This is a genomic window from Methanosarcina sp. 1.H.T.1A.1 (genome assembly GCF_000979295.1).
In the GTDB taxonomy this organism is placed as follows: domain Archaea; phylum Halobacteriota; class Methanosarcinia; order Methanosarcinales; family Methanosarcinaceae; genus Methanosarcina.
Genome location: NZ_JJQY01000064.1, coordinates 1 through 55,730, shown reverse-complemented (window position 1 = coordinate 55,730; position 55,730 = coordinate 1). Strand labels below are relative to the sequence as shown.

The following is a 55,730-nucleotide window of genomic DNA, read 5'->3' as shown; positions in this document are numbered from 1 at the left end:
ACGGCATACGAGATAGGAGTCCGTCTCGTGGGCTCGGAGATGTGTATAAGAGACAGGGGATGAACAGTCCCGAAGATGCCAGGCGCGTGATGCAGGCAGGGGCGGACGCTGTGCTTATAGGGTCTTCACTTATGGAAAGTGACTCCGTTTTTGAGAAAACTAAAGAATTTGTCCAGAGCTTTTGCTGGCGTTAACAACTGCTTTTCCTTGACTTTCAGGAACTTTCGGCCTGTGGAAATAAGGTCGAAAAATCCGCTTTCATTTCAAAACTAAGGTCATAATTCTGTTTCATAAAATCAGGAATCACGAGATCAGGAATCACAACTCAGAAATCACAACTCAGGAATCACAACTCAGGAATCACAACTCAGGAATCAAGAATTCAGGAATTAAAAATTCAGGAATCACAAAATCAGAAATCAAGATACAAGGGAGTAATCAAATTGACAGGAACTGAAGTTTCAGAATCTCAGGTAAAAGGAAAGTACGGGAAATTCGGAGGGCAGTACGTACCCGAAGTCCTCATGCCGGCCCTGGAAGAGCTGGAAGCGGGGTATGAGAAGTACAAAAACGACCCTGAATTCCTTGCAGAACTTGAACATTACCTCAGGGATTTTGGGGGCAGGGAAACTCCTCTTTACTTTGCCCGGAACCTGAGCAAGAAATACGGGACAAAGGTCTATCTCAAGCGGGAAGACCTGGTGCATGGGGGTGCCCACAAGCTCAACAATGCTCTCGGACAGGCCCTGCTTGCAAAGTTCATGGGAAAGACCAGGCTGATCGCCGAAACAGGTGCCGGGCAACATGGGACTGCAACTGCCATGGTGGGAGCGACTCTCGGGTTTGAGACTATCGTCTACATGGGGGCAAAAGACGTCAAACGCCAGCAGATGAACGCATACAGGATGGAACTCATGGGGACCGAGGTAAAAGCCGTAGAGACAGGCTCAAAAACCCTCAAAGATGCAATCAACGAGGCGATGCGGGACTGGGTCACCAACATAGGAAACACCCACTACCTGATCGGTTCAGTGGTCGGCCCCCATCCCTACCCGATGATCGTAAGGGATTTCCAGAGCGTGATCGGGCGTGAAATAAAGGAGCAGGCAATGGAAAAAGAAGGCAGGCTGCCTGACTCTATCATCGCCTGTGCAGGCGGCGGGAGCAATGCCATGGGAAGTTTCCATCCCTTTGTCGAAGACAGAGAGGTCAAACTGATTGCCGTAGAAGCCGGGGGAAAAGCCCTGAAGTGTACGGAAAAAGCAGCTCTCCACTCAGCTTCTCTCTGTGCCGGGGAAGAAGGGATCCTGCACGGGGCCCGGACAAAGGTGCTGCAGGACAAAAACGGGCAGATCCTTGAGTCCGAATCCATATCAGCAGGACTTGACTACTCAGGAGTAGGCCCGGAACTGGCTTACCTTTCGGAGAGCGGCAGGGTTACAGCCCGCTATGTCACAGATGATGAAGCGCTTGAAGCTTTCCACGAACTGAGCCGGCTTGAAGGAATCATTCCTGCCCTTGAATCCTCACATGCCCTTGCCTACCTTAAAAAAGCTGCCGAATCCGGGGAACTTGGAGAGTTTGTGGTTGTAAACCTTTCTGGAAGAGGGGACAAGGACCTGGAAACCGTCCTGAGCCTGAAGAGAGGGATCTAAAATGGAAAGGCAAATGGAAACTGAACTTAGAAGGCAAAGTAGAAGGCAAAAAATTTCAGAAAAATTCGGTGAACTCAGGGAGAAAAAAGAAGGAGCCCTTATCGGCTATGTGATGGCAGGAGACCCCTCCGCAGAAGCAACCGCCGGGGTTGTAAAAGCCCTGGCAAACGGGGGCGCGGATATTATCGAACTCGGTTTCCCGTTTTCAGACCCCGTGGCTGACGGGCCAACCATCCAGGCAGCAGGACAGAGGGCACTTGCAGCCGGCATGGATATTGAAGGTTACTTCGAACTTGTCAGAGCCCTTGAGGTTGAAGTTCCTCTTGTGTGCATGACCTATTACAATCCGGTGTTCAGGTACGGAGTGGAAAAATTCGTAGCCCATGCCGCAGAAGCAGGAATAAGCGGACTGATCATCCCCGACATCCCGGTAGAAGAAGCAGCTGATCTGAAGAATAGCTGTGAGAAACACGGGCTTGACCTGATCTTTCTGGTTGCACCTACAACGACCGATGCAAGAATCCTGAAGATACTGCAGAGAGGCTCGGGCTTCATCTACCTGGTTTCAAGGCTTGGGGTTACGGGAACCAGGGCGGACGTTTCAGGTTCCACAAAAGAACTGCTTTCCAGGGTAAAAACCGATATTCCGAAAGCTGTGGGTTTTGGGATCTCAACCGGAAAGCAGGCTGCAGAAGTCAGAAAAGCTGGAGCAGACGCTGTAATTGTCGGCTCGGCTTTTGTCAGGATCATCGAAGAAGGGAAAGATGTAAACGAAAAGCTGGAAGCCCTCGTGAGGGAACTCAAATCCGGCATACTTGAAGCAAATTGAAACAGGAATTTCAGAGGGGGCAGAAGAATGCAGGGAATGAAAGTATATATTAAAAAATTGGAAGAAGGCTGCGACCTGAGTTCAGAAGAAGCCGAAGCCGCACTGGGCGAGATTCTGAGCACAGCAGGGGATGAGGAGATAGGGAAATTTCTGCTCGCCCTCAAGACAAAAGGGGAAAAACCCGAAGAAATCACAGGCTTTGTAAAGGGAATGAAGAAAGTCGCCAATATGATCCGGCCGGACGTTCCTTTCAGGCTTGTGGACGTCGTCGGGACAGGAGGAGACGGGCTTAACACCATCAATGTCTCAACAGCAGCTGCAATTGTGACTGCAGCAGTCGGAGTCCCTGTAGCCAAACACGGAAACAGGGCTGCCACCTCAATGTCCGGAAGTTCGGATGTGCTTGAAGCCCTCGGGATCAAAGTGGAGCTTGCCCCGGAACTTGTCAGGAAGACTATAGAAGAGATAGGCATAGGGTTCATGTTTGCCCCGGTTTTCCACCCTGCCATGAAGCGGGTTGCAGGGGTCAGGAAAAAGCTTGGAGTAAGGACGGTTTTCAATATCCTTGGACCCCTGACCAATCCGGCAGGAGCGAAAGGGCAGGTCGTAGGAGTTTTTGATAAAAGCCTCTGTGAGCCGATAGCTTATGCTCTTGCTGAGCTCGGGACCGAACACGCTCTTGTGGTGAACGGAGACGGGATGGATGAGATCTCAAACGTGAGCGAGACCTACGTTGCCGAATTAAAGGACGGAAAAGTTTCCACATACACTCTGACTCCGGAAGCTCTCGGCATGCTGCGGGCAAAGCCCGATGAAATCAAAGGCGGCTCCCCGAAAGAAAATGCCCGTGACCTCCTCTGCATCTTTAAGGGACAGAAAGGGCCCAAGAGGGATCTTGTAATCCTGAACGCAGCCGCAGCCCTGTATGTGAGCGGGATAGTGGGCTCAATCCGGCAGGCAATCCCCATTGCCGAAGATGCGATTGACAGCGGGAAAGTAATGGTCAAGTTCAACCAGTTCCGGAATTTCACTGCCGAAATTTCCAGGCAGGGCAAAAAAGAGGGCTCTAGCTCGGGAAAAGCGCTTCTTGCCTCTTCTGACACGTCTGTGTTAAGCCCGGCTTCCGGGGAAAGGGCATGAAAACAAGTCCGAAAACCCGGGTAAAAATCTGCGGGATCCGCAGTCCTGAAGATATAAAACTTGCAGCCTTCTACGGAGCCGATGCTGTGGGTTTTATCACGGAAGTCCCTGTGGAAAGCCCGAGGAAACTCGATTCGGACACCGCTGCTGCCCTTATATCAAAAGTCCCGAAATTCCTTGATTCGGTAATGGTCATAATGCCTGAAAATTCCACCTGCGCCCTGGAACTTATCGATAAAGTAAGGCCGGACATAGTGCAGATCCACTCCAGTCTGCCCCTTCTCGAACTTGAAGTCATAAGGGAAAAAGCAGACATCCCCATCATAAAAACCCTTTCTGTGCCTGCCGGTCGGGGAGCTTCTAAACTCCAGGTCCTTGTAAAGCGACTTCTTGAAGAGGTCCGCGAGCTGGAAGAAAGCGGAGCTGTTGACAGCGTGCTTCTGGACTCAGGGGTTGCCGGAAAAGCTGGCGGTACAGGCTTTGTTCATGACTGGGACCTGAGCCGGAGAATTGCAGAAGAAACAGAACTTCCCCTGATCCTTGCCGGCGGGCTCAAACCCGAAAACGTGCAGGAAGCTATCAGGGCAGTTTCCCCCTATGCTGTGGACACAGCTTCAGGGGTAGAGACCTGCGGAAAAAAAGATGCTGTGAAAATCAGGAAGTTTATTGAAGAAGTGAGGTGTACCGATGCTTTCCTTTGACCTTGGAAAAGATGAATTTCTGGAACTTGTCTCCGGGCTCGAAAGGCCGGGCCTGGTCCAGCTCTTTGCAAAAGTTGAGGCTGGATGTTCCCCTGCCTGCTCTCCCCTCGAACTTTACGGAGCCCTGCGGGTTTCAGGGACAACAGGCTACTCCTACCTGCTGGAGTCCGTTGAAAAACAGGAAAGCAGGGCAAGATTCTCCTTTGTTGGAAACGACCCCGATGCCGTGCTGAAAATAAGTGACCGAAAAATTTCCCTTGAGCTCCTTAACCCAAAAGCTTCTCCTCTCTTTGAAGCGATCTGCGCAAAGATGGAGGAAGTCTGCGGACCGGAAACCGCAGAGAATAAAGAAGCGAAGAAAAAAGAAGCAGAGAATAAAGAAGCGAAGAAAAATGAAGGTCCGGAAAAGTTTACAGCTGCAATTCCAGAGGGAAAAGATGTTTTCGATGCCCTTCGCCTTGCTTTTCCTCCGGCAAACGGGATAGAACTTTTTAATTCCAGACGTTTTGAGAGGCAGACCTTCCTGGGAGGGGCTATCGGCTATACAGCGTACGATGCAATCTATGACAGCTGGCTTGGGGTCGAGAAAGGCTTTGAGTCCGACATCCCCGAACTTCAGTACCTGCTCGTTTCAAAAAGTTTTGTCTTCGACCACCTGACTGAAGAGGTCTACATAGTTGTCACCCCCTTCGTAAGCCCGGGGTCGGATGCAGGAAAAGTGTACGAAGAAGCGCTTTCAGAGGCAGAAAGGCTCTGCTCCAGAATTAAGGGAGCTCACCTGCCGGAAGATATAGCAAAAGCATCAACCGAAAAAGCAATTGTTTCAGGAGCAAAAGTTTCGAGCCCATCGACGGCATCAGGTCCACGCGTACAGGTCTGCAGCGTTGACCAGGCGGGATTTGAGGAGTCCGTACTCCAGGCGAAAGAACATATTTTTGCAGGGGATATTTTCCAGGTAGTCCTTTCCAGGGAATGCGAGTTCGAACTGGAGCAGTCTTCGTTTGAGCTTTACATGCAGCTCCGGGCAATCAACCCCAGCCCTTACATGTATATCTTTGAGTTTGGAGACCTTGCAATTGTAGGGGCAAGCCCTGAGACCCTGCTGACCGTACACAAAAGCACTGTTATAATAAACCCCATTGCAGGCACCTGCCCGAGGGGAAAGTCCGAAGCTGAAGATGAAGCCCTGGCTTCACACATGCTCAACGACGAGAAGGAAAGAGCAGAACATGTAATGCTTGTTGACCTCGGACGAAACGATGTCCGGATGGTTTCGGAAAGCGGCTCGGTAAAGGTTTCCGACTTCATGAAAGTCCTGAAGTATTCCCATGTCCAGCACATAGAAAGTACGGTTTCGGGAACCCTGAGGCCCGAATGCGATCAGTTTGATGCTTTCAGGGCAGTATTTCCGGCAGGGACGCTTTCAGGGGCTCCGAAAATCCGCGCAATGGAGATTATTTCCGAACTTGAAACAACTCCAAGAGGAATCTACGGTGGTGGGGTTGGGTACTATAGCTGGAACGGGGATGCTGATTTTGCAATTGTTATCCGGACCGTGCTTGTACAGGGCAAAAAGGCTTCAGTGCAGGCAGGAGCAGGCATTGTTGCCGATTCCGATCCCGCATATGAGTTCAGGGAGACTGAGCGAAAGATGGCAGCAATGCTTGCGGCTATCGGCGGAGAACTCTGAGATGAAATATATGAAAGTTTGAGACATATGAAAGTTTGAGATATATGAAAATTTGAGATATATGAAAATTTGAGATATATGAAAATTTGAGATGAGATATATGGAAATACATTTAATGAGGGAGATTTCAGGGCAGGGAAATTCAGGGAAAAGAACTCCGGGAAGTAAAAATCCGGGAGAAAAAGCTTCAGGAGGTGTTTTCAGGTGAAGATTGTTTTCATTAACAACAAGGACTCCTTTGTGTGGAACCTGGTAGACTACATTTCGTATTTTGAAAAAGATACCCTGGTCCTTCCCAACACAGTAACCTTAGAAGAACTTCGAGAAATAAAGCCTGATGCGCTGGTAATTTCTCCCGGACCCGGAAACCCTTCGGACCCGAAGGATATAGGAAACTGCCTGGAGATCATCAGGGAAATGGGCAGGGAAATCCCTCTTCTGGGAGTTTGTCTGGGGCACCAGGCAATCAATGTAGCCTTTGGGGGACCTGTCAGGAGAAGTAAAGTGGGGCCGGTACACGGAAAAAGTTCAAGGGTCCTGCATACGGAATCGGCGCTCTTTACACCACTTAAAGAGCAATTTGAAGCAGGCCGCTACCATTCACTTGAGATAGAGAAACCGGCTCCCGGAATAAAGGTTACTGCACGAGCAGAAGACGGGACCATCATGGCAGTCGAACACGCAGAATATCCTATCTACGGCCTGCAATTCCACCCTGAGTCCGTGCTTACTCCCGAAGGGTTGAAAATAATCGAAAGATTTCTGGAAATTTCGAGGAACTTTAAAAAAAGACAGCAGGCTGTTTAAAACAGCCCTAAATTTTTCTGTCGGACTTGTATTTATTTAGCTGATAATTCTGTTAGCTGATAATTCTGTTAGCTGATAATTCTGTTAGCTAATAATTCTGTTAGCTGATAACTTTGCTAACCCACTGGTAGTCTAACCCACGTAGTTATTATTTTTCCTTTTCAGAAGCTCCGGCTTCAGGTTCTTCTGCCTCGCCTTCACTTTCTTCTTCCTCAGCTTCTTCTTCGAAAAATTCATCTTCTGTGAATTCCTCATTGGGCCTGCCTTCGTAACCTGCGGGCTGAAGGTTCTGAAGTTCTGCGAATTCACCTACTGTCTGGGCGATAAGCTGAGGATACTTTTCGATCTGTTCCCTTGTAACGAACTTCCCTTCCTCCGAGGCCTTTATAATTCCTTCTCTTGCAGTTTTTGCCATGTTGCTGAGGTCTTCGAGCTGCTGCCTGTCTGCCAGGTAACTCATCTCCTCAAGTACCAGGGTAGTCCAGAGGGTTACAACTTCCATTCTCTTTGCAACGGCTCCTGATCCTATAGCCTCGAGTGCCTCCACTGCATTTTTTGCAGGTTCAAGCATCTGAAACTGCACTGCCCCTTTCCCTATCTCCTGCACAGCTTTTGAAAAAGACCACATGGCATTTGAAAGGTTTTTCTCAAGCGCAGGTTCTGCAAGGCTTTTAAGGACCTGTATCGTATTAGCTGCAACGGTATCAAGCTTCTTCTGGACGGCTTTATTACCTATATTCCGAAGTGAGATTATAGCCCTTTTTAAATCTGCCTCCAGGTTTGCCATTATCAGCTCTTCGCTGAATTCCCGAAGGTACTCAATATACTGGAGCGCGTCATATTCGTTTTGTTCCCTTACAGCTTTTTCTCCAGATTCTCCAAGTTCAATAGCTTTTTGTTCGTTCAGTGAGAACATGTTTAAACCCCTTTCCAGTCAAATCCTGTTATAAATGCCGGTTTTAATAATTAAATTATTTATATCGGTATACTCTGATATTAGTCTTCCTATATTTTTGGAAATTTATAGAGAGTTTTCAGGCATTTATGATAAAAAGAGATGTATGTAACCCTGAAAATCAAGTAAATAACTTTTTGAAGCCTCAATAAAACATAATCCAAAGCTTAGGTTGTTCCCTCGTCAAGTGGAAGGCCGGCTTCAGCTCTGCAAAGCGCAGGACAAAAGACATGAGATGCCTTTACGGATATTCCGAATTAGATTGGCCGACTAATAAAAGACCGAATATTTATTTAAAAGTGAGGTAATAACTTTATTTTGTATATAAATGATTTTATAGGGTCATGGGTTTTTATATATGGTTTATCTATTCGGTTCTCTAAAAAGGTATCGGACTAATTAATCCAAACAGTCTAACATTATTATTAAAGGAAAAGAGTTAAATACATTTCTTGCATAATATATATCATACGAATAAAAAACTCATCCGGGGTTCTGAAATATTTCCCCGTGTGAGTAAAAACAACACAACCTCCATGGCAGGGGAAAGGGTTCAACTCCTTACCTTTCCCCTCTCAGACTAAATTATTTTTGTATGGGGATCTGAAGAATAATATTGGATTGGCATTAAAAACGGAAGGAGTATCCTCTGGATTTAGTCCGGGTTTAAAAACGAATAAAGAGTTGCTTTTACAGCATCTAGACAAGATCTTTTAGAGTAAATTAAAAATCTTCCATCAGGGCTGCGGCATTTATTGCAGCTTTTTCAAGACCCGCATCTGCAGCGCATCTTCCAATATCCCTGATTAAAGAAAAAAAATCTTCATTGAAGGTTTCAAATTCATTTTCCGAGCCTATGCAAGAATTATGGAGTTCCTTTAAACAAAACTGGCTTTTTATAGCTTCCTTTTCCATTCCCTGCCTGACCGCCTCTTTTCCGACTTCTTTAAGGGAGATAGCTATCAGCCGAAGAGAAAAAATCGTTTCCATGTCAGCTGTTTTTTCCCCCAGAGCTTTAAGAGCAAGAGCAGTCTCCAGCACTGCTTCATTAGCCCCGTTTCTTGCTGCTTCCTGCCCGATCAGCCCGAGGGAAGCTGCCGCGTTAAGAACGCCATCTGTCATATTTTCCTCAGCCGCAGCCATCCCCAGGGATTTTATGCACGCGATTGTCTCGCCTGTTACCCCCTGCGAGAGCCGACCTGAAAAAAATCTCATCCCAAGCTCACCCAGTTCATCTATTACCCTGAAAAGCCGAGCCTCTTCTCGAGCCCTAACCGCCTCAAGCCCAGGCTCAAGCAGAAGGATTTCTTCTGTTAAAAGCAAATTTAGCCTCCAGTTTCAAGCCGTTATTATAATTTATGAACCCACAGGTTATTACTGTTTCGTATTTTACTGGTACATATTAATTAAATTAAAAGCCGGACTGCAAAAACAGGAATTGGAATAAAAATCTTGTTTAATAATATTTGATTTGAAATGATATGAACTCATAAAGGGAATACAAAATAAGTTAAAAAAGAAATGAAAAGAAATGAAAAGAAATGAAAAGAAAAGAAATGAAAAGAAATGAAAAGAAAAGAAATGAAAAGAAAAGAAAAGAAATGAAAAGAATATAAAAGAAAATAAAAGAAAAAAAATATAATAAGTGGTATTTAAGGGGCTCTTCCTAATTATAGGTTTGAATAAACCTTTTTCTGCAGCTCCTTTATCTCCTGGAGTTTCCCGGTGTTTTCATCAGTTTCCGTGACTCCTGGGAATTTAAAGCTGTCAAGAGCCATTTCCGTAACAATAGGAGAATTGGTCAGGAAGTTTTCTTCAGCCTGCACTTTTAAGGTCTCAAGCGCCCACTGGCTCTGGAGTGCAGCCTCACGAAGCTTGTTCTTTAAAGAAAGCTTTCCTGTATCTTCAATCGAAAGGGCTACTGAGCTCAGCGCCTCGTCAAAGTATTTTTCTGCAGCAAGCTTACCTATTTCCTCAAGCAGCAGAAGGGCGCTGATAGTTTCGTCCTCACGGCTTTCTGAGGCTACCTTTTTTCCGACCTCTCCAAGGCAGGTTATTGCGTTAAGCAAAGTGTCTTCCATACCCTGCACTGCAGCAGCAGACCCGATATCTCTTAAGAGCAGGGAAAAGGCAACAATTTCTTCCTGATCTTTCTTCTCAGGAGAGGAAAGGTTCCAGATTTCCATCATGGTAGTAGCAGCTACCTTTGAACCTGCTTCAAGCGAATTTGAAGCTGCCGTTCTCCCCAGCTTTCCTGTTGCTACCATTGTCCTGTTCAGAACGGTTCCGTATCCTTTTTTTGCTGCTATTTTTGCCAGTTTCCCGAGGGCAAGGACTGAGTTGATCGTAACAAGTTCCATTCCTTCCTGTACAGCTGACTGTGCGATATCCGAAATTGAGAGGATAACCCTCCAGGCATCTGCCTCTTCATTTTCAGAGAGGAAATCTTCTGCAATCCCTGTAAGAGAATCCAGGGCCTGGAAAACTTTGCTCTCATTTTTTTCCTCAACTGATGAGAAACCTATGTCGACTGCCTCTGCCTCGTTTAATGTTATCATTATTTTTGCCCCTCTTTATAAGTCTATATTATTACAAGCTTCAAGCGTATTCAAGCTTCAAGCCCGTTTTCCTGCATATTCATATAGTCATTGTTATACATTTTATGCCAGAATGTTAGTTTAAGATCATTACACAGCATAAAATAATTCATTTTGTAAACTTAATATACAGGATGATATTGCCTGGCTTACTCTATGAAATTAGGAGATTATTAGTGTTGCTATTTTGTAACGGAGATACTTCTTTATTAGACTCCCGAGGTTTGAGGCTGTCGGTGACCTGAGCAGCAGCTTTTCATAGAGAATTAATAAAAAACCGCCTTTAAAGTTTCAGGAAAACCGGTATGTCGCGTAAAAAAGTGAAAAAATTTAAGTTAAGGGTTGGAAACCCGGCCTGCTCAGTCAAACTCACTCATTCAAAGGATTCGGCTTCGTGTAGGTACTCAGAACCATTAAAAGTTTCAATAGAAAGTTTTGCTACAAGCATATAACTTACCAGAAACTTTTCTTTTGGCTCAAGCATTATCGTTCCAAGTGCATCAGCAGCCTTTATAATAATATTTTCGAAATTTCTGAAATCGGTATTAATAAACTGGGGTTCAGAAGAAACAGGCATATGCTGGAGAGAATAGATATCTCCCCTGTGTTCCATAAGGAAGCCCAGAGTACCCTGAAGTTCATCAGAGAAGAATGGCTCATCCCTGGCCAGAGGGAGAGACTGAAGTATGCTTGATGCAGGAGAAAGAAGGCCTCCGTTCTCCGGAACCCTGGAGATCTTTTGCCTGGATGTTTCTTTTCCGATAGCCCCTATCGCAAGAGAAGATACGAGAGATTCTCTTTTCATCTGGTGAAGGGACGCGGAGCTTGCAATCTCTCCTAGATAAGCAACTGCGATCCTGACTGCCGCTTCCATTTCCTGTCCAACTGCGGACTTTCCTACTGCATAGAGAGAGTAAATTATACTGAAACCCGTATCGGACATTTTCTGTTCTCTTGCGGCCTCAGCCATCCTTCCCAGGGAAATGAGGGAAATTAAAACCCCAAGTTCCATTTTTTGAAGGGCAGCTGCATTTCCAATGTCTCTTATGCTGATTATAGCCCTTTTCGCATCGGGCTCAAGCCCTTTATTTATGTATTTCGTTCCCTGCTCTGTTAAAAAATCTATGGATCTCAGTACACCCAGTTCATCATTATCCTTAACCGAGCTTAAGCCAAGGTCTATTGCTCTGGCTTCGTTTAAAATAGACATTTGGATTACCCCAATTTTCTTACATCCGGAAAAACATCTCAATATCAGACAGTCTTGCCGGCATTCAGGCCTCTTCTATATAGAAGCAGATGATGCGTAGTTCAAGATGATACTTAGTTCAGGTACTCATTGAGTTTTTGCCCGGACTGTTCCTTTAAAGGATTCGAAAAAAATTCCTCAATCAATATCAGGAAACTTTCTCTTTCTTCTCAAATTTTTGTTCAGTTTTTCTTCCAGCTTTTCGAGACCTAAATCATCAAAATGCATGAGAGCTACTTCGGCTATAATAGATGCACTCACAAGATAGCGATCCTGGGCATCAAACTTGATGGTTTCAAGAGAATAAGCTGCCTGAAGTAGTACCCTTTCAAGTCCCTGCCTGTCGGCAGTCCTCCCAATATCCCCTAGTAAACGCACACTGGTGTCAGCAGTTTCTTTAAGGTTCTTTTCAATTGCCCCGGTCCCTATTTCCTGCAACAGAAGTTCGGCGTTTAATGCTGCATCTTCGAAGTTCTGGCTTGCCGCAATTTTCCCCGTTTCCCCAAGTAAAGCCACTGTGCAATTTGCGGCATCCCCCAGGCTTTGATTTGTTACACTTTTTCCAATTTCCCCTAGAGCGAAAATGACTGCTATTGTTTCTTTTCGGGTTCTTGTGAAGGCTGCAGTATTTCCCATTTCTCCAAGGCAGGAAGCTGCAATCTTTGCGGGAACCTCCATTTTCTGTCCCCCTGCCGTCTTTCCGATTTCACCAATAGCAAGAGCTATATTGACAACGGCATTTTCCATCCCTTGCCTGCAAGCCTCTTTTGCAACAGGGGAATAAAGAAGAAGGGCATTTGTAACAACCATTTCTAATCCAGCGAGAGCTGACGCTATTCCGATCTCTTTTATACGTTTGATTAATCTTTTAGTATCACTTTCCAGTCCTTCTTTTGCATATTTTACTGCAAGTTCTGACAGGTAGTAAAGGACCTCAACTATACTGGCTTCGTTTTTTTCATCTACCGAAGTCATCCCTATCTCTAACGCCTCGTCTTCATCAAGCGGTAGAATCCTTCATACCCCCAGATTAGCTCTTAATTAAGTATGGATACGTGAGGATATTAGCTTTGTTATGAAAGAGAGAAGAAAAGTAATCTGAAGAATTCTACCTCTTTTTCTTAAATGGAAAGAAGAAAATTGTTTGATCCTGTCTGGTATCCCTGAGACATATATCAAAAAGGGCAAATCCGCCTTATAAAAAACTTATATATAGTATTATACGGTAATAATATTCCGGTTGCTCGCGAGTAAATAAAAACCACATTTCACACACACGAGAATCGAAACGATTACTTTAGAAGGATAGGTTTAATCCCTTCTTCCTGTCCGTTCCTAACGTTGGCTCGTGAGCAATTACCCTTTCCATCTTTTCTTTTAAAGCTTGACGATTTAAACTGCGTTTATTTTTGATCCTGTTATTTTCTTTCTCTCCATTCATCTATACTGAATTTCACGGTACTCAGGATAGGTATTTTAAAAATAGAAGACAATATTACAACAGGGTAAGAAGACGCTTTTGGAACAGAGGGGGAACTATATGGAGGAAGCAACGCATATTCCATCAATTGCAGAGCAGGAACAAATGGTCACATTAATGTGTATCTGCCCTGATTGTCCTTCGTGGATTGAATGTGGGGAAAAAGGCGGATTTTGCTTTGAGACAATAGAGAAAAGCAGATGTATAAACGAAGAAAAGGGATGTATATGCCCAAGCTGTCCTGTAGCAAACAGTATGGGGTTAGAATACATGTATTACTGTACCAGGGGTTCTGAAAAAGAACATAATAAAAACTTCCGCTCTGGAACTTGAGACCGTTAATCCGCAAAAGAAATAGTAGATTGGTTTGGAACGGTTGATTCTGTAGAAAAGATTGGTTTGGAACGGTTGATTCTGTAGAAAAGATTGGTTTGGGATAAATGACTGGTCCTTTAAAAAAATCGATCCGGGAATAGAGCTCCCGGGCCTGAATTTCCTGGTGATCAAGTACTTAAACTTTCGGCTTAGAATACAAGCCCGAGGTCTTCAAGCTGCTTTCTTGCAGAGTTGTATACCTGGACGTATTCTTCTGTTGGAGTAATGGTCTTTACGTCGTAGCATTCCTGGAAGGTCTTTCCTGCCGGGGCGCTTGCGTAGTTCTTCTCGTAGAGGGGCACGAGTTTGCTGATGATCTTGTTGACCTCGGAGATTTCCATTCCCGCGGTTGCCCTTGCTACTTCTCCCATCATCCTGGCTTCCATACCTGTGGTCTTGTCGGTTACGACACCTTTTGCGGCTGCGACACCCGAGAGAATTTCGCGGCCAGATGCGGTGTCAGTCATGGACTGAGCAGAGGCTTCGAGGAGGCACATCTCGGTACATGGTCCTGCGCAGGGGTAGTACTGGTTCCCGGAGAGGATGTCTGTGAACTCGGAGATTGTTGCGCATGCCCAACCTGCGATTGTGAGGGTTTCCCTTGTGTTGGTGGATCCCCAGCGGATGTGGACAGGACCGTCAAGGTGCCAGCTTGCGCTGCTCATGACGATAGCGTTGAGATGAGTTGCAATGTCCACGATGGTGGTCTCTTCGATGCCGCCTGCGTATCCTCCGAAGATTGGCATCTGTTCGTCCATGATGATATCGCTGTTGCCTTTGTAGTGGGCGATAACTGCGATTGCATCGAGGTCGATCTTGAGTTCGTTGAGCTGGGAGACTTCGTGGCTGTCTGAGGCAATCTGGCCGCCATAGCAGTCAGATGCAATGTTTCCCTGAGCGGACAGGGAAGTCTCTGGGCCCTATATGCCCATGCCGGGCCTGCCGGCCATTGCTGCTGCCTGTTTGATGAGCCTGGTTTCGGTCTTTGCTGCCAGGACTTCATAGGGGCTGCCAGGTATAGGGGACTTTCCGCGGACCGAGGTCATAACACCGTCTACAATGGTGTCTACTTCCTTTTCCAGGGCGTAGCTCATGTGGACAGGCATGAAGACTTCTTCGGAGATCGGGGACCCGGTAGGACCACCCTGGATGATCGGCTTCTTCTTGTCACCGACACTTCTCTTGGAGACACGGACTGCGTCCCTGCCGGTTCCGAGGGTGAATTCCTTCTGGACGTTGTTGATTGCGTCCCAGATTTCGTCTTCAGTGTACTTTACGATCCTGTGGGTGTCTGTACAGTAAATACCACACTCAAGCAGCATCTCAAATCCTGCCTGGAAGAGTTTTCCCATCATGTCCTTGTCTGTTGGGACAAACTCTCCTTTGAAGTCAAGCCCGTACTTCTGCTTGAGCTCCATTGTCTTCATGGGGATCTTCATAAGGTCCCAGTCGTCCTGGGTGCACTTTTCCCCTACTTTTGCCCTGTCGTAAAATTCGTAGCAATCAAATGATTTTCTGAATGTCATGTTCTTCGGCCTCCTCAGGATTATTTCATTACATCAAGTGCAACTTTTGCAGCTTCTGCAGCGTTTTCTGCGGTTGCATCCGCACCGATTTCCTCGATCCATTTCATGGATACCGGGGCTCCTCCGAACATGCACTTTACGCTGTCCCTGAGGTTTTCTTCCTTGAGCCTGTCCATGAGGTCTTTCTGGCCGAGCATGGAAGTCGTCATAAGGGCTGAGCCTACAAGGAGTACCTTTTGCCCTTTGTGTTTTGCAGCTTTTTCCACAACGGTTTCATTAAGGACATCGGTTCCGAGGTCAAGGATCTCAAACCCGTTTGCTCCGAGCATGGTGGTGACAAGGCGGTGTCCGATGTCGTGAATGTCTCCTTCCGCAACGAAGGTGATTGCAAGCCCGGTTTCCTCTCCTTCCACTTTGGTTTTCTCAAGTTCGGGATTAAGGATTTCCATTGCATTGCTCATGGCTTTTCCGGACATCATGATCTGGGGCAGAAAGATCTCTGCTGCTTCAAACTTATCCCCAACGATTTTCATCCCTGGAGAAAGGCCCTTTGTGATAATGTCAATAGGCGGAATTCCTGCGTTCAGGGCTTCCTGGGTTAATTGTGCACAGCCTGCGATGTTTTGAGTTACTATCGCGTTGGTTAGCTTGTCAAAAATCTCGGTATTTGTCATCCCATCATCACTTCTTTCTGTTTCATTGTTTTTCGTCCGGTAAAGAGGTCTTTTCTTATTTCCCGGTCAACGGAATCTTTTTACCTATTTGCGATATATATAATTTTCCCTAAAAGTACGTGGGATTTCAGGAAAAAATATATCAAATGTTTGGTTGAGGACTCTTTAGAACCTGGGCAAAAAATCCGTAAAATAAAATATAGAGATATTTTGCAAAAAAAGGACAAAATTTGAATTTGATTACCTTTGCCTCAGCTGAATAAGAAAATAAACATAATGAATGCTGCAATGTTTAGCAAAAAACCAAACACGCTTACTATAAGTCCTGCCTTTGCGGTTGTGTCCTGAACCTGTTTCAGACGTGATCTGGCGAGGATGATGCCTGCAAGGGCAAAGGGTATTGCAAAGGATGTAAGGAATAGGCTCCCTATCCCAAGCCAGAATGAAAGAGAAAATATTACACTGATCAGCCCGCATGCAAGGCTCAAAGCCCCCTTATTCCCTGAAATGCTACTAATTTTGCTCCCTCCTGCCTGAAAATCATACACTATTCATTTAGTAAATCCTGAATTAATAGGAGAAAAGATCAGGTTTACGGTTTATTCTTCGATTTTCACTCCAATCCTGCCGCCCTCAAGTTTCCATTCATATCGCTTCAGTTCCAGTGAATCGTTCAGGCATTTCCCTGTTCTTACGTCAAATCTTCTGCCGTGACAGAGACATGTGAGGGTGAATTCCTCCAGCCTGCCCCTATCCATAGGGCATCGGGCGTGAGGGCAGAGGTTTGAGAACGCATGGATCTGCCCTTCTGCCTTAAGGAGAAGCACATTTCTTCCTCCTGGTTCAACGTGAAGAAGCTTTCCTTCTTTCAGGCTGCTTTCTTCAGCTGCATAAAACCAGGGGGGCTCAAAACCAGAAATCGAGCCCTTTTCAGGCACTTTTTCAGAAGGCATATTACCAATCACCAGAGACCGGAATTATGAGATTCAATTTATTCTTGATGCATTACTGCTCCGGAAGTTCTTTCCAATTCTTTTTCACATCATTAGGCTGGCTGCCCGTATAAGTTTTGCTGAAATCAGAAAAGATGAATAAAGGAAACAGAGAGGATAAAAGAGAAAGTAAAAAAGAGAATAAAAAAGAGAATAAAAAAGAGAATAAAAAAGAGAATAAAAAAGAGAATAAAAAAGAGAATAAAATAGAGAATAAAATAGAGAATAAAATAGAGAATAAAATAGAGAATAAAATAGAGAATAAAATAGAGAATAAAATAGAGATTAAAAAACAAACAGAGAATTTCCGTTTTTAATTTAACTCCGGGAGCGCGGAGGCACAGCGTGAAGTCCCCTTCCTCGCCTTCATCAGAAGGCAGGCGGGGGTAGTTCACATTTAATGTTTAATGGAGATTTCCATCCTCATTGAGGATTTTTAAAAGCTCGATTATCGAGTACGATGCCCTGGTAATTCCCATGCTGCGTTTGTCCGTATCCGTGCCTGCGATGTAGAGATTTTTGACAGGAGTCCGGATCTCCGCAAATTTTCCGTCAATTGTGACTGCGGCTTTTTCGGGGATCATAATCTGTTCGTGCTGCATATCGATGTATTTTTCGATATTCGGAAGGGCACGGAAAATAGTGTCATAGGCTTTTTTGAGCTCATGCTCTTCAGTCTGCTCCTTGTCTATTACGAAGGAAAAACCTACCAGTTGCCTGTCTTTTGGGGCAAGTGAAGGGTCATAGTTGCTGATGGGCATTGCCCAATAGGCAAAGTCTTTAAACCAGATCTCAGAACCTGTATAGTTGAACTCAGGAAGCTCTTCCTTCAAGCCAAGCCAGACAGTCAAGCTTTTAGTGTGCACGATTCCTTTAAGTTCTTCGTTATAAGCCGGTGGCAGGTCCTTTACAAGCCCTGGGAGCTCGGTTGCAAAGCCTGTATAGATAACAAGATCGGCTGAATAGATTTCATCAGCCTCCACGCCCGAGATCTTTCCATTCTGCACCAGGATGCTTTTTACTTCACACTCCTTTTTTATGTCGACTGTTTCCGGAAGAGAGTACAGGATGGCATTCAGCAGGGCTTTCAAACCTTTTCTCGGATATCCCTGGGAATAATTTACCTTGTTTGTAGCAAGTCTTTCAAGGGATGTGAAGGGGCGGGCAACTCTGTCCATGCGGGCTTGCAGGGAAGCATGGAGATGGTATGGAAGGATCGAAGAGAGAATAGACTCCGTGGACTGGCGTTTTTTCGGCTCGATCTTTCCGACCATGGCATCAAACTGCTCCTGTGTAATGCTGTCCCGGACAAAACTGCTGCCGGAAAGAATCCGCTGGGCAGAGGTCTCTTTCATTGACTTGCCAGAAAGAAAACCTGAGATCGTATCCACAAAGTCGTAGGTGTCTTTGCAAAGATTTTTTGGAAGGAACTCATAAACTGACTGGTCCGAGAGGTCCACTCCGAAAGATGAAAGGGTAAGGGCTTTCGTAAGGGCCTGTGAAAGGACAAGCCTGTCCTTTCTCGGAAGCACATCAAAAGTAACGAAGTCCTTCAGATTCGAAGGTACTTTGGTAAAAGAATTTTCAGTCCTGACGTAGTAGTGCCCGTAGTCCTCAAATACAGGCAGGAAATCAAAATAATTATCAATCAGCCTCGGAAGGGGGCCTTCAATCAGATGGGTTATTGCATGTGCTCCTGTATCCACCTGATACCCGTCTACCATGTAGCTGTTACAGTTTCCCCCAAGATACCGTTCTTTCTCAAGAACAAGGACCTTCTTTCCATGCTTGGAAAGCGTCAGCGCAGCCAGAAGCCCGCTTACGCCAGCCCCGACAACAATTACATCATATTTTGTCATTCCCTAAACTACCTCTATTTTTTCCAGCGAATCAAGTTTTCAGTTAAGCGCTTCACGCATCTTATAATCTTAAACTCACAACAGGACATCATATGTGTTGAACATATCTTAACAAAAGTTATTTTCTGAAACTTAATGAAGTACTTTAAACATGAAATACATTTGGAATTACTTTATATGTAATTTATGATCTAACAAAGTTATCTTTAATTTCCTCTTTCTATCTGTAGAGTAGTATAGAGAAAAAAATAGTATTTATAATTAATAGTCCGCACGAGAGCGATTATTAATAAACGTTCTTGTTTTTTGGTAGTCCATCATTACGTGGTTGATGTTTTCATAATTAAGTTTTCAGTGTAACGAATGCTTACGTTTTCATGCACCGCATGCTAACGTTTTCAGTGTAAAGACTGCTTACGTATTCATGTACCGAATCCGTGCTCTAGCCTCACTGAAGTGCGGAACAAAAGTCTGAGAAATGGCATTAAGAGTATTTTGGGAATAACATCAACCAAATACTAGAGAACTACCAAGAGCTTCAAGATGTAATTAATTCCTGAGAAAAAAATAATTTTGCATAGGGGATATCGGGGGAATATCAGTATATAATATATGAGGCAGATTTCCGAAAAATAAGGTGTGTAAAAGATCTCGGGAAAACAAAAATATCCTAAAATCCTTTTGAAAAATACATTGAATCGACCCTAAAAACTCCTTCTTTTCGACCACTTCTTCAGCAGAAGCTTTCCAGGAACTCGATCCTCAGGGATAATTATACAGGAAAATCAAATACGTACTTTCAGGCTGAGGCCCCAAAAAATATCAGGCCATCTCGTTTCTCGTTGTCGGTTTCAGGGCAGGCCGGAAATCGTCGTGAAAACACCATGAGGAGTTAGTGTTATAACAAAAACATGGCGATTATCAAAATTAACAGAAACAGTAAACCATATGTGCCAACTATCAGAATGTTCTGCTGCATAGGGAACCTCCAGATAAAGATGTGTAAAATATCTCCGATAGTTAATTTATAATTATAAAAAACCAGAATTTACATTAATATTTATGTAAAATGAGGATAAATAGCTTTCTATTTATGCTCAGGGACAAACTTTTTTACACATTCTTTGTACCGCCGGAGAAAAGATAAACGTAATTTTACTATTCCGGGATCAAAGGCTTCCTGCCCTGATAAGAGCTAGATTATATAAACTGAAGGAGCCTATTTTTCGTAAAAGGGAATCCAGAAAAGGGAATTCAGAGTGGGGACGCAATGGCAAAAAGGTTAAAAGTTGCAAACCCGGCCCGTTGCATAGGCTGCTATTCCTGCATGATGGCCTGCGCAAGGACCTGGTACGATACCATATCTTTGAAAAACAGCAGAATTAATATCCAGACTCGCGGCGGAATCGAAACTCCTTATGCTGCAATTGTCTGTCATGCCTGTGTTGACCCTCCGTGTATGAGGGCCTGCCCTGTTGGCGCGCTGACCAAAAGGAAAGGGGGAGGCGTCAACTTCAACAAAGAAATCTGCAACGGCTGCGGAAACTGTATCGAAGCCTGCATAGTAGGCGCAATTCATCTGGATGCGGAAAATAAAGCAGTAATCTGCAAGCACTGCGGGGTCTGCACAAAGTTCTGCCCGCATGATGTACTTGAAATGATTGAGGTCGAAGACAGCGGGGAATTAAAAGTCACGGATACGAGCCCGGTTGAGGATACGGGTCCTGAAAGCCCTACTGCATCCCATAAAGAGCTTTACGGAAAAAAAGAAACTGAGGGGAAAAAAGAGGCTGAGGGGAAAAAAGAGACTGAGGGGGAAGAATGACTACAGAGCAGTACGCTATTCCGGGTCTTAAAAACGTACTTTACATTGACCTGACCAGCCAGAGTTATCACATTGAAGAGAGGCCGGACCTCTATGAAAAGTACCTGGGAGGCATAGGAATTGCCACGAACCTCATGCTCGAAGAATATAAAGAAGGCACAGGTCCTCTTGACCCTGAAATGCCGATAATTTTCAGCACAGGTCCTCTCTCAGGCGTGTATCCTACCTGTACCAAAACTGTCGCATTGTTCCGCTCCCCCCTTAACGGAGAACTCGGAGAGTCCTATGCCGGAGGGCACCTGGCCATGTCCATGCGTTATTCCGGGTACGAAACAATCGTTATCAAAGGCTCTTCCAGGTATCCTGTGTATGTGACGGTACACGATGATAAGGTTACTTTCAGGGACGCATCTTCCATATGGAACCTCTCTTCTGCAATTGATGTGGGGCAGGTCCTCCGCAGGGTAGAGCCCGGAGCAGGAAGGCGCAGCATTGTCAGGATCGGTCCTGCAGGAGAAAAAGGAATCACATATGCAAGTGTAAACGTTGATACTTACAGGCATTTCGGGCGCCTCGGGCTCGGGACAGTTTTCGGGGCAAAGAAACTTAAGGCTATTCTGGTTGCAGGAAACAGGGAAATTAAAAGCCCTGACCATAATGCCTACAGGAAAATGTACGGAAAACTTTACGAAACGATTGTAAAAACAGGGCTGATGGAAAAGTACCACAACCTCGGCACGAGCGAAAACATCCTGGTCTTAAACGAACTCAAAGGCCTTCCAACGCGGAACCTGCAGGCAACCTCCCTTGAGAGTGTAGAAAATATCTCAGGGGAGAATTTTGCGGAGAAATACCTGATCCGGCGGGTGTCGTGCGCCGGCTGTCCCATAGGCTGCGTCCATGTAGCCATGCTAAAGCGCTCTTTCTCAAAAGCCCATGAATATGAAACCCTTAACATTTCCTATGACTTCGAATTAATCTATGCACTTGGCTCAAATCTTGGAGTTACAGACCCGGAAGCCGTACTTGAGTTGATTGATGCCTGCGAAAAAACAGGGGTCGATATAATCAGCATGGGAGTTGTACTCGCCTGGGCTACGGAGATGCAGCAGCGCGGAAAGATTTCCACTGAAGAGACCCTGGGGCTCAAACTTTCCTGGGGAGATAAAGCAGCGTACCTTCGGGCAATAGAGCTTGTAGTCAAGGCTCCTAACGAATTCTATGCAGCACTCGGAAAAGGTGTGGATTATGCCTCAAAAAAGTACGGAGGCGAGGAATTCGCAATCCAGCTTGGTGGGCTGGAAATTCCCGGATACCATACAGGGCTTGGAAACATCCTGGGACTTACTGTAGGCTTCCGGCACTCCCACCTGGATAATGCAGGTTATTCCGCAGACCAGAAAGCATTCAACCAGCCGATTTCGGACGAGAAAATTGTTGACTACATAATCGATGAAGAAGACCGCCGAAGTGTCCTGAACTGCATGGTTGCCTGCCTCTTTGCCAGAAATGTCTACACATACGAAAATATGGTTCAGGCCCTTAAATGTATAGGGATCGAAAAAACCGAAGAGGAACTCAAAGAACTTGGAAAGGATATCTTCAGGAAAAAGTACGAATTAAAAAAGAAGTTCGGTTTCAGGTTCGAAAACTTTAGTATCCCGAAAAGGTTTTTTGAGACAATCTCTACTACAGGAAAGCTTGAAGAAGAAAGGGTCAGGAAAGCAATTGAAATGTATAGGGAAAAAAGAGGAGTATAAGTCCCCCCGAAGCTGCTACAGCCTGAAAAACCTCAACTCAATGTTAAAAACCTTATAAGTTCAAAACCCCTGAAGTTATGTTCGTTGCCGCATCTCCTGCTGTCCAGGGGCGTGTTTTCCGAACCCATTGACTGGTAGAAACCCCCATGGGTCAGGAAAAAGGGTTTTACTTCAGGAATTAGATATTTGAGCTTTCAGATGCTGTAATATCCTTATTTGACTTAACTTTGTCCTCCTTTTTTTCTTCAGGGGCTTTCTCAACTTTTATTTCGGCTGTTTCATCGGCCTTTTCTTTAACTTCTCCTCCAACCCAGCGGTCCATAACCTTGCAGGCCACAAGGTCTCCCGCTACATTCACTGCAGTCCTGGTCATGTCAAGAATTCTGTCCACTCCCATTATAAGAGCTATCCCGCTTGTAGGAATCCCGACGCTGTTGAGAATCATGGCAAGGACAATAATTCCCACCCCCGGAATCGAAGGCGTCCCTATGGAAGCTGCAACAGCCATGACCATTACGACAAGGAGCTGTAAAGGCCCGAGGTCTATCCCGAAGACTTCAGCCAGAAAGACTGTAGCTACGCCCTGATAAAGCGCAGTCCCATTCATATTTACTGTGGCTCCGAGCGGGACTACGAACTGTGAAATTGAAGACCTGACCCCCAACTTTTCTTCTGCGGTTTTGATAGATAAGGGCATAACTGCAGCCGAGCTGGAAGTAGAAAAAGCAAGGAGCATAACGTCCCGGATGGCTTTAAGGAACTCAAAGGGGTTATACCTTGCAACAACGGTGACAATAAGGATGTTCAGGCACATAAGGAGCAGCAGGCTTGCAAGCACTGTGCCCACATATACCATCATTCCGAGAAGGGCTTCGATGCCCAGTTTGATAGTAAACTTGGTAAGAAGCCCAAAAACTGCAATCGGGGCAAGAGTCATGCTCCATTTGACCACTGTCATACAGACAGCCTGCACAGAGTTCAGGAAATCGACCATCGGCGTTGACTGACTTTTATTCAGGGAAACAAGGGCCACACCTATTATGATTGCGATAATTACGACCTGCAGCATTTCTCCATTAACCATAGCCCCAAGAGGATTCGAAGGGAGGAGACTTCCGATAAGCGATGAGGGAAGAGTCAGAACCGAAGGATCGAAACTCAAACCAATGGATTCTACCTGAACTTCGCTCCCCATTGCACTCTCAATAAGGTCTCCACTTATAAACTGCCCGGGATGGATATAAAGCGCCATTCCAATACCAATAGCAGTTGCAATTGCAGTCGTTATCACAAAATAAACAGCTGTTGAAAGCCCTGTCTTTTTGAGGGCACTCATACTCTGGCTTGAAGCCACCCCAAGGATAATGGAGGCAAAAACAAGTGGGACTACAATCATCTTCAGAAGCCCGAGGAAAATATAACCCGGAAGAGCAATCCATTCCCCCACAATTTCTGCAGAAACGGGATCAACGTACCCTCCAAAAGGCCCAAGAAAAAGCCCCATAAATACTCCGAGCATCATGCTTATGAGGATCTTTAGCCAGAGCTTTTTATCAAGTAAATCACGAAGCTGATTGCTCAGGTTTTTAAGGGAATGGTTGTGCCTGAAATCTATAGGGTAATAAATACGCGTGATTCCGTCAGTGATTCCCTGGCGAAGTACTTTCGTTTCCTCTGCGATTTCATGCGTGAATTCCCTTGGGTTCGGGATGTAATGGTGGTCTTTACTTTTCATGGGGGATCACAATAAAAATCGTTAGGGACTCTAAAAGATTATTTCTTCTTTAAGAAATTTGATTCAATTGTACATTTGATTCAATTGTATATTACTTTCACATTAAATTATATAAAAGCTTAGAAAAATACCTCATAATTTCTATAGTTGAGCTGGTTCCCTAAACATAAATCTCTTAAAATATAGTTGAATAGGAATTATAAATAGGTCTAAAGAAAAGGCGCCAAAACTGGTATTATATGGCGGTTTTCATAAGACCTGTAGATCACATTGAGGTTTCACTTTGAGATTATTTTTTTATAAACTCCCTTTAGTTTTATTTTTGTTCTTCTCCTTTTTCACGGGCTTCAGGATTTGATTTTCTGCAGTTTTGTATCCATCTCCAGAAGCTTCAAAATAACAGCTACCAGTTAACGGTTCTCAGATAGATTTATCCGAAGAAAATAATGATTTTAAAGGACAAAGAAAAGAATCAGAGATTAATCGAAATCCTCATTCTCATTTTGGATGTGCCTGCAAAAATGAAGGATTGAGACAAAAAACAAAAACAGCTCGAAAAGAAAGGTCTAAAGGCAAAAGAAAAAGAATGGAAAAATTAAGGAATATGAATTAATATTCCCTTATTTTCCAAATTACTTATTTTAAGATTCTCTTCTTTGCAAAGAACACCGAAGCAAGGACTCCGAGAATTGCAAAGGTACTTTCGAATCCAGGAGTCTTTTCGTCGTTAGTTTGCTCTTCTCCTGTGACTGTTCCGGTTTCTTTCTCTTTAGCCGGAGTGATTATTTCAGTGCCGAGTTTGTCTCCCGTAATTGCATACCTGGAGAAGCCCGGAGTTTCTGCCTTGAAATAGTAGTATTCTTTGTCTTCATAAGTCATTTCTGTGACAAGCGCATTCCATTTTTCGTCCTGGAACCTGTTTATCGTTATGGTAGAGACGTCAATATTGTTTTCTTCTACCCAGCTCTTTGAGACCCTGAAGTTAATGGCTGCTCCATTGATGTTGCTCCCACTTTCGAACCTTTCGTTTCCGACCAGGATGTTCATCAGCTGGTAGACTTCTCCTTCAGGTTTTTCTCCGGAACTTCCGTCTCCAAGCACCTCAATCCTTGCGATGACATTCCCGGAATACTGTTGTGAAGTGAAGCTGAGCCCCAGTATGCCAGAAACAGGGTCAGTGAAGCTAAAGCTTGTTTTGGATCCCGCAACAACCTTTTTCTGTGCACTGTCAATGCCTGTCACACCGGTGCTTTCTCCACTTGAAGGAATGTAATTGGTGGAGCTTTTGTGTCTGTGGGTTGGAATGGGTGCGGGGGAAATAGTTGTAAGGGGCAGATAGTCAAAGGTTCCGTTTACGATTTCATAGGAGGAGTCTGCAATTCCGTCCCTGTCCGCATCCGTACAGTTTTCGGAAAAGCCTGTCCCGTTGGGATTTGCCCAGTAGTTGCCTCCAAGGTACGGACCGCCAACTATACTTTCCCCTGAAGTTTTGCTAATGTTCCAGGTGTTGTTCGCCTCACTGTAAATGAGGGTGTTGTTTACGTTGTTGAAGTAGTTGTTGTAAATTGTGTTATTACTGCTTTCAGGAGACTCAATGCTCCTTACAAGTCCGCTGCGTGCTGTAAGTTCTGACTCTTCGGGATCAATGGCAATTCCTGCAAGGCTGTTTCTGACCATTTTGTTGCCATAGATCAGGCTGTTATTCACATCATAGAGCACCATTCCGTAAGAATTGCCGGATAAATTATTCCTTGCAAGGGTTCCTTCTCCTGTCACCAGCAGTCCGATTGCACTTCCTTCTACAGTACAATCTGTTACTGCATATACTGGCCCTGCGACTTCCTCGGAGCTCATAATTACAATTCCTCCTGAAGTACAGTTAGTTACGGAGCAGTCACTTACGCTGCAGTTTTCACTCGCAATTGCGATAAGTCCAGCCTGACAGTTTTTCAGAGTATTGAATTTAAGTGTCGAGTTTACAGGTTCATAGAGATAAATTCCCCATGCAGAACAACAGTCCTCAACGTTGTTGCCCTCAAGCCTGAATTCATTTGAATAAGCAAAACAGATTCCATATCCTGAGGGTCCCAAACTTTTGCTGACAAGAGGAGAACTGACAAGGGGGGAATTTCCAGATACAAGTTGAGCCTCACCTGTTACATTCTGAACCGTATTGTCCAGAAGTTCTACATTGGCAGAATTATCCGAATAAATCCCTGTATACCCGATGTTCCGTACCGAGTTCCTCACAAACCTGACATCCTGGCACCCCTCAAGAGAAATTCCTATGAAGTCTATCTGGTCAATAGTATTGTTCTCAAGCCTGAGATTCTGGCAATCTTCAGAATAGATCCCAAAGTCATTGAGTGCCTGTGACTGCACAAGATTCGAGTTTACGAGGGTATTTTCCTTTACGAGGGTACTTTCCTTTATGAGGGTATTTTCCCTTATGAGGGTATTTTCCTTACCGCTAACAAGCTTTGAGTTTCCGGAGGTAAGAAGTCCATAGTTTTCCATCGAGTCCTGAACAGAATTACCCATAAGCGTGCAGTTCTCGGAACCTAAGGTGATAATCCCATATATGGAGTTCCGAACAGAATTGTTTAAAAACATGCAGTTCTCGGAACTAATTGTGGCAATCCCAACAAATATGGAGTCCCGAATGGAATTGTTCGAAAGCGTACAGTTCTCAGAACTAACGGCTTCAATTCCAAATAACGAATTCTGAACGGTATTGTCAGCCAGAGTCGTATTTATAGCCTTCTCGAGATCCACTCCTATCATGGAATTCTCAATCATGCTGTCTGAGATCCTGACGTCCTGAGAAGATAACACCATCATCCCGTAGATGGTATTGTTTATGGTGTTATTCTGGATTTCCGAACTTGTATTATACAGGAAAACCCCGTATGTATTATTCTGAAGCACAAGGTTCTTAATTTCGACATCTCCGCAGTTTATGCAGTAGACAACCCCTGCATCACTTCCAATAGAAGGATTTGGTTCCCCTTCAAGGTAATAAATCGCTTTTCCGTCGACAAGATTACTGATATCAATTATATTTCCGGTTCCGTTATCAAGGTCGTAGATATCAAGATCGAAATTGTACAGGTTTTCAGACATAATATTGCCTGTAAGCGTGCAGTTTTCGATATGCCAAAGGCTGATTCCATATATCCCTGAAGTTGCTGTGTTGTTTCTCAGGACACAGTCGTCTGAATTTACAGTGATACCGTAGTCAGCGTTTGAGATTGTGTTGTCGGTCAGAGTACAGCCGCTGGAATAAGAAAGGCAGACGCCTTCATCAGAAGCGTTTGAAACGGTATTATTGGTCAGAATGCAATTTTCAGAATTTACCAGACAGATTCCATCATCCTCAGTGTTTAAAACTGCATTACCATTAATATTACAGTTGCTGGAAGAATCCAGATCAATGCCATCATCCCCAGTGTTTGAAACTGTGTTGCCAGTAACATTACAGTTGCTGGAAGAGTTCAGATCAATGCCATCATCCTCAGTGCTTGAAACCGTATTACCAGTAATATTACAGTTGCTTGAAGAGTTCAGATCAATGCCATCATCCTCAGTGTTTGAAACTGTGTTGCCAGTAACATTACAGTTGCTGGAAGAGTTCAGATAAATACCTTCATAGTAAGTATTTGAAATTACATTATTAGTCAGAGTACAGTAAACAGAGCTCCTGAGTAATATTCCCTCTTCTCCGGTATCAGAAATTGTATTATTTGCTAGTATACAATGGTTACTCGAAGAAGAGAGATAAAATCCATGTTGAGCAGAATCAGAAACTGTGTTGTTGATCAGGTTGCATCTGCTGGAACGTTCCATCTGAATGCCGCAACCGACTCCGGAAAGCTTGTTATTTATGATATTTGCTCCCGAAATCCTGCTCATATAAATTCCTGTAGAACCTGCCCCGGTAATAGTAAACCCGCTAATAGTTACATTATTGGCAGTTATTTTGATATTGTTACTCTTGAATTCCTCGCGTTTTATAATCGTATCATCAGGGTTTCCAGAATAGGAGCGGATGCTTATGTTTTCCACACTAGCATTCACATTTTCCGTATACGTACCCGGATAGACAAGAATCGTGTCTCCGAAACTTGCGTTGTTTATAGCAGCCTGGATAGTAGTATAATTTCCGCTGCCTTCTCCACCCACGTACAGCGTGGTAGGTGCAGGATACGAGGCTGCTGTTCCATTTACAATAAGAAAGATAAAACATGCAATTGTTAAAAATTGCAAATTATTTTTTTTATAGAGTATTCCCATTTTTTCAGGTCCCCATATATTTTGATTACGTCAGCAGTGCACTAAATTCAATTTATTCTCTACTAAATATCTACTAAATATTTATATATTGTTAAATATTAGTGTAACTGAAAGTATAAAAAGTTTCATCCTTAAGGGGACGGCTCGATCATAAATGGACATCCCAGTGCAAAATATGGCTGCAAAAATGAAAAGCCCTATAATAGAAGGCATGAAGCGCGGTATTGATGAGCCAGCCAATGAAATTGCAGAACAGCGGCAGAAAGGCCTTATCCCATCCGGAACCGATCCACGTACCCTTGCAGTCGCTCTTGTGTCGTTATTCAATGGAATGAGGGTTATGATTCTTTCTGGAGTTGATTGGGAAGAGGCCCGTTCTCGCTGGATCGAAATACTCCTGAATTTATTTGGGATAACGGAAGAGAGAAAACAGGCAAACTGCCCCAGGGATTGTAAGCGATTTGAGGATTGCAATAAAGTATCAAGGGGTCCCGAAGTAAGAGCAGAGGCCGGAATAAATGAATGAGGTTTGGAAATCTCTGGGTCCAGATGTTCCATTCGATTATTGCGTGGGCAAAGAATAGAAAACTGCACCCTTTACAATTTTTGTTTTTCCCCACGCAAGAAAAGGCTCGACCATTCCTTCCTGAATCCCAAACTTAAGAGTTTCTTTCTGCTGTGTCATCCAGATGAAAAATAATAGAGCTGGAAGTTTGACAGGGGAATCGAGAGCCTGCCGGACAGTGGAGTAGGGGACGTTTTTTACATTTTTTGGGGGCGAGGAGAAAGTAAAAAGAAAAAAGCGAGAAGAAAAATCCCATTCACTTATAGTGGTTCCACTGGAAAAATCCATGGAAAATATCATAAATGTAATTTCTTATTTGGCTGAAGCTGCTGTCTGATGTATCCTCATACTCAACACCTTCTCCATCTCCTGCCAGCTTAACTAAGCAGCCATTCCCTTTTTTAACGCCTGCGGCTATGTACCCGTCGTCTGAAGTCATTGAAATCGAGATTGCAGCATCAAGCTATTTTTCTGGAAGCAGGCTTCAAAAGTACTGCTCTGTCGAAAGAAATCCTGGGTTTAGAAACCTGTTCCAGGCCTACAGATCTTGCAACTTCCAGGGTGCTGTCAAAGTCGGATTTTGAGACGTGGAATTTTGGCTCGACGATTAAAAAATTACCATCGGGCTTGAGATGGGAAGCGACTTCGCCCAAAAAACTCTTTTTATCCGGAACCTCGTGAACCATGTAAAAAGCAAGGGCAAAATCTACCATCTCGGAGATACCTAACTTTTCCGGTTGGGCTTTATGAAGGACTATTCGAGAATTAAGCCCCTTAAGCTCGCTTTTATTTTTTAAAATCTGAAGCATCTCATCCTGAACATCCACTGAGATGACCTTTCCTTTCTCACCTACCAGCGTTGCCATTGGCAGGGAAAAGAAGCCAGGCCCACAGCCCAGATCCAGAACAGTCTGGCCTTCTTTTACATAATCTCTAACAATTTTGTAAGGGTTTTGCAAAAGCCTGCGAACCCAGTTATCAAGAGTCCATGCCCACTGATAGGGGCATACATCCGTAGATTTGTTCGCCATATTTCTTCCTCCTTTTATTTTTTTAATTCAGTTTTATTTTACGCCTTATGTGATTAAACTACAGATTATGCTACTCTTTATTGACTGACTGTCAATCAGATACTGGTTCAGATCAATTATTATTAAGATATCAACTAAAATTAGATTTCCAGGTGGAACCTATAATCAGTGGCCCCAAGAACCCTGGATATTATCTCTTCTAAAGCAGTGCGCATTCTCTCACGGGACTCATGATCCCATGAGAGATTATGAGAAAGATAAAGCGTCGAGGCTATCAAAAATCCAAAAGATTCATCAGGATATTCTGTTTTAAAAACTCCTTCTGCAATACCTTTTGATAATACCTCAGTTACAAGGGGTGACATCCCCTCTTCAAGTGCTTTCTCCACTTTCTGGTGAAGCAAATGGTTTCCTTTTTGATGCATTAGCTTCATAATGCCCAGGTCGGAATCGTTAGCTTTTAAAATGCCGTTCAGTATGGAGTTCACCTTTGTTGCAGGATCCTCATTGCCTTTTGCGATATTTCGTACGTCTTCAACGTACGGAGCTACAACTTTTTTAGCTACTGCTTCCAGAATATCTTCCTTGGATTTGAAATAATGGTAAAACGTTCCCTGACCAACCTTAACCTTTTTGACGATCTCACTGACTGCCGTGTCCTCATAGCCCTTTTTTGCAAAAAGGCTCTCAGCTGCTTCAATCAGTTCCAATCTTCTCTCCGCAGGGTCTTTGACTATTCTGGTCATCTCTTATATCCTCTTATTGACTGACTGTCAATCAATAGAAGTACTCCATCACATAAGAGTGTTTTGGGAATAGAGCATTTATACAAAAGTAAAATTTTTGCCTGATTTTTAAAACGAAAGCCTGAATTTGTAAGGAAAAACGATATGGTGAAGAGCTACGTCAGATCAAAGAACATCTCGTGGAGGCAAATATAACTCAGAGTACAGAGCTGCATCCGGGCTATTCCAGAGAAAAACATTTACAAAACATCCACAAACTCTGTGATATGAATTTGGATTTTTGATTTTTCCGGGACTCGAAGAGCTTGACCTTGTCGGTCCCTGGGAAATAATCTCGCTCTGGAGCAAATTTGCCCAGGGACCTGAAAAATGCCTCATGGTTGCCGAAAATCCAGGGCCTGTAATCTGTAGCAAAGAAATGTCCATTAATCCTCATGTTACTTTCTCAAACTGCCCTCCACTTGATTTTCTCCTTGTGCCGGGCGGCTGACGTGGAGGTTGTGGAAGAACGGATCGTAAGGGATGGAAATATCTAAACCTCGGCAGACATTTCTGCTGGCATTGATATGGCGCCTGCATTTGTTGAATTCATGACTGACGAAAAAACGGCGGGTAAAATTCAGTTTGGGGCCGGTATTACCCGTCAGGAAGGTCATACGGCATGATGCACAAAATTCCGCAGGCTCCTGAGTATTTGAGAAAGAGGAACTGAAAGTCCCTCAAAACCTCTCAAAACCTCTCAAAACCTTTTAAAGTCTTACTGCCACGTTACTTCAAGAGGTTTCCTGCGAGGGATTCCATACACTTTGTGCTGCGGGTTGCCAAACATCATTGCGTAAGCAATTTTCCTTCCTTCGGGCAGGTTTAGCTCCTTCTGGAGAGGTTCATAAAACATGGTAGCCGCCGCAACAAAGCCCGCCCAGCATGTCCCGATCCCGAATGCCGGCGCAGCGATATCGAAATGGGTGAGGGCGATGATAGCATCTACAGGTGCAATTGGACTTTCTTCAGGAATATGGGCGAAAAGCAGGTGTGGAGCGTCCCAGCAGATAACATCGATTCCCTGCTCCCATGCAGAAATAAGTATCGGCACGTAGCCGCTCATGGGATGGTCGGTGTTCAATAGGGTTTTCATCCATTCCATGGTGAGCTCGGCAATTTTCCTGACTTTCTTCGGGTCATGGATAACCAGCCACTGCACAGGCTGAAAATTGACACCAGAAGCTGCATAGCGGGCAATATCAAGGACTTCGAGGATTTTCTCCCTTGGTACGGGTTCCCTGGTAAAATGCCGAATAGACCTGCGTTTTTTGAGGTAGAACGCCATATCTTCTGGAGAGATGTTGCCTGCATCGGCAGGAAGGAGAACTTTTTCCTCAGGACGGAGGTTCAGGATGAGTGCCTGAGACGGACAGAAAGCTTCACAATGTCCGCAGTAGAAACAGCGAAAAACGTTTTCGTCCTGCACCTGAGGGAGATTAGTTTCATCAGCCAGACCGATAATACCTGAAGAGCATATCTTTGCACAAAGACCGCATCCTGTGCATCGATCCTGATCAACAATAATGTGAGCCATCATATCAAATCCTGTTAAAAGCTGATATATTGACCATCCGGCATTAATTACTTTTCTTTATTTCTCTGTCTGTGAAGCTTCATTAATTCTATAACCGTTTAGACAAAGAATAAAATGCCGGATGCTTCTCTGTTTGCAGTATGCTATCAAGTTTTACAGCAGATTTTCATCTGCCCATCTATCAAATATCTTCAATTGCTCTTCCGTATGGAAGTAATGCTCCCCCTGCTCCAGGACTTTAACTGTTGAGTGGTACCTCTCTGCAAATGCTGAGATCTCGTCCCATTCAGACAGATTATCTTCAGAACCATACAAAATGGCAGTAGGTACTTTCCATTCAAAACAAATTGGGTTTTCTCTCACATAGCAATAATAGTTCCATTCCAGTGTCTGCCCAATCGGCAACCGGATTTCATGCTCTGCTTTTAGTCTTTCTTCACTTACCTGGAAACCTTCCATCATATTGCTTATGATGCGTTCCATATTGACGACGGGCGAGAGAAATAAACTTTGCTTTATGTTAAGGTCGTGATAGGCAAGCAGACTGAAATAGGCTCCCATGCTACACGCAAACAAATGAATGTCAGATGCAAGCGACTTTGCATATTCATAAACAGCCGCCAGATCACTTACGCAATTTTCTGGAATACAAGCATATTCCTCATTTACACGCTCACCGTGCATAGGCAGGTCAAAGCTTAATGCCTGGTAACCTTTTTCAACGGCCTTTTGTGCCATCATGGAAATAACGGTGTCCTCTTTATTAGAAAGGTTGCCATGAACTTCAATCAACAGCTTTTCACTCTGCTTTCCCCACAGGATGGCAGGAATACGAATTTTATTATTTGAGATATAAAAATGTCTTTTCTCCATTCTCTCACTTCTCTTTGAAGAAAAATAAATTTAATCCGCAACCTTTCGACTCAGTTCCAAAATCTGGTGATAAAGTCAGCGTAACATCACATCCATTCTTTCACATCCATTTGATCTTTACAGGATTGCGGCGCGGGGTACGATAACTTTTGAACTGTGGATAGCCGAACATCATCGCATAAGAAATTACACGTCCCTGCGGCAGTGCAAGCTCCTTCTGCAGAGGTTTCCATGACTTTGCCGCTTCTGTCAAAAAACCCGCCCAGCAGGTCCCGATTCCGAACGCAGGTGCAGCAATATCAAAATGAGTGAGAGCGACGATACCATCCGTTGCACCGCTTCCGTGGTTCTCAGGGATATGAGCGACCAGGAGGTGGGGGGCATTCCAGCATACGGCATCAATTCCGCGGTCCCAGGCGGTGACCAGCGAGTATAAAGCCGTGCCCAGAGGATCCTTGTTTTCATAGAGGTGACGTATCCAGTCGATGGTCAGTCCTGCAAGCTTATGGGTCTCCTGCTCGTCATATACAACAATCCACTCTACGGGCTGAGTATTACAGCCCGATGCTGCATACCTGGAGATTTCCAGCATCTGCTCGATTTTTTCCTTTTCAACTTTTTGGGACGTGAAACACCTGATGGAACGCCTGCTTTTGAGATAAGTGCTAAGAAGACCTGAGGATATATCATTCAGCACCACATCATCGTCACTTTTTTCATCAAGCGCAAAATTCAATGTGAGTGCCCCTGCCGGACAGAACGCCTCACAGTGCCCGCATTTAAGACAAAAAGGTGCCGCTTTTTCCAGTGCCTGGGGGAGCCTGGTCTCTTCATCCTCAGACATAAACCCTAAAGGGCATACGGTTGTGCAAATTCCGCACTTTGTGCAGCGATCCTGATCAACAATAATGTAAGTCATAATTATCAAATCCTGCTCTTCTGGGATCACTTTCTGAGTTCTGGATAATTACATCGTTGAGTTTTCAGTTTTTCACTGATCTGGTGGCTTAGCGTTTACTGCTGGAGAGATCCGTCCCGATCACAACATTCCTTCCCCGGATCTCGAGCAACTGAGGGGCAGAGAAACTTTGGCAACATCTCGACATATGTGTCGTAGTTTACCCCCTGTAATGCAAAACTGTTTTTTATTGAAGGGTCCGGGGAGACAATATTGAGTGTAATCATCTGGATATACATCCCGAGCAACCTGGGGTCCAGGTCGTTCCTGACAGACCCGTCCTCAATTCCCTCCCTTACAGCGCTGTACACAAGGGGCACGTATTTAGTGGAAATTTCCATCATTGTTTGTGCGTTTTCTGCGTCAATTCTCTGAAAGAGTTGCGGCCCGAATGTGGTGGCCATGTCATTATAGTCTGCGTTCTTCCGTGCATATTCAATGAACCACTGGATCAGGATTTGAATTTTTTCGAAGCCATTTTTCCCGTGGCTCATCCTCTCAGCCTGAATCTCACCAATGTCCGTCCATCTCCTGAAGACGATGGCAAAAAAAAGAGAATCTTTGCTTTTGAAATAAAAGTAAAGCGCGCCTTTGCTCAGTTCAACCTCCTGTGCGATTTCATCCATGGAGACTTTATCATAGCCCTTTGAGTAGAACAGCCTCTCGGCCGCGTCTATGATTTCGTTACGTCGCTTCTCTTTTTTGCGTTGTTGCCTGTCTGTAACTACCATAATCTTTCCGTCGTATTTCTACTCAGAGTCATTTTTTAATCATCAGTTGATTTTTGACTCAGAGTCAATATTTTACTTATGGTAGAATTAACTATATAATTAGTATCTTTTAATTGTCTGGCACTCTTCCAAACTGTTAAAAATGATGAAAAGGGCTCTCAAATTCCGATTTCCTGTGCTCTGATTTTCGGATTTTTCGTTTTCATTAAGAGCCAAAAGCATCTACTTCAGAAAAAAACGGTGTCAGGAAAAATTATTAAGAAAATACGAGCTACCTGCCGAATATAAGATGGATTTTGGTTATCTGGAAATTCTTTCGAACTCCACAAATTCCTTTTTATTAACTCCTTATAAGTTTTCCGACCATATCATCTAACAATCAAAGATCCTGGAATAATTATGGATTTGAAAAGGAGATTCAAAAAGTCAATATGAGAATTTGGTCGGAAAATCCTATAACTATTTATCTGGAAGTCGTTAATTTATGTTAAATGTATTAAGTCAAACCCAATTTTAACTCCATAAATCGGAAGCGAAACCGTGAGAACTATTATAAAATATGGGATTTTTTTGTTTGGGGCTCTTTCTTTGCTGACATTAAACGCTTTAGCGCTGTCCAATCCTTCAAACGATAATACTGAACTCGAAAATAATAGTAATGAAGCCATTGGTATTGACATATGTATAGACTTCATACCATACACCCATGAAGAATTAAGAGACAAATCCGATACTATTGTAATAGGTACAGTTAAAGAAATACTTCCACCCAGGTGGAATACCATAGACGGAAAAAAGCCGAAGAAATTACTTCATAAACTTGAATATCCTGACGACATCATTTACACTGACATCGTCATAAGTGTTGATGAATACCTGAAAAACCCGTTATCGTCCAGAGAGCTTATTGTAAGAGTCACCGGGGGGACGGTTGGGGATTTTAGCATGACTACAGACGCCGATCCAAGCTTCAACGCTGGTGAAAAGGTTTTGGTCTATCTGAGAAAAGATGAAAGCCCCAGTACTAAGGATATTGGCCCTGAACACTTCATAGTTACAGATTTTTATCGCGGTAAATATACATTAACCAACGATGGGAAAGCTATAACCCCTGATGAAACTGTTACTCTGGAAGAATTGTTGAGTACAATAAATCAAACCGATAATAACACAAATGATACCGAAGTATCAGATAATAAAGAAACAGCAAATAAAGAAACAGCAAATAAAGAAACAGCAGGTAAGCAAGAAGGAGTCGGTTCTACTATTCAATCAAAAAGAATTCCTTTCATGAGCTCTTTCTGGATGCTTGCAGCGGTGTTCGGAGCAGTCATTTGTATAAGGAAAAGGGAGTAATAAATTGCATATATTTGCTTTCCGCTTTATCAAATTGTTCGTATAAAAGATTATAGAACTGCATCCAAGTTATGCTCGCAAAAAATATTTACAAAAAATTCACAAACTTTGTGATATTTATTTCAGATTTTTGGTTTTCCCCGGGCTGGAAGGGCCCACCAAAAATTTCAAATTTGCTTTTTTGAAAAGAAAACTTAAATAGGCTTCGATATTCAAACTCTTAAGAAGGGGACATGAATATGGATGCTGAAGAAATTCGGGCGATCTTCAGGTTTTCAGCCCAGGAAAAAAGTATAATTTCCAGTTTTGAAATTCAAGAAGAGCTATTTCTTCCTTTTCTGCTTTCGCTAAAATCAGGAGGTTCATGGAGTTATGCCTCCGAAGACACAAAAAGCATTGCAGTAAAGGATGTGATCACTTATTACAATGAAGAGAGCAAGACTGGCTATACTCTGGAAAAGATATACCTCTTTATCGATCCCGAAATCATAAAGGAAGAAGGAGTCGTCCGCAGGCTGGAAAAGTGCGGGGAAAGAGAAGAAAGAGAACTGGTTGAAAGGCCATACTGTATAACTCTGCAGGCTAAAAGGGTGATACTTGCAGAGGTGAATCCGGACCTCAGGGATATAAGAGTCAAGGAGCTGAAGAAAAAACACATACTACTGAAAGGCACCCCGGCATATAGCGCAGCTCATGAGCTGGAACACCTAGAAAAGGGAGAGGTAAAAGGAATTCCGATGTGGAACTTTGAATATGTTAAACACCAGTAAAAAAAGAACAGTAAAAAAGAACAGTAAAAAAGAACAGTAAAAAAACAGGTGAAAATAATAAAAAAAATATTATATGGATATCAAAAGTACAGGACTTACGTGGTTGAATCTTTTTTCTCTATTCTATACAATCGCAATAGAGGCTATCTCGATAATAGTCTGTTCCGATTATCTGAACTTGACACCTAAACGAATTTTATCTTTAACAAGATAGAAGAGGCCTCCATAAGAGAAAGCTGTAAGTATCGGGAATATTACAAGTCCTCCTTTGGCCGCTTCCGTATCCCCGTTCAAGAATTGAATTATGGCCATCATGTCCACAGCGGTTCCGAGAGTAATGAAGAAACCAAAGAATAGTAGCAATAAAGAATATGCCTTTTTTGGTTTTGAAAGCATCAGGAATAGAGCTAGAAAACCTAATGGAATACTTATTCCAAGGTCAAGATACCTGATGGTCCAGAAGGCGGTTGGAGCCGCTTTGTATGATCCATCGGGAAGGTCTCCAGTACTTATAATTTGCTGGATTTGAGATATCCACATCGCTGCAAAGAGCAGGAAGAATACGGTCATCAGAACCACATAGATTCGCAGACCTTTAGGTTTGAAGTAAGGAGCATCTGCTTCGGTAAACATAGACAGGCTGCCTAAAAGAAGGATGAGCCCACCTACTAAAAGGATTCCGAAGAGCCACCAGTAGTCCTCAACATTGCCGCTGTAAGCAGGATTGCTCCATTCCTGGCCAATCCCGATGGAAAGCCCTGTATACATTAATGTTATCGGTGTAAGTATCAGCAGGTATTTCGAGCCGGCCCTTCTGGCCAGGCATAGAATCCCACCGATTAACAGTATAGGCGTGATCAGTACCAAATTTGCAAGGTCCTGTCCAGAGATCTGCCATATGCCAGATTGAGAGGTTCTATACTGTATTATTCCCTGACCAATGGGTCCAAGAAAAGCGATTAAAACCAGAGTTGTTGCACAGATGATTGCAGTTATTCCAATTATATACCAGGGAATTAAGCACTCATGTGCTTGTTTATTTCCTGTTTCACATGGAATATTAAGAAAAGAAGTCATGCTTTACAATACAAATTTCCATACTTATATAGCCCCCTTCTTTGTTTCATTATTCCGAGAAGGCTTGTAGTTTCCTTTTTTTCATTAATGCCGTAATTTACAGTTATCTCCACTAAAAAGGATAAAGAACAGTATTTTTAGACATAACTCTTCGTATATTTGTGCAAAATCTCCATAGAGTATGCTTTCTTAGCCAATTCAACCTTATTCACTATAATAAACCATTCTTGTCACGCTCAACGGAGGAGAGCGGCCTGTCTCAAAAAGACGAAAAAGAAGAAAATCAGCAAACAATATTCCTATTAAATGAAGAAAATTAGCAAACAATAATCCATTTCTGCTTTTATCGCTTTTTATTACTTTTCAAGCTTCATCTTCCTGTTTTCCTCTCTTTTACTTCGTTCTTCTTCCTTCTGCTTTTTGTGAAGGGCCGCCAGACAAGCTGGCGGAGGCGCTTATATTCCATGTGTATTGAAACGCAGTTTCCGGAGCCAAATACGTTTTAGTATTATCTAACTGGCGAGCCGATTTCTGTCCAGCAAGGCACAGAAGAGAAAAAAGATTCCTGCCGCGGATGTTCTGAATAATTTCAATCGATTGATAAGAAACCATCAGTGGTCAGAAATCATCAGCGGTCAGAAACTATCAGATCATTTTTGCCTGATTATATTCTTGACCCGCCTGTCCCATTCCGTGGACTCGAAAAGCTCCCTGAGTTCCGGAGAATCGTCAATAAAGCAGAAGCCCCAGTAAACCGAAGGCAGGAATTCTCTCTTCCACTGTTCTTTCTTCTTTTTATCGAGGAACTGGTAGGTTTCAGAAGATGATAGGCGGCTTACGAACCCGAGAACTTTGACAAGGTCTGGAATGTTCTTCTGGGCAGAACCAAGTTTCAGGCACTTGAGCCTGTAGCTGTCTATCTTCCTGATATCAGGATCAAATCCCAGGGTCTTTAGAATTCTATTTTTCTCGGGCATCGAAATGCGCTCGCCGTGGTACTTCAGGGAATTTAAGGCCTGGAGTTTAAGGAGCCATTCAACTTCCCCGAAGACCTTGGGCTTATGCTGCCTTGAAACATCCCCTAACCTGCGGTCTTCGTAGGCTTCTCTCTTGAGCTTGTTTATCTGGCCGGAAAGGTTCGCGAGCTCTTCTGCGTCTCTGAGTTCCCTGACCCTGAACCTTAAGGCGCCCCGCATAAGTTCCCGCTTTTCCCGTTCAAAGGCTCCGATATCCTTTTCCTCTGTGATGGCAAGAAGGCGCGAGAAATATTTTGCCCTCAGGGCGGTTGGGGGAAGCCTGACAGGGACCTCTCCTGCCTGCACATCCTTTCCTTTTCCCTTTCCTTTTCCCTTTCCTTTCCTGAAGTTGCTGAAGTCTACCTTGCTGATTTCGATTTTTCCTTCCTCAATTGCCCGGGCTGCATCTCCTTCGGAGAAAAGCTCTTCGAGGCGGATTTCAGGCTGGAGCATCTGTACCTGGTCAACCTTTTCCCCGTTGAAAACCCCTTCTCCAAAATGCTGATAGAGGGAGTCGATGCTGTCCGCGATTTCAAAGATGTTTCCTCTATACTTCCCGGAAACCGGAGAAAGCCTTGTAACCCTTCCGACCTGCTGTTCAAAGAGCCGCATGCTCAGGGTTGGCCGCAGAAGGATAAGGGTTTCAAGCCCCGGAAAATCAAAGCCTTCGATCAGCATACCGACCGTGCAAAGGACATAGGGCGGCTTTCCTGCTTCCCTGAAAGCTGCAAGAAGAGCACTCTGTTCTTCCTTGGGCAATTCAGAAGTCATAAAAGCAGCATCTGTGAACTCCCCTTCAGGAGTATAATTCTCAAAATCAAGAGGCAATACCGGATCAGAATCCTTTTCCAGCTCCGGGGCAGAGATTTCCCCGTTGAAAACCGAGGCAGTGAGTTTTGCATGAAAAGCGTTGATTTCCTCTCCGTCCTCCCCGGCTCCATAGACACGCTTCCGGACGGGGGCGCAGAAGACAAGGGTCTTTGCATTCCTCTGCTTTACCAGCGAATCGTACACATCTTTTGCGAGCTGGGTTCTACGGATAACTTTTCTCAATTTGTCAACAGTGCTGCAGTCAAGGTAAAGGTCCTGCCTGTCAAGTTCATCCAGCCCTTTCTCAAAGTCAAAGATCTCAAATATATCCTCCGAACTTTCAGCAATCGTGTACTTAAGGGGTGCAAGTTCGTCATCAAGGATACACTCAGGAAGAGTCTTTGCATAGACCTCCCTCATATCCCCGGCAATCTCATCCACGAATTTTACATTTCCGACCACACCCTGGAAAGGAGTTGCAGTCATCCCCAGGATTTTAGTCCGTTCTCCAAACTCATTGAGAAAGTCGTTTCCCCTGTTGTTTATGAAGTTGTGGATCTCATCCACGATTGCAAGGTCGGTATATTCGAGAAGAAGTTCTTTGATTTCGGAGGCCTGTTTTCCTAGTACTGTCTGCAGTGAGGCAAAGAGCACAAAGCCTTCACCTTTTTCCTGCCCGGATTTTCTAAGGGCTTCTGCAATCTCTTTTCTAGCGACCTTTTGTTCGGAAGAGAGGAGCGCACTATTGGGAAAGAGGGGCCTGTTTTTTTTCCTGTCGTAGTATGTCTGACTCAGGAGAGGGTTGTTTTTCGAAATAAGGAAAAGTACAAGTTTTCCTTCCTCGTAATATTTTTTCATTATATGTTTTGAAAGAAAGGTCTTGCCCCAGCCAGTGGGAACTTTGATATAGCCTCTCTGATGGGTTTCAAAATATTCCAGAATATCCTCAAAGATTTTCTTCTTATCTTCCCTCAAGGGCTCGAGCTCGACGGTTTCCATGCCGGCTGAGGCTTCATTTGAAATTGTCATCAGTACGCTGTCCTCACGCTTTTCACTCTATAAAATTTGACTTTGTGAATTTTTTTATATTTGATAATATCAGAAAGCTACCTTTCAAAAAGTTTTCCGGGAAACTGCATGCTCCATGCACAGGAAACAGTGCATGCAACTGGAAATATTCTAAGAATTAACTCCCCTGACTGCAAAATTACGGATAAAAAACTTCAGTCCAGAAAACCTGGGTCATCTCCTTTCGTTCCGAAATCGAAAAGAGCATGTTTGAACGGCTTTTAGTTAAAAGGAATACCTTTTCAGTAATAAGAACTACGGCGATATAAGAATTACGGCAGTATAAGAATTACTATAATATAAAGTTGTATATAAAGTTGTGGAATTTTAATTATAAGGAATTCTAAAGAACATGATAACACATGAACTTTGGAAATATTATTCTGCAGAACTCCTGAACTGCAACAATTTATGTACGGAAAAGTCAAAGGAAAAGGCTCTTTGCAGAGGTTCTCTGTCCTTTGATATCTTCCGGAAAAGGAAATTTGAAAGAGTTTAGAAGAACTTTGGTCTTGCAGAAAGATACTTTGCAAGAGGCAGCTTCCTGTAGGGCTTGCCAGCAGTTTCTTCTTTTATGCGGGTATTCAGTTCTTCCGGAGTCATCTGAACTTTTTTAGGCTTATCCTGTTCGGACTCGGCCCGGACGGTTACGTTAATCGTGCCCTCCTCCAGTTCTTTATCTCCAATAACCACAACGTATGGCACCCATTCCCTGCCCGCTTCCCTTACCTTCTTTCCTATGGACAGGTCGCGGTCATCAACATCAACCCTGCAGTCCAGTTTCTTTGAAAGCTCTTCGGCAAAAGCGAGGTGTTTTTCGGAAACCGGCACAACCCTTACCTGGGTGGGAGAAAGCCATAAAGGCAGCATCGGGACTTTTCCTTCTTCTGTTTCCATTGCAGCTTTTTCAAGGAGAGCATAGATACAGCGTTCGATTGCTCCGCTTGGAGAGCAGTGGAGAACGGTCGGTCTCTCCAGTTTGCCGTCTGCGCTCGCATAAGAGATATCGTACCTTTCGGCATTTTCCACATCGATCTGGACAGTGGAAAGGGCGCTTGCCTTGTCAAGGGCATCTACGAAATTAAACTCGAACTTGAGCACGAAGTAGAAGAAACGGGTATCCCACATCTCAACAAGCACGGGCTTGTTGACGGTCTTTGCCATGCTGACTACCAGGTCTTTATTAGACTCATAGAAGTCCCTGGTGAAACGGATGGCAACTTCATAATCATCAATATGGATTCCCACATTTTCAAGCACGTCGATGCAGAGGTCATACTGCTGCTTGAACTGGTTTACAGCCTGGCTCATATCCTCACAGAGAGTGTGCATATCAGGCATAGTAAAAGCCCTAAGTCTTCTCAGGCCCACGAGCTCTCCACGCTGTTCCTTTCTGAAACTGTAGCGGGTCATTTCGATCATCCTTAATGGCAGGTTTTTGTAGGAGATCGTCATGTCGTGGTTCATCAGGAATTGCCCGAAGCAGGCTGCAAAACGCAGGAACATCTGCCGCTTGTCAGACTCAATAGAATACTGCCTTGCAGGGAACCTGTCAAGGTACTTCTTGAGAGTCGGGTGGTTCATGTCGTACATCAGGGGAGTTTCGACTTCCATTGCCCCGAACTCGGTTGCGACATCAAGCACGTAGTTTTCAAGGAGGGACTTAACAAACCTTCCCTTGGGGTAATAGCGCATGTTTCCGGAGTCTGACCCTGGCTCGTAGTCTGCAAGCTCAAGCCTCCGCATGAGTTCAACATGGGGAGGAGCACGCTCAACCGCCCTGCTTTTGGACATTTCATAATTCACAAACTTCTGGAGTTTTGGATGAGGAGTGAGGTCAAAGCCCTCGATTTCATGGAGTTCCCCGTCCGGAGTCAGGATGCGCCAGTAGGACTTGGCAGTACCTTCGGCTTTCAGGGCTTCGGAAACTACCTCTTCTTTTTCCTCGACTGCCACAGTTTTGCATACTGCTTTTGCTGTCCCCTCGGGACGGATGCTCCTGGAAAGTTCGGAGAGGGGGTGTCCCTTACAGCTTACAGTAAAGGCTTTGTACCATCCAAAAGGAGCACGTTTGACCTCATATTTTCCTGAGAGGGCTTTCTCAATGCCTTTTAAGACCTCTACTGCAACTTTCGGAGAGGAAAGGTCAGAGCTCAGGTGGGCATATGGATAAAGCATTATGCGGTCGGTTTTGACCTGAGCTGCAACCTTTTCGATTTCAGATACAGCTTTTTCTATGGCCTCTTCTGGATTGGCTTCATCCACGCTTTCCACAGCCGTAAAAGCGGTGAGGGCTTCCTCAAGTCTGCCTGACTTTAAGGACTCTTCTATTTTTTCAGCAACTGGAGTTTGTTTTTTGGTTTGGTATTCAATATAGTCAGAGTGAATGAGCAATAACTGCATTCTATCACCTGTGTTTTCTAAGCCGAATATGTGTTCCTAATTGGCTTTTGTTCTGGATCAAACAGAGGCTCAAACAGTATTTTATGACTTAGTATTACAACTTAATACCAGGACCTGATTTCTGGACTGTTTGAGGTCTGTACCCGTCAGTAGATCTTGATTAAAGGAAGTTAAGAAGAATATATGACAGTCCTAACATCCTGCAATGATATAAAGCAATCCCTTTCTCCTCATTGAAATCTATTTTTATCAATCAGTCCTGGCAGGATTTTGTCAGATTCTTGAGGTAGAGGTCAGCCTGTGCTGCCATTTCAGGATGAATCTGTTCCTGATAAACTCTGTAAGCTGCAACGAGTGCTCCCAGAAGAATAGGGGCTGCAAAAAAACCTGCAACCCCTCCCACAAAAGCCCCTCCTAAGAAGGCGAGCATGAGCAGCATCGGATGGATCTTTGACTTCATGCCGGTCAGGAAAGGCCTGAGGATCAGTTCGGGAGGGCCATAAATTAGAAGGGAAGAAACCACAAAAAAAAGAAATGCACTTTCAAATCCCTGTTCAAAATAACGTATTAAAGCCAGGGGTACAAGCACCATATACCCGGCAAAAAGAGGTATAACCGATGCTATGAAGATAAGGGTTGCAAGTGCCAGCACATGGGTAAATCCGAAAGCGTAAAAAACGAAAACTGAAGTCACGCTTACTATGAGGGCAGCATAAGCATTGCCTATGAAAACTCCTTTCAGGATAAGGTCCAGATGAGCTGCATAGCGGTTTACAATGTCCTGGTAATCTTCTGGTATCACGCCAAGAAAGGCACAGTAAAGCCTGTCCCCATCGGCAAGCAGAAAATAACAGAAGAATATCGAAATTATGAAATTAATAATAAAGAGACCGATACTCTGGGCATATGAGATTAGCCCTATGCTGCCGACTGCAGGGAGCAGGGAGGTAAAGAGGTTCCAGATAGCAGTATTTATCCTTTCAACATATGTTTCCGGAATTTCCAGAGCATTTATGAAGTCTAAAATTCCGCCCATGACTGAAGTCTGGTGTTCAATAATCCAGGAGACCTGGTTAAGGATCTCAACAACTCCGGCTCCTACAATGAATACTATAGGGATGAAAATGAAAAGGCTGGCTATCAAAGCCCCTACTTTTCTATACTTTCCAAATTTCACCTGGATAGGCCGGGCAATATATGCAAAGACTATCCCGAGCACTATTCCGTCTGCCAGGGGCAGCAGGATCAGGAAAGCGAAGAATAAAAGCACAGCTAATGCAATGGCTATTCCTATTTTCCAGCGGCTGGCAATGAGCTGGCTGACTCCGTCGGGTGGGTAATTTAATCGCATTCTTCAGTTCCATTATGATAAATAGATGATAATCATTCAATCAATTAAATAAAGGTAAATATAATCAAATTCATGAACCGGAAACAAATGTATTAAATGAGTCCGGATGTAAAACATTGTTAAGCTCAAAGTTTGATATAAACATCATTGGCGTCATTAGTATAAAATTCTGTCAGTTCAGGGGGAACTCGGTCAGGTAAATAACAGGGTAATCAGTTATTATCGGGATGTTTCGAAAATGTGTGACCTGAAAGGGCCTGGTAAGATTACAGGTTTAATATGAAAATATAATTAGAAACTATTTAAAAATATCATCGGATTATGAACAGAACAGCAAATTCAGACCTCAGGATTCGAGTTTTGATCATTCAGGTTTTTGATTATCCAAATTCAGGTTTTTGATTATCCAAAGTACTGGTTACCCGATGACAAAAGGTTGATTTTTGATACCTGATTTTTCCAGCATGGTTGAAGATTGCGTTCTAATTTGCTCAAAACCGGTGGGTTTAAGCCGTGCCGGGCGTGGGACAGAACAGATAAAAGATGCCAGTTCAGTTGCCCGGAATGAAACTTCCCGATTAACTGCTGACAATCATAGTATTTATACTCATTTTTTAAGATTCATTTTTTAAGATTCATTTTTTAAGATTCATTTTTTAAGATTCATTTTTTAAGATTCATTTTTTAAGATTCATTTTTTACCGTTCAAACTTTTAGTTTTTCATCCAGACCGGGAACAAGTTTGTCAAAATACCTGGTTACCACGCAGGACTCCATGCATTTTCCACACCTTATACAGGTTTCACTTACATGAGGCTTTCCTTCTTTTATCGAAACCGCTCCGACAGGACAGGCTTTTTCACATATACCGCATCCTGTACAGCGGGAAAGCCTGACAAACTGTTTTGCAGCCTCTTTAAAGAGGCAGACAGCTTTTTCCTTTGTTTCCGAGCTTACGAGCAGGTTTCCATTCGAAAAAAACTTCACGGTCCCGGTTCCGGTTTTGACCAGCAGCATGCCCAGTTCTTCTGCATAAACAGTATTTCCAAGCACATTGATGAAATCCGCAGCTTCTTTTTCCCTGATGCCCCGGACTCCTGCCTCGACAGAAAAGCCTCCTGCTTTGCAGGGGGAAATTCCTCCCACCACCTCAATTTCAAAGTCTTCAGCTTTTTCTTCCGCAAGGACAGAGATTCCAAGTTCCTCTGCCAGCCTTAGCATTTTCGGAGGCAGCTCCTTCCAGCGCCAGAACCCATGCTCTACGAACTTTTCCGAAAGCCCGTGCTTTTTTGCCCACTCAAGCAGGAAGGCGTTCCACCTGGCGTGCATCTCAGGATGCAGTTCTTTTACCCTGGAATATTCGGCAGCAAGGGCAGATGGGCAGAGCCAGCACCCAACCCTCTCAAATCCCTGGTCGTAAAGGGGGTTGTATGAAAGCCCTCTCCAGTGGATATATAGCCAGACTTCAAGAGCCCGCCAGTCCCTTATAGGGAAGATATTGAGCTGCGCCGGGACGAAGGGGTTTGTCTCACTCGCCGCAATCCTTGCCCTGGAGAAGGATTCATGCTTTCGCTTGCCATCTATTGTCAGATAGGCAACTGCATTTGCAGCCTCCTTTCCTGAAAGGGAACAGGCTCCTTTTCCTGCTTCCAGGTCTCCTGCCGAAGCCAGTTTGCAGACCTTGCAGCACCAGCGGAAATCCTTTGCAGGAGGCCCGAACTTTTCTACCTGCTCCCAGAAAGCGGAGCCTGAACTCATTTCTTCAAGAGGGACTTTCATTTCGCGGCATAAATCCCGTGCAAACTCCACAGTTTCAGGGAATTCGATCCCCGTGTTCAGGAAAAAAGCCTTAAACTCCCTCTGCTTGAGGGCAGACTTTGCCAGGTCCAGTACCACGAGACTGTCTTTCCCCCCGCTGAAGGACACATACACAGGCAGAGCACGATACTCATTTCTGGAAATAATCCCGCGGATGGTGTTGATGGCATTTTTCCCCAGGACCTGCAGGTGTTTTTTGTTAGCTTCTATGCATGCCCCTAAATCCGGAATCTCGGGATGCAGGAATGCCTCGCTGCTGTCAACCTTTCTGACCCTGATAACTTTTGTTCCGGTTTCGGACGAGGATTCGGCTTCAGAGGGGGATTCGGCTTCAGAGGGGGATTCGGCTTCAGAGGGGGATTTGGTTTCGGATGAGTATTCGGACTCAGATTGGGCTCTGACTTCAGGTTGAATTACGGTCCCGGATTGAGCTTCGGGCTTTGACAGGCTCTCCATGCCTGCGAAATCCGCGCCGTTAATGTAAGAAATTCCATATCCGCTAAGGCTGCCTGCAGTCACAAGGACAAAATCCCCTGCTTTTATGTTGCTGGCAAACGACTCTATAAGCCCCGATGCCACGTTTTTTCCATTAAGGTGTCGGTTTGTTTTCTTAAGCTCGACTTTTCTGCCTTCAGCAGACTTGAGGAGGATTTTTGCTCCCTGAAGAGAAGGCTCAAAGCTGTAGTCCATTTCCGAAAGTTCGAAACGGAGCACTCCGAAAATAAAACCGTCTACGATAACCTCATCAGTTTTGTCTTCTCCGGGAATTTTGTTAAGGAGAACAAATCGGTCTCCCAGAGGATCGCAGCCGAAGGCTGAAATTAGCTGCTCTGCCAGGACTTCCCTCTCATAGGGGGAACAGAACCTGACATCTGCCGGCTGGGAAAGATGGAGTGTATCACCTTTGCCGCCACAGATCCCGCACTCTTCCCCTATGAGTGGCAGGTTGCACTTCCTGCACCAGAAAATGTAGTCATCTTCATATTCAAAACGAGGAGAGGATTTTTTCTTTGAAAGAGCCGGATCCGGATGCCTTTCAGAGCCAGAGCTCTTTCTGGCAGAGGATTTTTCATTAAAATCCCGGGACCTGTTTTCTGCTCTTTTTTCATGGGTTTGAGGTCCCTTTCTGTCCGAACTGTTTCGTTTTTGTTTTTGTGAGCTGGAAGTCTGGTATTTTTCTTTTTTCTGATGCATGGAAGCCCTGACCGGTGGTTCGAAGAAATGGTTAAGTATCTTATCGTTCAGTTTTCAGCAAGGATGCGTTTATCGATATATCAATATTTTGAGAGAAAGTATCAATGCTTTGAGAGAAGGGAAAGATCCTATAAAAGAAAACACGATAATACTTTCTAATACTTTCAAAAACCCTTAAAGTATAACACAAAGTATAACTTAAATCTTATATTTATATTGTTATTTTAACTGATAATATGAATCAAGAATATATTAAACTTCCTGAGAAGGCATTAAAGTTTCCCTGGAAGGCATTAAAGCTTTCCGCAAAAGGTAAGCTTGTTATTCGAATGTGATACTGTATGAAATATGATGTTGTTGTGGTGGGAGCTGGTCCTGTGGGCTCCACTGCCGCCCGCTATGCGGCAATGAATGGGGCAAAGGTCCTTCTGCTCGAAGAGCACTCCTCAATAGGGTCTCCTGTCGGATGTACAGGGCTTCTGAGCACAAGAGCCGTTGAAGAGTGCGGACTCAGGCCTTCGGACGAATTTGTGTTCAATTCCGTGCGCGGGGCTTTTGTGCATGCTCCCGATGGACAGTACCTGCCGATTGATGGAAAGCAGACAAAGGCGTATGTTGTCTCCCGGAAAAACTTTGACCGCGCCCTTGCAGTAATGGCTGTAGAAGAAGGTGTTGAGCTCTCCCTGAAAACAAGGGCTATAGGATTTGAAAAAGAGAGCTCTGAAGCCGGAACCGGGACAAAAGAAAATGGAACCAAAAAGAGCTCTCCTGTAAAGCTCAAAGTACTCAGGAACGGAAAGCCTGAAACCATATCCACGTCCGTAGTTATCGGGGCAGACGGGGTAAAAAGCCGCATAGCCAGTTATGCGGGCCTTGGAAAACCTGCGCGCATACTTCCCGGAATTCAGATCGAAGCTCCCTATGCTTCGGATGACAGCGATTTTGTTGAGCTGTTTCCAGGCTCTTCAGCCCCCGGTTTCTTTGCCTGGACCGTGCCCCTTGACGAAAAGGTCTCAAGAATCGGGCTTGCACTTGAGCCAGGGCTTGCCTGCAAAAGCGGGCCTGGCGAGAATTCCCCGCTTTCCTATCTTGAAAAACTCCTTTGCTCAAACCCACACATAAAAGAAAGGTACTCAGGAGGCATGCTTGACTTTGTGGTTGGGGGGATTCCAATAGGCCCCCTGGAAAAAACATCTTCTGACGGTGTCCTGCTCGCAGGCGATGCTGCAGGGCAGACTAAACCCACGTCAGGAGGCGGAGTCTATACGGGAGCTTTTGCAGCAAAAATTGCCGGAAAAATTGCAGCTGAGGCCGCCCTTGAAGGAGACACCTCTGCACGCAGGCTTTCCGAATACGACCTGCTCTGGCGAAAGGGCCTGGCAAAAGAACTCGAAATAGGCATGAAAATCCATGACTACATGGGAAAGCTGAAAGACAATCAGTTGAACGAACTCATAGGCTCGTTAAATACCCCTTCGATTCTGAATACAATCACGGAGTACGGGGATATGGACCACCCCTCTGTCCTTATGAGGAAGCTGATGTTTTCAGGAAACTCTTTGAGGCTCATGAAAGCTTTCGGGACATTTGTAAAGACACTCTTTTGAAGAAATCAGCATTTGAAGTGTGAGAAGATGCAGAAAGTGCCGGTTAGAGGTGCTGGCTTTATACTGGAGTGCGGGGCAGGAAATACTGAAGAATACCAGTCAGATTTCCCTGAATAATTTCTCCCACTTAACTATAGATCACCGAAAATTAGAGAAAGACGGATTTGCCTCAGGCAGGTAGCGCGGCTGTTTGAGAAATCCTTCTGCCAGCAGGTCCCTTGCCATTTCGAAGTGCTGGAGCCCTATCTTCCCACAGTAAAGGACCTTTAAAGCCTCCTGTTCAGAGGGCTGTTTTTGTAAAAAGGCACTTACTTTTCGAAAACCGCTCAGGTAAACACAATCTTTGGTGTAACCTCCGGGCAGGGAGGTATCGTGAAGTCCTCTTTTGACTCTGAGGGCAAAGGTAAAAGCCTCTTCGGGGGAGAAATAGCCTGTAAGTTCATCCACAATCTCTGAAAACGAAGCTTCATTACATATCGCAGCAGCCACAACCCTTGCGCTGTATTTTTTAAGGTTTTCCGGCACCAGAAGTCCATTTTTCGATTCATTGTAGGCCGCAAGCCCCTCTTCGGTTTCCATATAACCCGGAAAACCCGAGCGGAAAAGCATCAGAGGCTGGAATTTCCCGTTTTCTGCCCGAAAGACGTGCGTCCCTATTTCATGGCAGAGGTATCCTTTGATTCCGGCTTTTGAAAAATGGGACGAAAAATCGATGTGGATTTCACTGCAGGCCGCATTTACTGCCATTTTCACTCCTCCCCCATCTGCAGGCCTGACTTCCCATTCCAGCCCTAAGCGCTTTAACTCCGTTTCAAAAACACCTCTGACATCTCCAGGGCTCAGGTTTTTCTCCACCTGCTCATTCTTTAAACGCTCCAGGTTTTTCTGAGCCTCCAGGAGAAGGGGTCCGGAGGGGAGTCCGTAAAAGGCCGAAAGCTCGTTCCCGAAATCCGGGGAGTCCCTGTGAATCAGAAGGTCATGAAAGCGAAGGAGGTAATTGATTTTTTTGATGTAGAAAGGAGCAAAAACAGAACCTTTACAGCGCTCAAGTTTTTCCCTGATTTTTTTAAGATCCCTGCAAAAATCCCCTACTTCCGGCCCACAGCTTTCGTACTCGAATACAGGATTGTAAGTTTCGCCTCCAGCGTATGCCCTGAGGAACTTCTCTTTTTCCTTTCTGGCATTCACAGGGTTGAGATAGCGCAGAATATTCAACTGCTTTTCTATATCAAACAAGCGCCTGTCGTATTTAAAAACGCATTTTTCCGACTCTGCTACAAGCATCCGAAACCGTTCCCCTCAGTACATCTTTCGAACTTCGTCTCCTGGTATATTTTTTAGGAGCAATTAAGGGCTAATCAGTAAAGAACTACTCTCTGGCAAGTGGCAAAAATTAAGTAAATTAGCACTTTTAAGTATACATTCACTCTTTTTTGGATAAATCCCAATCTTAAATCGAACCCTAAATTATAAACGAGGACTCTGTTTTTCAAATTTCCTATATTTATATGTCATCCCTGGCTACACGGTTGATACTAAACGATTGATATTTGGTATCAGGTTTCCAGCCGGCCTAATGCTTTTGTTTTTATCTACTGTACGCAAGCGGGCTCAAGCGGAGCGTGGCGCGTGGAAAGAAAGAGAGATGCAATTTAAGGTCATTTCGGAATAATACTAACCAATTAACCCGGGAACACCACATTTTTCAAGTTCCTGATTTCCGTGTTTTTAATGGTTAACTTTGAGATTTAAGATTGGGGGAAACCCCGGTACCTGACAATTTTGAGATCTGACAATTCATCTTTTTCATTCTGGGAAGTCTTGATTTTTACTGGGAGGACTATAAATTCCCGAAACCCCTTATATTAAAGGGGATACCTGTGAGTTCCGGTTCTAAACTTCTTGATGACGTAAAACAGCACTTATGTACCTGTTCTGCAGGCCTCAAGCTCACTCCTGAAATGGAATCGTTCCTGGAAATGCCCCAGATGAGGAGCTTCCAGGGAAAAATTTAAAAAAATGTGACTATGTGTAACTATGAAAGTGTAAACCTTACTGGCCGGCCTCTTCCAGTGCATTCAGCAGGTTTCTTTCAAAGTTCAGGACTTTCCTGATTACTATCTTTTTGGACCCGAGTGCAAGGTCCTCGTTTTCAGGATATTTTTCTTTTATATACCCGTAAAGTTCCATAACACTCATATCGTCAAGTTTCCTTTTGAGCTGGTTAAAGTCTTCCATAAAAGATACCCTCATTTACAAAAAGCGAAATTAGATTTATTTTTTCACGCAGCTGCCAGCGTATTCCCAAACGTATTCCAGAGATCCGTTGCAGGTGCCTGCCAGTACTACATACCCTTAATAACAGGCTTTTTATATATATTCATGTTCAGCTGCAAAGCTGTGAATAATATCACTCCATACCCCCACTCATTTACTTTTTTTAAACTAATTTCCAAAAATTAATATGTCACTTACTTTATAATATCTGTGACTGCCGGATAGGATTTTCATAAAAAAGAATTCAGGAAACCTGGAGCTCTGGGTAAGTAAACTCAAAATCCGGGGAAAAACTAAGAAAAAGAAAGGCAGGAACTTAAATGCTGGGGGTGATAGCATAAATTTTACTGACAGAAAAAGTGAAGCAGAAGAAAACTGGATGGAAGAATTTCTTTTAAACAGCCCCAGCCCTGTCCTGAGGATAGAAAAAGAAGGCGTAATTCTCTATGCTAATGAAGCAGGAAAATCATTACTTGAAGCATGGGAAAGCGGGATCGGAGAAAAAGTTCCCGCAAAAATCCGGAAAACTGTGCGGAAAGCAGCTCTTATGAAAAAGTCCGAATACCTGGAACTTGAAGCAGGCGAAAAAACATATTCAGCCACTTTCACACCTTCTTCTGACGGGAAATCTGCTATTCTCTACGCATCGGATACCACTTTTTCTAAACAAGCCGAAAAAAAACTATCTTTAAAACTATCTCTTATAGATAGGCATCATGAAGTCCTTTTCCAGGTTGCCGAACTGGCTCTCAAAACCCCGGATATCCGGACCCTGCTGGACGAATCCTTAACTTTGATCGCTGCTACGCTTGACGTAGAATATTGCAAAATTTTGAAACTTTTGCCTGATGGAAACTTTCTGTTTGAAACAGGAATCGGATGGAAGATCGAAGATATAGGTAAGGTTATTAAAAGAGATGCAGCTTCGCTTGCCGGGTACACAGTGCTTTCAAAAAAACCTATCCGGATAGATGAATTAAACAGAAAGGGTTCCATTGACGGAATGGGGCTCAAAGGGTATCAGGAAATAACTAGTGGAATAAGTGTCCTGCTCGGAAGTGTTGAAAAGCCCTATGGAGTGCTGATAATTCACAGCACAAAGAAAGAGAAATTTACAAAAGAAGATACTTCTTTTTTGAATGGCGTTGCATCCCTGATCTCGTTAACCTTTGAACGAAATGAGGTAGAGAGTACCCTTCAGGATAAGATCCATTTTCTTGAAATTCTGCTTGATACGATTCCTGCTCCCGTATTTTATAAAGACAGAGAAGGGATCTACCGCGGCTGCAACGAACTCTTTGCGAGAATGATTCTTGGAAGCTCAAAGGAAAAAGTAACAGGATGCTCTATAGATAAACTTTCCGATGCGATTCCACCTGAACTTGGGAATGTTTTCAAAAGAGTAGATAGGCAGTTGCTCCAGAGAGGGGGAAGCCAGGTTTATGAGTCCGGAGTCATGTGCTCTGACGGGATAATCCGACAGTTCCTTTTCAATAAAGCCGTATACAGGAGCCTTAATGGGACTGTGGAAGGGCTTGTAGGAGTAATGCTCGATATAACCGGGCGCAAACTTACTGAAGAGAACCTGTTAAAGAGTGAAGAAAGATATCGTTTAGCTACTGAACAGACAGGGCAACTGATATACGAATTTGACCTGCAAAACGGACATGTTGAATGGGCAGGGGCAGTCACGGAACTTACGGGCTACAGCTACAGCGAGATGCAGGATTTTACTTACTATGACTGGCTTGATCACATTCATCCCGAAGACCGCAGAAGAGTGAAGCAGGAATTTAAAAAGTGCTGGAACACAGGAGAAAAGTTCAATGAAGAATTCAGGTTCCGGCGGAAAGATGGAAGCTATTTTTTCGTGGAAAACAAAGGCGTCTATCTGAGGGATGAAGAAGGCTGCGTATGCAAAGCCCTTGGAGTGATGAAAGACATTACTGAAATCAAACTTTCCTCGGAAAAACTGAAGGAAAGCGAAGAACTCTACCGCTCATTCTTACAGAACTTTAAAGGGATCTCATTTAAGCTGGACAGGGATTTTGCCCCTCTCTTTCTGGAAGGGGTTATTGAGGAAATAACCGGGTACACAGAAGAAGACTTCATCTCCGGCAGAATAAATTTGTCTGATCTCATTGATTCGGAAGACAGGTCACTACTCAGTATAAGCCGGGAAAAAATGAATTCTTCCCCGAACTCCATTATGGAACATGAGTACAGGCTCAGGCGGAAAGATGAAACTGTAAAGTGGGTTCATGAGTTGATCCATAACATCTGTGCCGCCTCAGGAGAAACCGAATTTATCCAGGGCTATGCTTATGATATTACTCTTAAGAAAAAAGCCGAGGAAACCCTTGCAAAAGCCGAAGCTATCGGTATGAGGGAAATTCACCATAGGATCAAGAATAACCTTCAGGTAGTTTCATCCCTGCTCAGCCTCCAGGCTGATAAGTTCAAAGATAAAGATGTTATTGAAGCCTTCAGAGAAAGTGAAAATCGTGTTATCTCCATGTCCATAATCCATGAGGAGCTTCATAAATCCGAGGACACTACGAGCATAGATTTTGCAGCCTATCTCAGGAAACTAACCTCTGAACTTCTTTACTCTTACAGGGTCGGAAACGAGAAAGTCCGGCTTTTCCTTGATATAGGCCATATATTCCTCGGGATCGACACCGCAATTCCCCTCGGGATAATAATCAATGAACTTTTCTCTAATTCCCTGAAATATGCGTTTCCGAAAGGTGCTGAAGGGGAGATAAGGATTTCACTTTGCAGACAATCTGAAGCCCCGGGGCCTGGCAGTGAACCCCACAGAGACACCCCGATATCCGACAGAGACACCGCTATAACAGATTCAGGGATGTACCCCGGTTTTACACTGGTTTATTCGGATAATGGGGGACGTTTTCCCGAAAATATCGATTTTAAAACCCCCGAGACCCTTGGTTTGCAACTTGTGAATGCTCTGGTTGAACAGATCGATGGCACTATTGAACTTGAGAAAGGAGATGAGACAAAATTTACTATCAGGTTCGATGATAAGGGGCTTCCGGGAAAGAGCTGAAAACAATTCTGCGTACAACCTTATTCGCCATACCGTGTCGTTCGAAAAACGGGTTCCGGGGTTTAAAGGAAGTATCTCTTAGCTCATGATGTATTTTACATAATATCAGGTTTTTTAATAGTATTATAGGCGGTCGTATAGACAGTCATTATTTTCTTTGCAGGCCGCGCACCGCTTAAGTCCACCTGTGCATTGCAGACAAAAACTAAATTATTAGCTGTGTCAGTGTTTCGAGCCCGGAATATCAAGCTTGTGACCCGGGTATCAGCCCGAATAGGTATGGACTGTACGGGCTCGGGATTACTTCTGGAGGAGATACTGTATAGACCTGCACTGTATCGAAAAAAAGCACACACTTATTTCTATATAGAAATCATTTGAAACTGGAGAAATTAAATCCAGCTATAAAATACATAAAAAAAGGCGACTGATAAATTCATTCAGGTGAGGATAGGCGAATTGTGAATGCTTATAGGAATTGATGTAGGGGGCACCACCACAGATGCGGTGCTTATCCGGAACGGAGAAGTATACAGTACAGCCAAGGTTTCCACCGAGCGAGGGAATCTTCTGAAGTCTCTGCTCAATGCTCTTGATGAGGTCAGCAGAGGAGTTCCTCCGGAACAGCTCGAAAGGGTGGTTTTCAGTACAACCGTAATAACAAATCTTATTGCCGAGGGCAAAACTGACCGTGTGGCTCTGCTGCTTATTCCGGGTCCGGGTGTTAACCCTTCAAGTTATGTTTTTCCAGACAGTTTCTACCTTAAAGGAGCTATGGACTTCAGGGGAAGGGAAATCCAGCCCCTTGACGAAGCTGAGGTCCGGGAAACGGTGAATCGAATCCGGGAACAGGGTTATTTTAGAGCTGCCGTGGTAAGCAAATTCGGACAGAGGAATCCTTCCCATGAACTCCGGATAGAAGAAATCCTCAGGGAAATGTATCCGGACTGCCAGGTAGGACTCGGGCATAAGGTTTCGGGAAAACTGAATTTCCCGAGAAGAATCGCAACCTCCATGCTGGCCTCTGCAACAGGGGAACGTTACCAGGAGTTCGTTGCAGAGATCAAAAAAGCCCTTGAGGAACGGGACATCAGGGCTCCCGTATACATCCTAAAAGCTGATGGAGGGACTCTGCCAATTGAAAAATCCGTAGAGTTCCCGGTGGAAACTATTTTTTCGGGTCCCGCAGCAAGCACGATAGGAGCTCTCGCCCTCACCCCTGAGGGACAGACATCTGTTGTAGCTGTCTCTTATACACATCTGACGCTGCCGACGAATAGAGAGGGGT

The 55,730-nt window shown here is 44.2% G+C and carries 44 protein-coding genes and 3 pseudogenes; 19 read left to right on the top strand and 28 right to left on the bottom strand.

The genetic code is table 11. The features are described 5' to 3' along the window. The 7 genes and pseudogenes from EO95_RS17025 to EO95_RS06605 form a co-directional block, all read left to right on the top strand. A pseudogene (locus EO95_RS17025) lies at positions 1-194 on the top strand (hypothetical protein); the annotation flags it as partial. Positions 195-443: 249 nt separating this feature from the next. Next, positions 444-1,655, top strand: a complete 1,212-nt coding sequence (trpB, locus tag EO95_RS06630; RefSeq protein ID WP_048133417.1) for a tryptophan synthase subunit beta — start codon at positions 444-446, stop codon at positions 1,653-1,655. 13 nt (positions 1,656-1,668) lie between these two features. Then, on the top strand, positions 1,669-2,484 hold the full coding sequence (gene trpA / locus EO95_RS06625) for a tryptophan synthase subunit alpha (protein ID WP_048133431.1): 816 nt from the start codon (positions 1,669-1,671) through the stop codon (positions 2,482-2,484). Between the two features lie 27 nt (positions 2,485-2,511). Next, positions 2,512-3,624, top strand: coding sequence for an anthranilate phosphoribosyltransferase (trpD, locus tag EO95_RS06620; protein WP_052733529.1), 1,113 nt, complete (start codon positions 2,512-2,514; stop codon positions 3,622-3,624). Further along, complete coding sequence (locus EO95_RS06615) at positions 3,621-4,325, top strand: phosphoribosylanthranilate isomerase (protein WP_048133412.1); 705 nt, start codon at positions 3,621-3,623, stop codon at positions 4,323-4,325. The genes trpD and EO95_RS06615 overlap by 4 nt, the downstream gene beginning before the upstream one ends. Further along, positions 4,312-6,015 (top strand): anthranilate synthase component I, encoded by a 1,704-nt coding sequence (trpE, locus tag EO95_RS06610; RefSeq protein WP_048133408.1) that lies wholly within the window; start codon positions 4,312-4,314, stop codon positions 6,013-6,015. The genes EO95_RS06615 and trpE overlap by 14 nt, the downstream gene beginning before the upstream one ends. Before the next feature lie 204 nt (positions 6,016-6,219). Further along, a complete protein-coding gene (locus tag EO95_RS06605) occupies positions 6,220-6,822 on the top strand; it encodes an aminodeoxychorismate/anthranilate synthase component II (RefSeq protein WP_048133406.1) in 603 nt (200 codons plus the stop codon). Between the two features lie 148 nt (positions 6,823-6,970). Here the strand turns inward: EO95_RS06605 and EO95_RS06600 are convergent, their stop codons facing one another. From EO95_RS06600 to EO95_RS17525, 6 genes are all read right to left on the bottom strand, one after another. Further along, positions 6,971-7,738: a hypothetical protein gene (locus EO95_RS06600; protein WP_048133403.1), complete on the bottom strand. Its 768-nt coding sequence runs from the start codon at positions 7,736-7,738 to the stop codon at positions 6,971-6,973. A gap of 762 nt (positions 7,739-8,500) precedes the next feature. Beyond that, positions 8,501-9,100 carry a hypothetical protein gene (locus tag EO95_RS06595; RefSeq protein WP_048133400.1) on the bottom strand — a complete coding sequence of 200 codons (600 nt, stop codon included), beginning with the start codon at positions 9,098-9,100 and terminating at the stop codon, positions 8,501-8,503. 347 nt (positions 9,101-9,447) lie between these two features. After that, complete coding sequence (locus EO95_RS06590; protein ID WP_048133398.1) at positions 9,448-10,335, bottom strand: hypothetical protein; 888 nt, start codon at positions 10,333-10,335, stop codon at positions 9,448-9,450. Between the two features lie 412 nt (positions 10,336-10,747). After that, positions 10,748-11,584, bottom strand: coding sequence for a hypothetical protein (locus EO95_RS06585; protein ID WP_048133396.1), 837 nt, complete (start codon positions 11,582-11,584; stop codon positions 10,748-10,750). Between the two features lie 177 nt (positions 11,585-11,761). Further along, on the bottom strand, positions 11,762-12,598 hold the full coding sequence (locus EO95_RS06580) for a hypothetical protein (RefSeq protein ID WP_048133394.1): 837 nt from the start codon (positions 12,596-12,598) through the stop codon (positions 11,762-11,764). Between the two features lie 322 nt (positions 12,599-12,920). After that, positions 12,921-13,064: a hypothetical protein gene (locus EO95_RS17525; protein ID WP_156161196.1), complete on the bottom strand. Its 144-nt coding sequence runs from the start codon at positions 13,062-13,064 to the stop codon at positions 12,921-12,923. A gap of 99 nt (positions 13,065-13,163) precedes the next feature. Here EO95_RS17525 and EO95_RS06575 point away from each other — a divergent pair, with 99 nt between their 5' ends. Beyond that, positions 13,164-13,436 carry a DUF2769 domain-containing protein gene (locus EO95_RS06575; RefSeq protein WP_048133391.1) on the top strand — a complete coding sequence of 91 codons (273 nt, stop codon included), beginning with the start codon at positions 13,164-13,166 and terminating at the stop codon, positions 13,434-13,436. Between the two features lie 191 nt (positions 13,437-13,627). Here the strand turns inward: EO95_RS06575 and EO95_RS17520 are convergent. The 4 genes and pseudogenes from EO95_RS17520 to EO95_RS06550 form a co-directional block, all read right to left on the bottom strand. Then, a pseudogene (locus EO95_RS17520) lies at positions 13,628-15,004 on the bottom strand (monomethylamine:corrinoid methyltransferase). Between the two features lie 20 nt (positions 15,005-15,024). Then, positions 15,025-15,678, bottom strand: a complete 654-nt coding sequence (locus EO95_RS06560; RefSeq protein ID WP_048133385.1) for a methyltransferase cognate corrinoid protein — start codon at positions 15,676-15,678, stop codon at positions 15,025-15,027. 251 nt (positions 15,679-15,929) lie between these two features. After that, positions 15,930-16,166 carry a hypothetical protein gene (locus tag EO95_RS17515; RefSeq protein WP_048160757.1) on the bottom strand — a complete coding sequence of 79 codons (237 nt, stop codon included), beginning with the start codon at positions 16,164-16,166 and terminating at the stop codon, positions 15,930-15,932. Between the two features lie 111 nt (positions 16,167-16,277). Then, on the bottom strand, positions 16,278-16,631 hold the full coding sequence (locus EO95_RS06550) for a Rieske (2Fe-2S) protein (RefSeq protein ID WP_048133381.1): 354 nt from the start codon (positions 16,629-16,631) through the stop codon (positions 16,278-16,280). Between the two features lie 134 nt (positions 16,632-16,765). Here EO95_RS06550 and EO95_RS17510 point away from each other — a divergent pair, with 134 nt between their 5' ends. Then, complete coding sequence (locus tag EO95_RS17510) at positions 16,766-16,987, top strand: hypothetical protein (protein WP_048133379.1); 222 nt, start codon at positions 16,766-16,768, stop codon at positions 16,985-16,987. 87 nt (positions 16,988-17,074) lie between these two features. Here the strand turns inward: EO95_RS17510 and EO95_RS06540 are convergent, their stop codons facing one another. Then, the gene (locus EO95_RS06540; protein WP_048133377.1) at positions 17,075-18,529 is read right to left on the bottom strand and encodes an NAD(P)/FAD-dependent oxidoreductase; all 1,455 of its coding nucleotides are present in this window, start codon (positions 18,527-18,529) and stop codon (positions 17,075-17,077) included. A gap of 1,270 nt (positions 18,530-19,799) precedes the next feature. On the opposite strand from EO95_RS06540, the gene EO95_RS06535 reads away from it, so the two are divergent. Both EO95_RS06535 and EO95_RS06530 read left to right on the top strand, forming a co-directional pair. Next, the gene (locus tag EO95_RS06535; RefSeq protein WP_048133375.1) at positions 19,800-20,354 is read left to right on the top strand and encodes a 4Fe-4S binding protein; all 555 of its coding nucleotides are present in this window, start codon (positions 19,800-19,802) and stop codon (positions 20,352-20,354) included. Further along, a complete protein-coding gene (locus EO95_RS06530) occupies positions 20,351-22,114 on the top strand; it encodes an aldehyde ferredoxin oxidoreductase family protein (protein WP_048133373.1) in 1,764 nt (587 codons plus the stop codon). The genes EO95_RS06535 and EO95_RS06530 overlap by 4 nt, the downstream gene beginning before the upstream one ends. 178 nt (positions 22,115-22,292) lie before the next feature. On the opposite strand, the gene EO95_RS06525 is transcribed toward EO95_RS06530, so the two are convergent. Both EO95_RS06525 and EO95_RS06520 read right to left on the bottom strand, forming a co-directional pair. Continuing rightward, positions 22,293-23,849, bottom strand: coding sequence for a dicarboxylate/amino acid:cation symporter (locus EO95_RS06525; RefSeq protein WP_082105957.1), 1,557 nt, complete (start codon positions 23,847-23,849; stop codon positions 22,293-22,295). Positions 23,850-24,485: 636 nt separating this feature from the next. Continuing rightward, positions 24,486-28,142 (bottom strand): NosD domain-containing protein, encoded by a 3,657-nt coding sequence (locus EO95_RS06520; RefSeq protein WP_082105956.1) that lies wholly within the window; start codon positions 28,140-28,142, stop codon positions 24,486-24,488. A 154-nt stretch (positions 28,143-28,296) separates the two neighbouring features. Here EO95_RS06520 and EO95_RS06515 point away from each other — a divergent pair, with 154 nt between their 5' ends. Beyond that, positions 28,297-28,668, top strand: a complete 372-nt coding sequence (locus EO95_RS06515; protein ID WP_235282894.1) for a hypothetical protein — start codon at positions 28,297-28,299, stop codon at positions 28,666-28,668. A 295-nt stretch (positions 28,669-28,963) separates the two neighbouring features. Here EO95_RS06515 and EO95_RS06505 read toward each other — a convergent pair whose 3' ends face one another. The 3 genes from EO95_RS06505 to EO95_RS06495 form a co-directional block, all read right to left on the bottom strand. Continuing rightward, positions 28,964-29,146, bottom strand: coding sequence for a hypothetical protein (locus EO95_RS06505; protein WP_048133369.1), 183 nt, complete (start codon positions 29,144-29,146; stop codon positions 28,964-28,966). Between the two features lie 19 nt (positions 29,147-29,165). Further along, complete coding sequence (locus tag EO95_RS06500; RefSeq protein ID WP_048133367.1) at positions 29,166-29,738, bottom strand: class I SAM-dependent methyltransferase; 573 nt, start codon at positions 29,736-29,738, stop codon at positions 29,166-29,168. 140 nt (positions 29,739-29,878) lie between these two features. Next, a complete protein-coding gene (locus EO95_RS06495) occupies positions 29,879-30,484 on the bottom strand; it encodes a TetR/AcrR family transcriptional regulator (protein WP_048133364.1) in 606 nt (201 codons plus the stop codon). A gap of 280 nt (positions 30,485-30,764) precedes the next feature. Here EO95_RS06495 and EO95_RS18190 point away from each other — a divergent pair, with 280 nt between their 5' ends. Then, positions 30,765-30,974 (top strand): hypothetical protein, encoded by a 210-nt coding sequence (locus EO95_RS18190; RefSeq protein WP_235282893.1) that lies wholly within the window; start codon positions 30,765-30,767, stop codon positions 30,972-30,974. Between the two features lie 267 nt (positions 30,975-31,241). Here the strand turns inward: EO95_RS18190 and EO95_RS06485 are convergent, their stop codons facing one another. From EO95_RS06485 to EO95_RS06470, 4 genes are all read right to left on the bottom strand, one after another. Then, complete coding sequence (locus EO95_RS06485) at positions 31,242-32,063, bottom strand: nitroreductase family protein (RefSeq protein ID WP_235282892.1); 822 nt, start codon at positions 32,061-32,063, stop codon at positions 31,242-31,244. Between the two features lie 150 nt (positions 32,064-32,213). Next, on the bottom strand, positions 32,214-32,933 hold the full coding sequence (locus tag EO95_RS06480; protein WP_048133360.1) for a carboxylesterase: 720 nt from the start codon (positions 32,931-32,933) through the stop codon (positions 32,214-32,216). A 100-nt stretch (positions 32,934-33,033) separates the two neighbouring features. After that, the gene (locus tag EO95_RS06475; RefSeq protein ID WP_048133358.1) at positions 33,034-33,852 is read right to left on the bottom strand and encodes a nitroreductase family protein; all 819 of its coding nucleotides are present in this window, start codon (positions 33,850-33,852) and stop codon (positions 33,034-33,036) included. 95 nt (positions 33,853-33,947) lie between these two features. Beyond that, entirely contained in the window at positions 33,948-34,622 is a 675-nt protein-coding gene (locus EO95_RS06470; protein WP_048133355.1) for a TetR/AcrR family transcriptional regulator, read from the bottom strand. 588 nt (positions 34,623-35,210) lie between these two features. Here EO95_RS06470 and EO95_RS18000 point away from each other — a divergent pair. Together EO95_RS18000 and EO95_RS06460 are read left to right on the top strand one after the other, a co-directional pair. Then, complete coding sequence (locus EO95_RS18000; RefSeq protein ID WP_200895012.1) at positions 35,211-35,978, top strand: hypothetical protein; 768 nt, start codon at positions 35,211-35,213, stop codon at positions 35,976-35,978. Between the two features lie 239 nt (positions 35,979-36,217). Further along, on the top strand, positions 36,218-36,748 hold the full coding sequence (locus EO95_RS06460) for a RimK/LysX family protein (RefSeq protein WP_048133353.1): 531 nt from the start codon (positions 36,218-36,220) through the stop codon (positions 36,746-36,748). A gap of 168 nt (positions 36,749-36,916) precedes the next feature. Here EO95_RS06460 and EO95_RS06455 read toward each other — a convergent pair whose 3' ends face one another. The 6 genes and pseudogenes from EO95_RS06455 to EO95_RS06435 form a co-directional block, all read right to left on the bottom strand. Next, positions 36,917-37,825: a hypothetical protein gene (locus EO95_RS06455; RefSeq protein WP_048133351.1), complete on the bottom strand. Its 909-nt coding sequence runs from the start codon at positions 37,823-37,825 to the stop codon at positions 36,917-36,919. 49 nt (positions 37,826-37,874) lie between these two features. After that, a pseudogene (locus EO95_RS18565) lies at positions 37,875-38,022 on the bottom strand (IS5/IS1182 family transposase); the annotation flags it as partial. A gap of 453 nt (positions 38,023-38,475) precedes the next feature. Beyond that, positions 38,476-40,680, bottom strand: a complete 2,205-nt coding sequence (locus tag EO95_RS06450; protein ID WP_048133349.1) for a DEAD/DEAH box helicase — start codon at positions 40,678-40,680, stop codon at positions 38,476-38,478. A 534-nt stretch (positions 40,681-41,214) separates the two neighbouring features. Continuing rightward, complete coding sequence (locus tag EO95_RS06445) at positions 41,215-43,122, bottom strand: threonine--tRNA ligase (protein WP_048133348.1); 1,908 nt, start codon at positions 43,120-43,122, stop codon at positions 41,215-41,217. A 253-nt stretch (positions 43,123-43,375) separates the two neighbouring features. Continuing rightward, a complete protein-coding gene (locus tag EO95_RS06440) occupies positions 43,376-44,473 on the bottom strand; it encodes an AI-2E family transporter (protein ID WP_048133346.1) in 1,098 nt (365 codons plus the stop codon). 705 nt (positions 44,474-45,178) lie between these two features. Beyond that, positions 45,179-47,485: a phosphoadenosine phosphosulfate reductase family protein gene (locus EO95_RS06435; protein WP_048133344.1), complete on the bottom strand. Its 2,307-nt coding sequence runs from the start codon at positions 47,483-47,485 to the stop codon at positions 45,179-45,181. A 341-nt stretch (positions 47,486-47,826) separates the two neighbouring features. On the opposite strand from EO95_RS06435, the gene EO95_RS06425 reads away from it, so the two are divergent. Further along, positions 47,827-49,092, top strand: coding sequence for an NAD(P)/FAD-dependent oxidoreductase (locus EO95_RS06425; RefSeq protein ID WP_048133342.1), 1,266 nt, complete (start codon positions 47,827-47,829; stop codon positions 49,090-49,092). A gap of 138 nt (positions 49,093-49,230) precedes the next feature. Here the strand turns inward: EO95_RS06425 and EO95_RS06420 are convergent, their stop codons facing one another. After that, entirely contained in the window at positions 49,231-50,376 is a 1,146-nt protein-coding gene (locus tag EO95_RS06420; RefSeq protein WP_048133341.1) for a tyrosine/phenylalanine carboxypeptidase domain-containing protein, read from the bottom strand. Between the two features lie 596 nt (positions 50,377-50,972). On the opposite strand from EO95_RS06420, the gene EO95_RS18445 reads away from it, so the two are divergent. After that, positions 50,973-51,107, top strand: coding sequence for a hypothetical protein (locus EO95_RS18445; RefSeq protein WP_255350323.1), 135 nt, complete (start codon positions 50,973-50,975; stop codon positions 51,105-51,107). A gap of 37 nt (positions 51,108-51,144) precedes the next feature. On the opposite strand, the gene EO95_RS06415 is transcribed toward EO95_RS18445, so the two are convergent. After that, entirely contained in the window at positions 51,145-51,330 is a 186-nt protein-coding gene (locus EO95_RS06415) for a hypothetical protein (RefSeq protein WP_048133340.1), read from the bottom strand. Between the two features lie 418 nt (positions 51,331-51,748). Here EO95_RS06415 and EO95_RS06410 point away from each other — a divergent pair, with 418 nt between their 5' ends. Next, a complete protein-coding gene (locus tag EO95_RS06410) occupies positions 51,749-54,442 on the top strand; it encodes a PAS domain S-box protein (protein WP_082105955.1) in 2,694 nt (897 codons plus the stop codon). A gap of 465 nt (positions 54,443-54,907) precedes the next feature. Continuing rightward, positions 54,908-55,730 (top strand): hydantoinase/oxoprolinase N-terminal domain-containing protein (locus EO95_RS06405; protein ID WP_048133336.1); only part of this gene is annotated, 823 nt, incomplete at its 3' end.

Coding starts and splice junctions, on each gene's coding strand:
- trpA (WP_048133431.1), top strand. CDS start 1,669: ATGGAAACTGAACTTAGAAGGCAAAGTAGAAGGCAAAAAATTTCAGAA.
- trpD (WP_052733529.1), top strand. CDS start 2,512: ATGCAGGGAATGAAAGTATATATTAAAAAATTGGAAGAAGGCTGCGAC.
- EO95_RS06615 (WP_048133412.1), top strand. CDS start 3,621: ATGAAAACAAGTCCGAAAACCCGGGTAAAAATCTGCGGGATCCGCAGT.
- trpE (WP_048133408.1), top strand. CDS start 4,312: ATGCTTTCCTTTGACCTTGGAAAAGATGAATTTCTGGAACTTGTCTCC.
- EO95_RS06600 (WP_048133403.1), bottom strand. CDS start 7,738: ATGTTCTCACTGAACGAACAAAAAGCTATTGAACTTGGAGAATCTGGA.
- EO95_RS06590 (WP_048133398.1), bottom strand. CDS start 10,335: ATGATAACATTAAACGAGGCAGAGGCAGTCGACATAGGTTTCTCATCA.
- EO95_RS06585 (WP_048133396.1), bottom strand. CDS start 11,584: ATGTCTATTTTAAACGAAGCCAGAGCAATAGACCTTGGCTTAAGCTCG.
- EO95_RS06580 (WP_048133394.1), bottom strand. CDS start 12,598: ATGACTTCGGTAGATGAAAAAAACGAAGCCAGTATAGTTGAGGTCCTT.
- EO95_RS17525 (WP_156161196.1), bottom strand. CDS start 13,064: ATGAATGGAGAGAAAGAAAATAACAGGATCAAAAATAAACGCAGTTTA.
- EO95_RS06575 (WP_048133391.1), top strand. CDS start 13,164: ATGGAGGAAGCAACGCATATTCCATCAATTGCAGAGCAGGAACAAATG.
- EO95_RS06560 (WP_048133385.1), bottom strand. CDS start 15,678: ATGACAAATACCGAGATTTTTGACAAGCTAACCAACGCGATAGTAACT.
- EO95_RS06550 (WP_048133381.1), bottom strand. CDS start 16,631: ATGCCTTCTGAAAAAGTGCCTGAAAAGGGCTCGATTTCTGGTTTTGAG.
- EO95_RS17510 (WP_048133379.1), top strand. CDS start 16,766: ATGAATAAAGGAAACAGAGAGGATAAAAGAGAAAGTAAAAAAGAGAAT.
- EO95_RS06540 (WP_048133377.1), bottom strand. CDS start 18,529: ATGACAAAATATGATGTAATTGTTGTCGGGGCTGGCGTAAGCGGGCTT.
- EO95_RS06535 (WP_048133375.1), top strand. CDS start 19,800: ATGGCAAAAAGGTTAAAAGTTGCAAACCCGGCCCGTTGCATAGGCTGC.
- EO95_RS06530 (WP_048133373.1), top strand. CDS start 20,351: ATGACTACAGAGCAGTACGCTATTCCGGGTCTTAAAAACGTACTTTAC.
- EO95_RS06525 (WP_082105957.1), bottom strand. CDS start 23,849: ATGAAAAGTAAAGACCACCATTACATCCCGAACCCAAGGGAATTCACG.
- EO95_RS06520 (WP_082105956.1), bottom strand. CDS start 28,142: ATGGGAATACTCTATAAAAAAAATAATTTGCAATTTTTAACAATTGCA.
- EO95_RS06515 (WP_235282894.1), top strand. CDS start 28,297: ATGGACATCCCAGTGCAAAATATGGCTGCAAAAATGAAAAGCCCTATA.
- EO95_RS06505 (WP_048133369.1), bottom strand. CDS start 29,146: ATGACTTCAGACGACGGGTACATAGCCGCAGGCGTTAAAAAAGGGAAT.
- EO95_RS06500 (WP_048133367.1), bottom strand. CDS start 29,738: ATGGCGAACAAATCTACGGATGTATGCCCCTATCAGTGGGCATGGACT.
- EO95_RS06495 (WP_048133364.1), bottom strand. CDS start 30,484: ATGACCAGAATAGTCAAAGACCCTGCGGAGAGAAGATTGGAACTGATT.
- EO95_RS06485 (WP_235282892.1), bottom strand. CDS start 32,063: ATGATGGCTCACATTATTGTTGATCAGGATCGATGCACAGGATGCGGT.
- EO95_RS06480 (WP_048133360.1), bottom strand. CDS start 32,933: ATGGAGAAAAGACATTTTTATATCTCAAATAATAAAATTCGTATTCCT.
- EO95_RS06475 (WP_048133358.1), bottom strand. CDS start 33,852: ATGACTTACATTATTGTTGATCAGGATCGCTGCACAAAGTGCGGAATT.
- EO95_RS06470 (WP_048133355.1), bottom strand. CDS start 34,622: ATGGTAGTTACAGACAGGCAACAACGCAAAAAAGAGAAGCGACGTAAC.
- EO95_RS06460 (WP_048133353.1), top strand. CDS start 36,218: ATGGATGCTGAAGAAATTCGGGCGATCTTCAGGTTTTCAGCCCAGGAA.
- EO95_RS06455 (WP_048133351.1), bottom strand. CDS start 37,825: ATGACTTCTTTTCTTAATATTCCATGTGAAACAGGAAATAAACAAGCA.
- EO95_RS06450 (WP_048133349.1), bottom strand. CDS start 40,680: ATGACAATTTCAAATGAAGCCTCAGCCGGCATGGAAACCGTCGAGCTC.
- EO95_RS06445 (WP_048133348.1), bottom strand. CDS start 43,122: ATGCAGTTATTGCTCATTCACTCTGACTATATTGAATACCAAACCAAA.
- EO95_RS06440 (WP_048133346.1), bottom strand. CDS start 44,473: ATGCGATTAAATTACCCACCCGACGGAGTCAGCCAGCTCATTGCCAGC.
- EO95_RS06435 (WP_048133344.1), bottom strand. CDS start 47,485: ATGCATCAGAAAAAAGAAAAATACCAGACTTCCAGCTCACAAAAACAA.
- EO95_RS06425 (WP_048133342.1), top strand. CDS start 47,827: ATGAAATATGATGTTGTTGTGGTGGGAGCTGGTCCTGTGGGCTCCACT.
- EO95_RS06420 (WP_048133341.1), bottom strand. CDS start 50,376: ATGCTTGTAGCAGAGTCGGAAAAATGCGTTTTTAAATACGACAGGCGC.
- EO95_RS06415 (WP_048133340.1), bottom strand. CDS start 51,330: ATGGAAGACTTTAACCAGCTCAAAAGGAAACTTGACGATATGAGTGTT.
- EO95_RS06410 (WP_082105955.1), top strand. CDS start 51,749: ATGGAAGAATTTCTTTTAAACAGCCCCAGCCCTGTCCTGAGGATAGAA.